Origin of the sequence: Cyanobium gracile UHCC 0139, assembly GCF_034931325.1 — a bacterium.
In the GTDB taxonomy this organism is placed as follows: Bacteria; Cyanobacteriota; Cyanobacteriia; order PCC-6307; family Cyanobiaceae; genus Cyanobium; species Cyanobium gracile_B.
This window is the reverse complement of record NZ_JAYGHX010000005.1, coordinates 1-52,833: the sequence shown is the minus strand read 5'-3', so window position 1 is coordinate 52,833 and position 52,833 is coordinate 1. Positions and strand designations below refer to the sequence as shown.

General features: G+C 66.0%; 63 protein-coding genes, 1 tRNA gene and 1 pseudogene (1 of these 65 only partly in view). 34 read left to right on the top strand and 31 right to left on the bottom strand.

The genetic code is table 11. From position 1 onward, the window contains the following. Both VB738_RS09375 and VB738_RS09370 read right to left on the bottom strand, forming a co-directional pair. Nucleotides 1–1,119, bottom strand: the 5' portion of a protein-coding gene (locus VB738_RS09375) for a 16S rRNA (cytosine(967)-C(5))-methyltransferase (RefSeq protein WP_323305677.1). Its footprint begins 309 nt before the window's first position; only the first 1,119 of its 1,428 coding nucleotides appear in the window; its start codon is at nt 1,117–1,119; the stop codon falls past the left edge of the window. Then, nucleotides 1,116–1,499 carry an MGMT family protein gene (locus tag VB738_RS09370; protein ID WP_323305502.1) on the bottom strand — a complete coding sequence of 128 codons (384 nt, stop codon included), beginning with the start codon at nt 1,497–1,499 and terminating at the stop codon, nt 1,116–1,118. Before VB738_RS09370 ends, VB738_RS09375 begins: the two co-directional genes overlap by 4 nt. Nucleotides 1,500–1,558: 59 nt before the next feature. On the opposite strand from VB738_RS09370, the gene trmH reads away from it, so the two are divergent. Further along, nucleotides 1,559–2,248 (top strand): tRNA (guanosine(18)-2'-O)-methyltransferase TrmH, encoded by a 690-nt coding sequence (trmH, locus tag VB738_RS09365; RefSeq protein WP_323305501.1) that lies wholly within the window; start codon nt 1,559–1,561, stop codon nt 2,246–2,248. Here trmH and VB738_RS09360 read toward each other — a convergent pair. Beyond that, on the bottom strand, nt 2,190–2,468 hold the full coding sequence (locus VB738_RS09360; protein WP_323305500.1) for a hypothetical protein: 279 nt from the start codon (nt 2,466–2,468) through the stop codon (nt 2,190–2,192). The two genes, trmH and VB738_RS09360, sit on opposite strands and share 59 nt — an antisense overlap. 89 nt (nt 2,469–2,557) lie before the next feature. Further along, nucleotides 2,558–3,367 carry an ABC transporter permease gene (locus VB738_RS09355; protein WP_323305499.1) on the bottom strand — a complete coding sequence of 270 codons (810 nt, stop codon included), beginning with the start codon at nt 3,365–3,367 and terminating at the stop codon, nt 2,558–2,560. A 472-nt stretch (nt 3,368–3,839) separates the two neighbouring features. Here VB738_RS09355 and VB738_RS09350 point away from each other — a divergent pair, with 472 nt between their 5' ends. Then, on the top strand, nt 3,840–4,535 hold the full coding sequence (locus VB738_RS09350) for a response regulator transcription factor (protein ID WP_323305498.1): 696 nt from the start codon (nt 3,840–3,842) through the stop codon (nt 4,533–4,535). A 2-nt stretch (nt 4,536–4,537) separates the two neighbouring features. Then, complete coding sequence (locus VB738_RS09345; protein ID WP_323305497.1) at nt 4,538–5,254, top strand: response regulator transcription factor; 717 nt, start codon at nt 4,538–4,540, stop codon at nt 5,252–5,254. Here the strand turns inward: VB738_RS09345 and VB738_RS09340 are convergent. Continuing rightward, on the bottom strand, nt 5,223–6,614 hold the full coding sequence (locus VB738_RS09340; protein ID WP_323305496.1) for a HAMP domain-containing sensor histidine kinase: 1,392 nt from the start codon (nt 6,612–6,614) through the stop codon (nt 5,223–5,225). The genes VB738_RS09345 and VB738_RS09340 overlap by 32 nt on opposite strands. A gap of 302 nt (nt 6,615–6,916) precedes the next feature. On the opposite strand from VB738_RS09340, the gene VB738_RS09335 reads away from it, so the two are divergent. From VB738_RS09335 to VB738_RS09325, 3 genes are all read left to right on the top strand, one after another. Further along, nucleotides 6,917–7,354, top strand: a complete 438-nt coding sequence (locus VB738_RS09335; protein WP_323305495.1) for a prepilin-type N-terminal cleavage/methylation domain-containing protein — start codon at nt 6,917–6,919, stop codon at nt 7,352–7,354. A gap of 199 nt (nt 7,355–7,553) precedes the next feature. After that, on the top strand, nt 7,554–9,686 hold the full coding sequence (locus tag VB738_RS09330; RefSeq protein ID WP_323305494.1) for a tetratricopeptide repeat protein: 2,133 nt from the start codon (nt 7,554–7,556) through the stop codon (nt 9,684–9,686). Between the two features lie 153 nt (nt 9,687–9,839). Continuing rightward, the gene (locus VB738_RS09325; protein ID WP_323305493.1) at nt 9,840–10,547 is read left to right on the top strand and encodes a class I SAM-dependent methyltransferase; all 708 of its coding nucleotides are present in this window, start codon (nt 9,840–9,842) and stop codon (nt 10,545–10,547) included. A 257-nt stretch (nt 10,548–10,804) separates the two neighbouring features. On the opposite strand, the gene VB738_RS09320 is transcribed toward VB738_RS09325, so the two are convergent. From VB738_RS09320 to VB738_RS09310, 3 genes are all read right to left on the bottom strand, one after another. Then, nucleotides 10,805–11,284 (bottom strand): hypothetical protein, encoded by a 480-nt coding sequence (locus tag VB738_RS09320; RefSeq protein ID WP_323305492.1) that lies wholly within the window; start codon nt 11,282–11,284, stop codon nt 10,805–10,807. A 268-nt stretch (nt 11,285–11,552) separates the two neighbouring features. Continuing rightward, entirely contained in the window at nt 11,553–12,389 is an 837-nt protein-coding gene (locus VB738_RS09315) for a nucleotidyl transferase AbiEii/AbiGii toxin family protein (protein WP_323305491.1), read from the bottom strand. A gap of 14 nt (nt 12,390–12,403) precedes the next feature. Beyond that, nucleotides 12,404–13,087 carry a hypothetical protein gene (locus VB738_RS09310; protein ID WP_323305490.1) on the bottom strand — a complete coding sequence of 228 codons (684 nt, stop codon included), beginning with the start codon at nt 13,085–13,087 and terminating at the stop codon, nt 12,404–12,406. Nucleotides 13,088–13,243: 156 nt separating this feature from the next. Here VB738_RS09310 and VB738_RS09305 point away from each other — a divergent pair, with 156 nt between their 5' ends. The 3 genes from VB738_RS09305 to VB738_RS09295 all read left to right on the top strand — a co-directional run bounded on the left by VB738_RS09305 (nt 13,244) and on the right by VB738_RS09295 (nt 14,543). Further along, nucleotides 13,244–13,873: a Uma2 family endonuclease gene (locus tag VB738_RS09305; RefSeq protein ID WP_323305489.1), complete on the top strand. Its 630-nt coding sequence runs from the start codon at nt 13,244–13,246 to the stop codon at nt 13,871–13,873. Between the two features lie 104 nt (nt 13,874–13,977). After that, a complete protein-coding gene (locus tag VB738_RS09300) occupies nt 13,978–14,199 on the top strand; it encodes a hypothetical protein (RefSeq protein WP_323305488.1) in 222 nt (73 codons plus the stop codon). Next, nucleotides 14,199–14,543: a type II toxin-antitoxin system PemK/MazF family toxin gene (locus VB738_RS09295; protein ID WP_323305487.1), complete on the top strand. Its 345-nt coding sequence runs from the start codon at nt 14,199–14,201 to the stop codon at nt 14,541–14,543. Before VB738_RS09300 ends, VB738_RS09295 begins: the two co-directional genes overlap by 1 nt. 364 nt (nt 14,544–14,907) lie before the next feature. On the opposite strand, the gene VB738_RS09290 is transcribed toward VB738_RS09295, so the two are convergent. From VB738_RS09290 to VB738_RS09265, 6 genes are all read right to left on the bottom strand, one after another. Beyond that, nucleotides 14,908–15,048: a hypothetical protein gene (locus tag VB738_RS09290; RefSeq protein ID WP_323305486.1), complete on the bottom strand. Its 141-nt coding sequence runs from the start codon at nt 15,046–15,048 to the stop codon at nt 14,908–14,910. Between the two features lie 145 nt (nt 15,049–15,193). Beyond that, nucleotides 15,194–15,391 (bottom strand): hypothetical protein, encoded by a 198-nt coding sequence (locus tag VB738_RS09285; RefSeq protein WP_323305485.1) that lies wholly within the window; start codon nt 15,389–15,391, stop codon nt 15,194–15,196. 122 nt (nt 15,392–15,513) lie between these two features. Further along, nucleotides 15,514–16,092: a prepilin-type cleavage/methylation domain-containing protein gene (locus VB738_RS09280; protein ID WP_323305484.1), complete on the bottom strand. Its 579-nt coding sequence runs from the start codon at nt 16,090–16,092 to the stop codon at nt 15,514–15,516. A 31-nt stretch (nt 16,093–16,123) separates the two neighbouring features. After that, the gene (locus VB738_RS09275; protein WP_323305483.1) at nt 16,124–16,618 is read right to left on the bottom strand and encodes a GspH/FimT family protein; all 495 of its coding nucleotides are present in this window, start codon (nt 16,616–16,618) and stop codon (nt 16,124–16,126) included. Further along, nucleotides 16,605–17,009 (bottom strand): hypothetical protein, encoded by a 405-nt coding sequence (locus VB738_RS09270; protein ID WP_323305482.1) that lies wholly within the window; start codon nt 17,007–17,009, stop codon nt 16,605–16,607. The genes VB738_RS09275 and VB738_RS09270 overlap by 14 nt, the downstream gene beginning before the upstream one ends. Next, nucleotides 17,006–17,563, bottom strand: coding sequence for a hypothetical protein (locus VB738_RS09265; RefSeq protein WP_323305481.1), 558 nt, complete (start codon nt 17,561–17,563; stop codon nt 17,006–17,008). Before VB738_RS09265 ends, VB738_RS09270 begins: the two co-directional genes overlap by 4 nt. Nucleotides 17,564–17,621: 58 nt before the next feature. Here VB738_RS09265 and VB738_RS09260 point away from each other — a divergent pair, with 58 nt between their 5' ends. The 5 genes from VB738_RS09260 (at nt 17,622) to VB738_RS09240 (ending at nt 20,687) form a co-directional block, all read left to right on the top strand. After that, the gene (locus VB738_RS09260) at nt 17,622–17,846 is read left to right on the top strand and encodes an AbrB/MazE/SpoVT family DNA-binding domain-containing protein (protein ID WP_323305480.1); all 225 of its coding nucleotides are present in this window, start codon (nt 17,622–17,624) and stop codon (nt 17,844–17,846) included. Continuing rightward, nucleotides 17,843–18,181: a PIN domain-containing protein gene (locus tag VB738_RS09255; protein ID WP_323305479.1), complete on the top strand. Its 339-nt coding sequence runs from the start codon at nt 17,843–17,845 to the stop codon at nt 18,179–18,181. The genes VB738_RS09260 and VB738_RS09255 overlap by 4 nt, the downstream gene beginning before the upstream one ends. A 50-nt stretch (nt 18,182–18,231) precedes the next feature. Next, a complete protein-coding gene (locus VB738_RS09250; RefSeq protein WP_323305478.1) occupies nt 18,232–18,840 on the top strand; it encodes a hypothetical protein in 609 nt (202 codons plus the stop codon). Between the two features lie 150 nt (nt 18,841–18,990). Further along, nucleotides 18,991–19,782 (top strand): THxN family PEP-CTERM protein, encoded by a 792-nt coding sequence (locus tag VB738_RS09245; RefSeq protein WP_323305477.1) that lies wholly within the window; start codon nt 18,991–18,993, stop codon nt 19,780–19,782. Between the two features lie 140 nt (nt 19,783–19,922). Beyond that, nucleotides 19,923–20,687, top strand: a complete 765-nt coding sequence (locus VB738_RS09240) for an HpsJ family protein (RefSeq protein ID WP_323305476.1) — start codon at nt 19,923–19,925, stop codon at nt 20,685–20,687. Nucleotides 20,688–20,735: 48 nt separating this feature from the next. On the opposite strand, the gene lepA is transcribed toward VB738_RS09240, so the two are convergent. After that, on the bottom strand, nt 20,736–22,544 hold the full coding sequence (gene lepA, locus VB738_RS09235) for a translation elongation factor 4 (RefSeq protein ID WP_323305475.1): 1,809 nt from the start codon (nt 22,542–22,544) through the stop codon (nt 20,736–20,738). A gap of 140 nt (nt 22,545–22,684) precedes the next feature. On the opposite strand from lepA, the gene VB738_RS09230 reads away from it, so the two are divergent. The 6 genes from VB738_RS09230 (at nt 22,685) to VB738_RS09205 (ending at nt 27,119) form a co-directional block, all read left to right on the top strand. After that, the gene (locus VB738_RS09230; RefSeq protein ID WP_323305474.1) at nt 22,685–22,972 is read left to right on the top strand and encodes a NifU family protein; all 288 of its coding nucleotides are present in this window, start codon (nt 22,685–22,687) and stop codon (nt 22,970–22,972) included. 287 nt (nt 22,973–23,259) lie between these two features. Then, the gene (locus VB738_RS09225) at nt 23,260–24,804 is read left to right on the top strand and encodes a hypothetical protein (protein ID WP_323305473.1); all 1,545 of its coding nucleotides are present in this window, start codon (nt 23,260–23,262) and stop codon (nt 24,802–24,804) included. A 6-nt stretch (nt 24,805–24,810) separates the two neighbouring features. Then, complete coding sequence (locus VB738_RS09220; protein WP_323305472.1) at nt 24,811–25,413, top strand: type IV pilus modification PilV family protein; 603 nt, start codon at nt 24,811–24,813, stop codon at nt 25,411–25,413. Further along, nucleotides 25,413–26,000 (top strand): pilus assembly FimT family protein, encoded by a 588-nt coding sequence (locus tag VB738_RS09215; protein WP_323305471.1) that lies wholly within the window; start codon nt 25,413–25,415, stop codon nt 25,998–26,000. The genes VB738_RS09220 and VB738_RS09215 overlap by 1 nt, the downstream gene beginning before the upstream one ends. A 4-nt stretch (nt 26,001–26,004) precedes the next feature. Then, on the top strand, nt 26,005–26,553 hold the full coding sequence (locus tag VB738_RS09210; protein WP_323305470.1) for a prepilin-type N-terminal cleavage/methylation domain-containing protein: 549 nt from the start codon (nt 26,005–26,007) through the stop codon (nt 26,551–26,553). 11 nt (nt 26,554–26,564) lie between these two features. Then, nucleotides 26,565–27,119, top strand: a complete 555-nt coding sequence (locus VB738_RS09205) for a hypothetical protein (RefSeq protein ID WP_323305469.1) — start codon at nt 26,565–26,567, stop codon at nt 27,117–27,119. 2 nt (nt 27,120–27,121) lie between these two features. On the opposite strand, the gene VB738_RS09200 is transcribed toward VB738_RS09205, so the two are convergent. After that, a complete protein-coding gene (locus VB738_RS09200) occupies nt 27,122–27,589 on the bottom strand; it encodes a type II toxin-antitoxin system VapC family toxin (protein WP_323305468.1) in 468 nt (155 codons plus the stop codon). Further along, complete coding sequence (locus tag VB738_RS09195; RefSeq protein WP_323305467.1) at nt 27,586–27,837, bottom strand: type II toxin-antitoxin system prevent-host-death family antitoxin; 252 nt, start codon at nt 27,835–27,837, stop codon at nt 27,586–27,588. Before VB738_RS09195 ends, VB738_RS09200 begins: the two co-directional genes overlap by 4 nt. 132 nt (nt 27,838–27,969) lie before the next feature. On the opposite strand from VB738_RS09195, the gene serS reads away from it, so the two are divergent. Further along, entirely contained in the window at nt 27,970–29,256 is a 1,287-nt protein-coding gene (gene serS / locus VB738_RS09190) for a serine--tRNA ligase (RefSeq protein WP_323305466.1), read from the top strand. Here the strand turns inward: serS and VB738_RS09185 are convergent. From VB738_RS09185 to VB738_RS09160, 6 genes are all read right to left on the bottom strand, one after another. Beyond that, complete coding sequence (locus tag VB738_RS09185; RefSeq protein ID WP_323305465.1) at nt 29,198–30,847, bottom strand: class I SAM-dependent methyltransferase; 1,650 nt, start codon at nt 30,845–30,847, stop codon at nt 29,198–29,200. The genes serS and VB738_RS09185 overlap by 59 nt on opposite strands. A 1-nt stretch (nt 30,848) precedes the next feature. Beyond that, complete coding sequence (locus VB738_RS09180) at nt 30,849–31,472, bottom strand: type II secretion system protein (protein WP_323305464.1); 624 nt, start codon at nt 31,470–31,472, stop codon at nt 30,849–30,851. After that, nucleotides 31,472–32,044, bottom strand: a complete 573-nt coding sequence (locus VB738_RS09175; protein ID WP_323305463.1) for a type IV pilin protein — start codon at nt 32,042–32,044, stop codon at nt 31,472–31,474. The genes VB738_RS09180 and VB738_RS09175 overlap by 1 nt, the downstream gene beginning before the upstream one ends. Further along, nucleotides 32,041–32,619, bottom strand: coding sequence for a hypothetical protein (locus VB738_RS09170; protein ID WP_323305462.1), 579 nt, complete (start codon nt 32,617–32,619; stop codon nt 32,041–32,043). The genes VB738_RS09175 and VB738_RS09170 overlap by 4 nt, the downstream gene beginning before the upstream one ends. A 40-nt stretch (nt 32,620–32,659) precedes the next feature. Beyond that, nucleotides 32,660–35,860, bottom strand: a complete 3,201-nt coding sequence (locus VB738_RS09165; protein ID WP_323305461.1) for a hypothetical protein — start codon at nt 35,858–35,860, stop codon at nt 32,660–32,662. A 189-nt stretch (nt 35,861–36,049) separates the two neighbouring features. Next, entirely contained in the window at nt 36,050–36,433 is a 384-nt protein-coding gene (locus VB738_RS09160; RefSeq protein WP_323305460.1) for a PilZ domain-containing protein, read from the bottom strand. Nucleotides 36,434–36,546: 113 nt separating this feature from the next. On the opposite strand from VB738_RS09160, the gene rseP reads away from it, so the two are divergent. The 4 genes from rseP (at nt 36,547) to VB738_RS09140 (ending at nt 40,922) form a co-directional block, all read left to right on the top strand. Next, nucleotides 36,547–37,635, top strand: a complete 1,089-nt coding sequence (rseP, locus tag VB738_RS09155) for an RIP metalloprotease RseP (RefSeq protein ID WP_323305459.1) — start codon at nt 36,547–36,549, stop codon at nt 37,633–37,635. A 1-nt stretch (nt 37,636) separates the two neighbouring features. Then, nucleotides 37,637–38,284: an endonuclease III gene (gene nth / locus VB738_RS09150; RefSeq protein WP_323305458.1), complete on the top strand. Its 648-nt coding sequence runs from the start codon at nt 37,637–37,639 to the stop codon at nt 38,282–38,284. A 75-nt stretch (nt 38,285–38,359) separates the two neighbouring features. Next, the gene (gene rpsN, locus VB738_RS09145; protein WP_323305457.1) at nt 38,360–38,662 is read left to right on the top strand and encodes a 30S ribosomal protein S14; all 303 of its coding nucleotides are present in this window, start codon (nt 38,360–38,362) and stop codon (nt 38,660–38,662) included. A 130-nt stretch (nt 38,663–38,792) separates the two neighbouring features. Then, a complete protein-coding gene (locus tag VB738_RS09140; protein WP_323305456.1) occupies nt 38,793–40,922 on the top strand; it encodes a polyribonucleotide nucleotidyltransferase in 2,130 nt (709 codons plus the stop codon). A 35-nt stretch (nt 40,923–40,957) separates the two neighbouring features. On the opposite strand, the gene VB738_RS09135 is transcribed toward VB738_RS09140, so the two are convergent. Then, nucleotides 40,958–41,890: a 3'(2'),5'-bisphosphate nucleotidase CysQ gene (locus VB738_RS09135; RefSeq protein WP_323305455.1), complete on the bottom strand. Its 933-nt coding sequence runs from the start codon at nt 41,888–41,890 to the stop codon at nt 40,958–40,960. A gap of 32 nt (nt 41,891–41,922) precedes the next feature. Here VB738_RS09135 and rsmI point away from each other — a divergent pair, with 32 nt between their 5' ends. Further along, nucleotides 41,923–42,777 (top strand): 16S rRNA (cytidine(1402)-2'-O)-methyltransferase, encoded by an 855-nt coding sequence (gene rsmI, locus VB738_RS09130; protein ID WP_323305454.1) that lies wholly within the window; start codon nt 41,923–41,925, stop codon nt 42,775–42,777. 24 nt (nt 42,778–42,801) lie between these two features. Further along, nucleotides 42,802–43,041: a hypothetical protein gene (locus VB738_RS09125; protein WP_323305453.1), complete on the top strand. Its 240-nt coding sequence runs from the start codon at nt 42,802–42,804 to the stop codon at nt 43,039–43,041. Between the two features lie 4 nt (nt 43,042–43,045). Here the strand turns inward: VB738_RS09125 and VB738_RS09120 are convergent, their stop codons facing one another. Continuing rightward, nucleotides 43,046–43,990, bottom strand: coding sequence for a hypothetical protein (locus VB738_RS09120; protein ID WP_323305452.1), 945 nt, complete (start codon nt 43,988–43,990; stop codon nt 43,046–43,048). Between the two features lie 83 nt (nt 43,991–44,073). Between VB738_RS09120 and VB738_RS09115 the strand changes: the two genes are divergently transcribed. After that, nucleotides 44,074–44,147, top strand: a tRNA-Arg gene (locus VB738_RS09115). Between the two features lie 40 nt (nt 44,148–44,187). On the opposite strand, the gene VB738_RS09110 is transcribed toward VB738_RS09115, so the two are convergent. From VB738_RS09110 to VB738_RS09100, 3 genes are read right to left on the bottom strand one after another with little or no spacing between them, the layout of a single operon-like run. Next, entirely contained in the window at nt 44,188–44,592 is a 405-nt protein-coding gene (locus tag VB738_RS09110; protein ID WP_323305676.1) for a YccF domain-containing protein, read from the bottom strand. Nucleotides 44,593–44,649: 57 nt separating this feature from the next. Then, entirely contained in the window at nt 44,650–45,669 is a 1,020-nt protein-coding gene (gene arsB / locus VB738_RS09105) for an ACR3 family arsenite efflux transporter (RefSeq protein WP_323305451.1), read from the bottom strand. 22 nt (nt 45,670–45,691) lie between these two features. Then, nucleotides 45,692–46,045, bottom strand: coding sequence for a metalloregulator ArsR/SmtB family transcription factor (locus VB738_RS09100; RefSeq protein WP_323305450.1), 354 nt, complete (start codon nt 46,043–46,045; stop codon nt 45,692–45,694). Nucleotides 46,046–46,098: 53 nt separating this feature from the next. Here VB738_RS09100 and VB738_RS09095 point away from each other — a divergent pair. The 5 genes and pseudogenes from VB738_RS09095 to VB738_RS09075 all read left to right on the top strand — a co-directional run bounded on the left by VB738_RS09095 (nt 46,099) and on the right by VB738_RS09075 (nt 50,171). Beyond that, nucleotides 46,099–47,130, top strand: a pseudogene (locus VB738_RS09095) (ArsJ-associated glyceraldehyde-3-phosphate dehydrogenase). Next, nucleotides 47,130–48,395 (top strand): organoarsenical effux MFS transporter ArsJ, encoded by a 1,266-nt coding sequence (gene arsJ / locus VB738_RS09090; RefSeq protein ID WP_323305449.1) that lies wholly within the window; start codon nt 47,130–47,132, stop codon nt 48,393–48,395. The pseudogene VB738_RS09095 and the gene arsJ overlap by 1 nt, the downstream one beginning before the upstream one ends. A 58-nt stretch (nt 48,396–48,453) precedes the next feature. Then, nucleotides 48,454–48,660, top strand: a complete 207-nt coding sequence (locus VB738_RS09085) for a hypothetical protein (RefSeq protein WP_323305448.1) — start codon at nt 48,454–48,456, stop codon at nt 48,658–48,660. Next, complete coding sequence (locus VB738_RS09080; protein ID WP_323305447.1) at nt 48,660–49,625, top strand: histone deacetylase; 966 nt, start codon at nt 48,660–48,662, stop codon at nt 49,623–49,625. The genes VB738_RS09085 and VB738_RS09080 overlap by 1 nt, the downstream gene beginning before the upstream one ends. A gap of 45 nt (nt 49,626–49,670) precedes the next feature. Then, complete coding sequence (locus tag VB738_RS09075; protein ID WP_323305446.1) at nt 49,671–50,171, top strand: hypothetical protein; 501 nt, start codon at nt 49,671–49,673, stop codon at nt 50,169–50,171. A 10-nt stretch (nt 50,172–50,181) separates the two neighbouring features. On the opposite strand, the gene VB738_RS09070 is transcribed toward VB738_RS09075, so the two are convergent. Next, nucleotides 50,182–50,367, bottom strand: coding sequence for a hypothetical protein (locus tag VB738_RS09070; protein ID WP_323305445.1), 186 nt, complete (start codon nt 50,365–50,367; stop codon nt 50,182–50,184). A gap of 297 nt (nt 50,368–50,664) precedes the next feature. On the opposite strand from VB738_RS09070, the gene VB738_RS09065 reads away from it, so the two are divergent. Next, nucleotides 50,665–51,030 carry a PilZ domain-containing protein gene (locus tag VB738_RS09065; protein WP_323305444.1) on the top strand — a complete coding sequence of 122 codons (366 nt, stop codon included), beginning with the start codon at nt 50,665–50,667 and terminating at the stop codon, nt 51,028–51,030. Nucleotides 51,031–51,037: 7 nt separating this feature from the next. On the opposite strand, the gene VB738_RS09060 is transcribed toward VB738_RS09065, so the two are convergent. Both VB738_RS09060 and VB738_RS09055 read right to left on the bottom strand, forming a co-directional pair. After that, nucleotides 51,038–51,781, bottom strand: coding sequence for a pentapeptide repeat-containing protein (locus VB738_RS09060; RefSeq protein ID WP_323305443.1), 744 nt, complete (start codon nt 51,779–51,781; stop codon nt 51,038–51,040). Between the two features lie 5 nt (nt 51,782–51,786). Next, nucleotides 51,787–52,734: an HAD family hydrolase gene (locus VB738_RS09055; protein ID WP_323305442.1), complete on the bottom strand. Its 948-nt coding sequence runs from the start codon at nt 52,732–52,734 to the stop codon at nt 51,787–51,789. Between the last annotated feature and the right edge of the window lie 99 nt (nt 52,735–52,833).

The following is a 52,833-nucleotide window of genomic DNA, read 5'->3' as shown; positions in this document are numbered from 1 at the left end:
CAGGGTACCGAGTCCCGAGCAGGGGGCATCCAGCAGGATCCGCTCGAAATGGCCTTGCCAGTGGGGTTTCAGCTCCGCGAGGCCGGTGGCGTCGGCGGCCAGGGAGCGGATCGTGGTGAGGCCCAGCCGTTCGGCGTTGCGATCCAGCCGCCGCAGCCGGGCTTCGGAGCGATCCAGCGCCCACACCTCGCCCCGGTCGCCGATCAGCTCGGCCAGGTGGGTGCTCTTGCCCCCCGGGGCGGCGCAGGCATCGAGGATCCGCTGGCCGGGCCGGGGGTCGAGCAGGGGGGCGATGGCCTGGGCACTGCGGTCCTGCACGCACCAGAGCCCCTCGCTGTAGCCGGGCAGCTCACGGGGATCGCCCACCCGCTCCAGCAGGGTGAGGCCGTGGGGGGCCCCGGGCAGGGCGCGGGCGGCCACGCCGGCGGCCGCGAAGCGCTCCAGAAGCGCCTGCCGGCTGGTGCGCAGGCCATTGACCCGAAGGTCGAGGGGGGGCACCGCGTTGCAGGCCAGGGCGAAGGCCTCGGCCCGCTCCGGCGGCAGCCAGTCGAGCAGCCCGGTGGCTAGCCAGGGGGGCAGGGAGCGGCGCAGGGCAAGGGCGGCGGCGGGGTCGGCCGGCAGCGCCAACCCGGCCCAAGGCTCCAGGCAGGGTTCGCCGCCGGCCGGCCGCTCGCGGCGCCGCAGCAGGGAGCGCAGCAGGCCGTTCACCACCGGCGCCAGTTTGGCCAGCCCGGCGCGCTTGGCCAGGGCCACCGTGGTGCTCACCGCCGCCGCCGCCGGCACCCGGTCGCTGAACAGAAGCTGGTAGAGCCCCACGTGCAGCAGCCAGCGCAGGGCCGGGGGCTGGCGCTGGGCGCTCACCTTGCCGAGGGCGTCGATCCAGGCATCGAGCAGCAGCCGCTGGCGGATGGCGCCGTAGGCGATCTCGGTGGCCAGGCCGCGGTCGGCGGGCGAAAGGCCACCGCCGGCGCGGGCCAGGGAGGCCAGCTCCCGCTCCAGGGCGGCGTCGGCATAGGCGCCGGCTGCGACCGCCTGCAGCACCTGCCAGGCCAGCTGCCGGGAGGCCAGGCCGGGGACGACGTCGCTGGCGTGAATCGGCGGACTCCCGGGACGGATCAGTCCTTTGTACAGGAGGACGCTGCCAGCGGCAGGAGCGCGGCGGGCGGGTGCCAGCGGTGCCGGGCCAGGGGCAGGCTCCCATCGGGGGCCACGGCGATCCCCTCGGCCAGCAGCAGCTCCCGCTGCATCCAGTCGCTGCCCTCACGGCCGGGGCTCATGGCGATGCGCCCCTGGGCGTTCACCACCCGGTGCCAGGGCACCGCGGAAGGCAGGGGCAGGCGCCGCAGGGCCCAGCCCACCTGGCGGGCGCAGCCCCAGGCCCCGATCATCTCGGCGACCTGGCCGTAGGTGGCCAGCTGGCCGGGGGGGATGTGGGCCACCATCGCGTAGACGCGACGGTCGAAGGGACGTCCGGAGTCGGCGGCAACCGGGCTGGCCATGGCGGACGCGGCGCGGGGGACAGGGAGGGCAACGCCGATGATGGCGTTTTGCCAGGCCGATGCCGCTGCTGCCCCGCCGCTTCGAGCGCCTGCGCGCGGTGCTCGATCGCCGCATGGGTGATCTGACGCTGCTGCTGGAGCATGTGGACAAGCCCCACAACCTCTCGGCGATCCTGCGCAGCTGCGATGCGGTGGGAGTGCTCGAAGCCCATTCCGTCAGCCTCCCGGGGCGCACGCCCACCTTCAACAGCACGGCTCTGGGCAGCCAGAAGTGGGTGGCGCTGCACCGGCACGGGAGCAGCAGCGACGCCATCGCCCAGCTCAGGGCCGGTGGCTTCCGGCTCTATGGCACCCACCTGGGGGCCCGGGCGGTGGACTACCGCGACTGTGACTTCACCGGGCCCACGGCCTTCGTGCTGGGGGCGGAGAAGTGGGGGCTGAGCGAGGCGACGGCCGCAGCGATCGACCAGGCGATCGTGATTCCGATGCTGGGCATGGTGCAATCGCTCAACGTGTCGGTGGCGACGGCGATTCTGTTGTTCGAGGCGCTGCGGCAGCGGCAGGGGAAGGGCTGCCTGCCGAGCCAGGGCGAAGGGCTGCCGGCGGAGCAGTACACCCGCCTGCTGTTCGAGTGGGCCTACCCGGAGGTGGCCGCCTGGTGCCGCCGGGAAGGCCGTCCCTATCCGGCCCTCAGCCCGGAAGGCGCCATCCTCGAGGAGCTGCCCCGGACCGTGCGGCTTCGCTGTTGAGGGGGCCGCCATCGAAGCGGGAGGCGCTCGGCAGCCAGAAGGTGAGCGCCAGGGCCAGGATCTCGAGCAGCAGCTGGCGGCCGCCGAGCAGCACCACCACCACCGCCACGAAGGCCAGGAATTTCTGGAAGATGCACCAGACGTCGTCGGGGGTGTTCCCCGCCTTCACCCAGAGGGCGGCAGCCAGGGCCAGCAGGGCCAGATCCAACCACCAGGGCATCGACTGAACCTCCGTTCATCGAAACGCTACCCCAGCCGTTCGGTTCCAGCCCAGGGGCGTTCAGCCGCGCTCACCGGCCGGAACGCCACTCAGCCAGTTCTCCAGCCACTCAGCCAGTTCTCCAGCCCCTCGCCCAGGAACGACAGGCCGAGCACCAGGACAAACATGGCCAGCCCGGGGAACAGGGCGGTCCACCAGACGCCGGTGGGCAGGGCGGTCAGGGCCTGCTGCAGGTCGCTGCCCCACTCCGGGATCGTCTCCGGCAAGCCGAGACCGAGGAACCCCAGACCCCCCAGCACCAGCACCGCATCGGCGGCATTGAGGGTGAGCAGGACGGGCACGGAGGTGATCACGTTGCGGAACAGGTAGCGGCGCAGGATCCAGGCGGGGCCGGCCCCCAGGGAGCGGGCCGCTTCGATGAACAGCTCCGCCTTCACCTGGGCCGACTGGTTGCGCACGACCCGGAAGTACTGCGGGACGTACACCACGCAGAGGGCGGCGGCGGCGTTGGGCAGGCCCCGGCCCAGCAGGAAGGCGAGCACAACGGAGAGCAGCAGCACCGGCAGGGTGTAAAGGGTGTCCATCACCAGCACCAGCAGGCGGTCGACCCCGCCGCCCAGATAGCCGCTCACCATCCCGAGGGGAACACCGATGGCGAGGGCCAGCACCAGGGCGCTCAGCACCACCTGCAGGGCGACGCTGCTGCCGGAGAGCGTGCGCACACAGACGTCGCGGCCGAGGCGATCGGTGCCGCACCAGTGGGTCAAGGAGGGAGGTGCGTAGATGGGGTTCTCAAGGCCGGCGTTGGGGTCGGGCAGAAGGCCCCCATCCACCAGCAGCGGGGTGGCCAAGGCGATCAGCCCGTAGACGAGGACGATCGCCAGGCCCCAGCGCGCCATGCGTTCCGCAAGGGTGGGACGTCCGACCCGGGGTGCCTCCCCGATCCGATGGACATCCATGTCGGCATCACCAGTGGGCTTGGGTATCACAATGGAAGCGGTTGGGCCCGTTTCGTGCGTATCTGCGCTCTAACCGGCGCAGATGAGGATCGCCTGAAGAGTAACGTTATGGGTTGCCGATGTGGCGGCCAGCCGATCAGCATGGCAACCGAATAACTGTGATCGCCATTAAATCCGGCGGAATTTATGCCTTCGGTGGCTCGGACGTCAAGGCTGACCCGAAGACAGCGGGACTCGGGCTGTTTTCACCTCTTCGAAGGCAAGCTGGCAGCGATGCAGTGGGATTCCTACCAAGTTGCTGGTGAGCTTGCAGGTGAATTCTCACGCTGGTATAATGTGAACCATATGCGCCACTCAACTCCAGAGTGCTGACCTCCATCGTGGCCGAGCGTCGTTCAGCCTTCCCGATCAGATGACCAGCGCCCGCCTCCTGATCGTCGACGACGACCCTGAAATGCGCGGTTTCCTCACCTCCGAGCTGGCGGTCGAGGGCTACGAGTGTGAAGAAGCCTCCTGTGGCCAGCAGGCTCTGGGCCGGATCCGCAGCCAGACCTGGGATCTGGTGCTCCTCGACTGGAACCTTCCCGATTTCAGCGGCGTCGAGGTGTGCCGGCGCATGCGCAAAGGGGGCATCTCCACCCCCGTGCTGATGCTCACCGCCCGCGATGAAGTGCAGCAGCGGGTGGAGGCGCTCGATTCCGGCGCCGACGACTACCTGGTCAAACCGTTCTCGATCGAGGAACTGCTGGCCCGGGTGCGAGCCCGCCTGCGGCGCAGCGGCATCGATGAGCAGGAAGGCGGCCTGCTGCGAATGGCTGATCTGGAGGTGAACCCCGCCAGCCGGGAAGTGGCCCGGGGCGGTGAGTCGATTCACCTCACGGCCAAGGAGTTCGATCTGCTGATGCATCTCCTGCGCCACCCCAATCAGGTGCAGGAGCGGCGCGCCATCCTGGATGCCCTCTGGGGTGAGAACTGGCTGGGCGACGATAACCTACTTGATGTCTACGTCCGCTATCTGCGCCGCAAGCTCGAGCCGGCCGGCCAGCCCACCCTGATCCAGACGGTGCGCGGCGTCGGCTTCATGCTGAAGGAAGGGCCGCCCCGCTGAGGATGGCGGAGGCCACCTCCCAGTCGCGGCTGCTGATCGTCGAGGACGACCAGCGCATGCGCACGTTCTTGGCCGGAGAACTCAACTGCGAGGGCTACGACGTCACCGAAGCCGAAGACGGTCAGGGCGCCCTGATGCACCTGCGGGACGCCTGCACCGATCTGGTGCTGCTCGACTGGACGCTGCCCGATTTCAGCGGCGTGGAGATCTGCCGGCGACTGCGTTCCAGCGGTGACATCACCCCGGTGCTGATGCTCACCTGCCACGACGACATCCGCGACCGTGTCGAAGCCCTTGATTCGGGCGCCGACGACTACATCCTCAAACCCTTTTCCATCGAGGAGCTGCTGGCCCGCATTCGTGCCCAGCTGCGGCGCACCGCCTACTGGCGAGGCGTGGCCGATTCCGATCTGCTGCGTTGCGCCGACCTCACCGTGAACACGGCCACCCGGGAGGTGGTCCGGGCGGGCCAGGCGATTTCCCTTTCCGTCCGCGAATATGACCTGCTCCTGTGCCTGCTGCGCGGCACCGGACGGGTGGTGGAGCGGGAGGCGATCCTGCGCGAGGTGTGGGGCGAAAACCACTTCGGCGATGAAAATCTGCTGGGCGTCTACATCCGTTACCTGCGCCGCAAGCTTGAACCGGAGGGTCTTCCCACCCTGATCCAGACAGTGCGAGGTGTGGGTTTCATGCTCCGAGAAGGGGAGCCGCGCCCTTGAGGCGCAGCTGGAAATCGGCTCCGCCCTCTGGCCCATCCGTCACCGACACGCTCCCCCCCATCGCCTCCATCAGTGCCCTGACCACCGCCAGGCCCACACCGCTGCCGGGGATGGCGCCGACGTGGCGGCCTCGGCCGAAACGCTCGAAGATCCGTGTCTTCTCGTTGTCGGGAACGCCGGGGCCGGCATCGATCACGTGCACCACCACCCGATCGAGGCTGGCATCGAGCCGCAGCTGAATCGGGCCACCGCCAAGATCGTATTTCTGGGCATTTTCGATCAGGTTCCCCAGGCACTGCTCAAAGCGGTCGGCATCCCCGAGCGCGAAGGTGCGAGCGCCCTGGGTGGCACCAGGGCAGATCCGCAGCCTGCCATGGCAGCGCGAGCGCAGCCGCTCCGCCACCCGCTCGATCGCCTGGGCCACATCGAACGGCTCGAAGGGCATCAGGGTGCGGTTGGCATCGATGCGGGTGAGGGCGAGCAGATCGCTCACCAGCTTCCCCATCCGGTTCGCCTCCTCCTCGATCAGCACCAGCTGGGCGGCCTCCTCCTCCGAGAGCCCGTGGGAGCGGCGCCGCAGGCGGCCGGCGTAGTTGCGGATCAGGCTGATGGGGGTGCGCAGCTCATGGCTGACGCCATTGGCGAAACCCCGCTGGCGCTCCCAGGAGGCCGAGAGCCGGTCAAGCAGATCGTTGAAGGCCAACGCGATCGGCGCCAGCTCCCGGGGCTGGGCGGCCACCAGAACTCGCTGGCTGTCGAGGGTGTCGGAACTGATCGCCTGCATGCGCAGGCCGAGGTCGTGGAGGGGGGCCAGGCCCCGCACCAGCACCGGCCGCAGCAGCAGGCCCGTGAACAGGGTGGCCAGACCGGCAGCCACCATCAGCACGGTGAGCAGCAGCCGCTGCTGGGCCAGCTTGTGGGTGATGTCCTCCAGGAAGCGAAGGCGCACAGTGCCCGACCCGAGATGGATCTGCTCGGAGCTGGTGAGATAGGTGAGCTGTCCGAAGCGCAGCACCGACACCTGGCCGAGTCCGCTGCGATGGGCCGGCAGCCGCGTCAGCGGCACGCCGGTGGGAATGGTGAACAGGCGGATCTGGTCGGCCGCCCCATAGGGAATGCCCTGGTCGGTTTCCACCCAACCAAGGAAGTTGGGGCTGATCAGCCGGGCCAGGGCGTCACTGATCTCATCCAATGTGCGTGGCACCGGCCGGCGCGACAGGAGCACCTGCCGCACGCTGGCGGCGGTGGCGCGGTGCTGGTCGCGCCGCTCCTGGCTGGCCAGCAGGGCGGTGGCACCGATCAGGAGGGCGTAGCCCCCGAGCACGGCCAGCAGGCTGAGCCCCAGCAGGCGGCGGCGCATCGAAAAAGCCTCGGACGGCCGGCGAAACGGGCCCGGCAACCGAGAAAAGCCCATCAGTTTCATTAGAGATTCATTAGGCCTTGAGAAGATCCTGCGACAATTCGATCGTAACGGAGAATGAAAGCCTCTCCACTCCGCCATGGCGGCACCGAGCGGGCAACCAGCAGAACCCAGTCCCGTCAAGGCTTGCGAAGCTTAGGAGTTACAACAACCCTCCTCCGCCCTCCGCAACGACGTCCGCATGGACGGGACCCCTTTCGGTGCATAAACTGGCCTAAGTCAAGCGCTCTCCAGCTTTTCCAATGAACATCTCCCCCAAGACCAAACTGGCGCTGATGCGCAGCCTGCGCGAGAAGAAGTCGAAGGTGGCGCAGGGCTTCACCCTGATTGAGCTCATGATCGTGGTGGCGATCGTTGGCATTCTCTCCGCCGTGGCTCTCCCCAACTTCTTGGGTGCTCGGGCTGCAGCCTCTGCTGGTGCTGCAGTTGGTGAAGCGATCGGCCTCGCCAAAGAGTGTGCAACCTACCTGGCATCAGGTGGTGTCGGGGCAGTGCCCTCAGCCACTGGTGTCACTTGTTCCGCTACTGGTAGCAACGGCACCATCACTAAAACCTTTACTAGCGGGGCATCAGGAGTTCGCTGCCTCGCAGCTGTCTCGGCAACTGGCAACTCTTCGGCAACCGTAACTGTCACTGGAAGTGGCACGAACATTGGAGCTATGAGTTGTGCCTTTGGCTAATCTTTTACTCTCTTTACTGAAGCAAGCCCTTTACTCATAAGGCTTTCATTTGTTTTCATGCGGAGGATTTCCTCCGCTTTTTTATTGTTTGACAATTTTGGACGACAATCGAATCCATTTCACAATACTCCCACTTCATATAGTGATTTCCATTAATACACTCCATTGAATTCCCACCAACTCTGCGCTTAACAATTCAATGAGTACCCAAAGGCTTCCAGAAGACACTTACCTTGAAGCACACAGACTTATTGGCTCAAAGCACTACAAGGAAGCAGTGCCATATCTTGTCAAGCTTCTGCATGAAGATAAATATCACCTTAGGGCATTATCAAATATAGGCGGTTGCTTGCTTCAGATGGGTCATATTCGGTCGGGGCTGAAGTTCGTAGAGAGAGCACTAAATCGAGATCCTAGCTATATTCCAGCTGTCATCAATCAGGCAGAAGCACTCCGTGCCATGAACGATGTCGAGACTGCAGCCTCTATCTATGAAGATCTTTCCCTGAATTATCCTAGCGATGGATTGATCAACATCGGACTAGCCAAGGCTTACATGTTGATGAAGAAAGATCGGCAAGCTCTCGAAACCCTCGAGAAGCATCTTTCTCTCAATCCAACAAACGTGGAGGCCATTCTCTTAAAGGGAGAGATACAGTCAAATCTAGACGATCATCTCAGCGCAATTCGAACCTTTGGAGACGCTCTAGCCTGTGACCCTAAATGCTGCAAAGCATTGACAAATCTAGGCGTTGTTATGGTGCGAATAAATCAACTTGAGAATGCAATAACATACTTCACAAAAGCCTTAGAATTAGAACCAGACTCCCAAATCAACCTACACCGAAAGGCTCAGATTCTATTTAACTTATCAAGAGTTAGTGAAGCGCGATCATACTACGCTGAAGCTCATAAGTCAGACCAGAAGTCAGCTGCGCTCTTTCTTAACCGGTTTCTCTTAATACCCGGCATTCCTACTAGTACTGAAGAAATTGAAACTTGTAGAGAAACTTTTGTGAGAGGTCTTGAATTAGCAGAGAAAGAAGATGGATTAGTATTAGACCTAGATCAAGACTCCCTTCCTCACACTTTCTCACTTGCATACCACAATAAGAATGATCGATTCCTCCTTGAACGATATATTAATCTAATGCGGCGGCTGGCCGCACCCCTTCTCGAGAAACTTAGACAGGAAAGAGATCCCTATTCAACCAAAGGAAGGTTCGCTGAAAGCGATAAAGTCAAGATAGGATTTTTATCTCAGTACTTTAGCAAACACAGTAATACTCTAGCATTCGAAGGATTAATTCAGTATCTTGATCGAAGCCTCTTCGAAGTGTATTTAATTCATACTTATAATTCGAAAAGGGATGACTGGCGTGATCGCCTTGACCGCATAAGTGATCATTCAATTGTACTAACCAAAGACTTAGCAGGAATCAACAACACTCTTTGCTCATTGGAACTTGACATTCTATTCTTTACGGATATTGGAATGAACTCATATGACTTCCTCTTTCCACTATTGGCCGCCGCTCCAATACAACTGACTGGGTGGGGAATACCACATACATCAGGAATTTCTGAAATTGACTACTATATTTCATGTGATAAGCTTGAGCCCCCTGATGCAGATGATCTCTATACTGAAAAACTGGTCAAGCTGCCGGGTGGTATACCTTGCTGTTTTATTAGCGAAACACTTGACTATACTTATCTTCCAAGAGAGTATTTTATTTTACCACCATCCGTAACTTTGATTGGCTGCTTGCAAAGCTTCCACAAGCTTCACCCAGATTTTGACAATATACTTGAAGAAATTGCGATAAAGAACCCTGATGTTGGTTTTGTATTTGTTGAAGATGCCTCTGCTGCGAGAACTAAGATGTTCTTGGAGCGGCTGTCAAAAAATGCACCGACAGCCTATGAGAGATATATAACGTTAGCCTTGATGAATCGTGCAGAGTATCATGCGCTTTGTGCATGTATGGATATATTGCTTGATCCAATATACTATGGTAGCGGAATTACCTTTTTCGAGGCGTCATTTGTTGGCACTCCAATAGTAACCCTGGAGGGAGGCTATCTACGCTCAAGGGTTGTTGCTTGCGGTTATCGAGAAATGGAGATTGCTGACAAACCAATCGCATCAACCAAAGAAGAGTATGTACATATTGTGACATCTCTCGTGCAAGATAGAGATCGGCGCATGAATATTCGTGAGTCGATTCTGAAGAACAACTATCGAGTATTTAATCGTGTTGACTATGTTCGGAGTTTTGAAAAGTTTTGTCTCTCAGCTGTTGAAAGGAATCAGGCGATATCTCACTAGTGAAGAGGACTATGTGTTTCTTGACAACAAGAGTTTAATGTGATGGACAGACGATTATTTTTTCATTAGTTCACTTACTTGATTATCCAGTGAGTCTATATTTGCTATGATGTACACTATCAAGATCACCTCATCCAAACCATTCTGAAACTCATGGAGAACTATTCGGTCAGAAGAATCAATCGTCTTCTAGAGTCGTTCAAGGGATCTACTCGCTATCTAGAAGTTGGCGTGGAGAGCGGATCAACATTTTTTGATGTCTCAGCTACATTCAAAACTGCAGTAGACCCGTCCTTTCAATTTGATTCAGAATCTGCAAAGCGAGATCATCCTTCTTGCGAATTCATTGAAGTCACTAGCGACAATTTCTTTAGCACACGTGAGTTGAAACAGAAGTTTGATTTGGTCTTTCTTGATGGTCTTCATACGTGGGATCAAACATACCGTGATTTTTGCAATGCCCTTCTGTTTACCCATGAACGCTCAATCATCTTACTGGATGATATCTTTCCTAGTGATGTATATTCATGTAATCGCGATCAGGTTGAAGCGGTACTGATGAGGCAATTCATGTCTGGAGATGCTGGCAATGCCTGGCATGGCGATACATACAAGATTGTTCCGTTGATTGATACCTTCCATCCTTTGCTGGACTTTTGTACAATTATTTCAGATGGCAACCCGCAAACAATTGTGTGGAGATCTACTGAGTCAAGGTGCTCGCGATTTGATTTGCTTGAGCGAGAAGGCAATCTGAATATAGCAGCGCTTGATTATCTCTGGTTTCTAAGAAATCAGACAGGTTACGTTCCAATGGAAGAAGAAGCTGCTTTGGGACTTGTGATATCTAGCCTAGTTTAGCAGCACACCATTCCTCTCCCAGATTTATATTATATACGCGTCTACCTCTCATTGTATTCAAAAGATCTTGAATCTTTTCACCTTAAGTCAAGACTATCATTCATCGGGCGCCCATCCTGACTTGCATCTTAGATGCAACAACCTGGATCCCGCATAATGTCAGCTCGTTGGCATTGTTGGCCATTTTGCATATAGCTTGCTTCTCATCTGATTAGGCTTTAATAACTGTATGAGACTACATTGGGCCAAAGATTGATTCAGCTTCCCGCCAGCACCCGCACCTCCGTCTCAATCCGCTGGGTCCCTCCACCAGGGGGCTCGAACTCCTGCCGCAGCTGCAGATGCAGCAGCCCATCCGGCTCCCGGGAGGCCTCCAGACCCGGCAGAGCAAGCCCATCCAGCAGCACCCGGTTCTGGGCCGCTCCGGCGCTCGGCGCCCCGTCCAGCACGAAGGCCGGGCCGCAGCGCATCAGCACCCGCCGGCGCCAGATGGGGCTCGGCGGGCTGCCCACCGTGTAGGTGATCGGGTCGGGATCCGGTGTCTGCAGCTGCAGCACCGGATCCCGACCCGCCAGGGCGCAGGCGGCGCCAGTCCCCAAGGCCAGGTCCACCCGGGTGGCCCGCTGCAAGTCCCCCCGCAGCAGGGCCTGCAGCACCACCCCCCACAACAGCAGCCCGAGGCTCACCGGTTTGCCACGGAACACCCCCCAAACTTCTGAGGCTTGCGCTGGAGCCATGACGCTTGCTCCTCCGGCTCCCTACCCGGATGCTATGGCGGCCATGCGCCTCAGACCCGAGCAGTTCGACGCCGTCTGCAGCGCCAACCCCGAGGCGTTGAAACCGGCGCCCACAACAGCCGTCTGTTGATGCGCCTGCTGGCCGGGCTGTCCCGTGTCAATCAGGTGGAGGCCAACCGTCTTCAACCAGGCGAAACGATCCCACGCGACGCGTTCCATTGGAAGGCCGCCGATAACACCTGCCAAGGGGGGCCTTTCCATCAAGCCATCAGGCCATCACCACGCGCTGCGCCAGCTGCTGGAAGTAATCCTGCGACCAGATCGCCAAGGGTTCGGGCTGGGCGATGAAACGTTCGATATCGAGGCGGGCTTTGTCGACATCCAGGCGACCGATTCGTTCAGCCAGCAGAGCTTGCAGTGAGCTGGCTGAGAACGGCTGATCCAGAGGCCAATGGCCGCTTTGGCGCGCACGCTCGGCCAGATGATCGAGATGCAGAGGAATGCCACCACGCACGTACCACTCCAGATCGAACCAATCGCGGCCCTTGACGCGCTGCTGCCATTGACGGAAGAGAACCGCATGCATCTTGCCGGCAAACAGATCGGGCAGGCTGAAACACTTCACGTAACACGAATAAGGCTGGAGCAACAGCTGCTCCTCGGTGCTGAATCCAAACGGAGGATCGGTATCCACCTCGAACTTGATCCTGAGGATCGTCGACCCAGTGATGGCCAGCTGAACAATCGTCGTGCTGGCCTTCAGGAAAGCGGAAAGAATCGGGCTGGGGTTGATGTTCTGCTTCTCGCGGATCTGCACCTCAATCCCCAGGCCTGAAAACTCCTCCTCCATGCCCTGGAGGTAAGGCTGCAGGCGGAAGCCTGGATCGGGTTGGAGCAACGAAAAATCCAGATCCTCGGAAAAACGCGGCAACTGATGAAACAGGCGCAGGCAGGTGCCTCCGTAAAACGCTGCCTTCGCAAAGAAGCCGCGCCGCACAAGCCCTGCGAGGGCGATCTCCTGCATCACCTGCCGCATCGCCTGGCTTCGTTCCCCGTCGCTGTCCTGCGGTACGCGCCGCAGCATCTGTTCCACCACGCTGTTCACCGATGGCTCCTGCATCAGCCCAGCTCCTGTTGCAGGGAGGCGATCACCTTCAGCAGTGTTCCCAGCTGGCGTCGCTTGTAGCCGCTCGCCTGGCACTGGCGGATGACACCCAGGTTGAGCTGGACGAGGTCTTCTGGATCGATCCTCAGATCCTCCATCAACCACTCCTGCATCGCCGTCCGCGACATCACCGGCAGCTGCCGGCTGAGCACCAGCCGATCGCACAGGGCCTTGGTGGGACTGGCGATCAGAAAACTCAGACCCGTAGCGTCCACGCCCAGCTGCTGCCCAATCCCGTAGTAGCGCAGCGGCAGATGGTGATACGAGAACCGCCCCAGGCCGTTGCTGATCCTGCGCGCTGGTTTCAGCGTCACGGAGGTGACCTCCGCGACCCCCTCCGGGATCAGACCATGAAGCGCCAGGGCAAAGTCGAGCGAGACGTAGGAGGGGCCATAGAGATGGTTGGCCAGCAGAGGAAGGCAGGCTGGGCCGGTCCGCAGGCCTGGTCCAGCCAGGTAAAGGCCGCGCCGCAGCGGCTGCAGCGCCCCTTCCCGAATCCATTCGCTCACCTTGTCGTTGGGGCGCCGATAGCCACGCAGCACCTCATCCAGCACGTCGCGCGCCAGGGGCAGCGAGCCAAACCGCCGTAAGGGGTGCTCCAGCCTGGCCGCGGACGAAATGTCTGATTTCAAAGGCATGATCGGATTCTATCCGATGATCTCTGCTTAGCTGAACATCCTGCGATCACAGCTGAAGCAGGATTCAGCCCGACGCCAGCACTGCCCCATCGACTCGGCAGCTTCGGGGGACTGGTGGAATCCCGACTAAATTTCCTTGCAGCTTGCGCTGGGGCCATGACGCTTGCATCTCCGGCTCCCTACCCGGATGCCTTGGCGCCCTTGCTCCTGCCGGATGGTCTGCGCCTCAGCCCCGAGCAGTTCGGCGCCGTCTGCAGCGCCAACCCCCAGGCGGTGCTGGAACTCACCGCAGAAGGCCATCTCCTCCACATGACACCCACAGGCGGTGAAACCGGCGCCCGCAACAGCCGTCTGCTGATGCGCCTGCTTGCCTGGGCCGACAGCGTCGGCGGTTGGCAGGTGTTCGACAGCTCCACGGGCTTCCTCCTTCCTGATGGCTCGGTGCGCAGCCCCGATGCCTCTCTGGTGCGTCTGGAGCGCTGGCGGGCCCTCACCCCGGACCAGCGCCGTTCGTTCCCGCCCCTCTGCCCCGATCTGCTGGTTGAACTCGCCAGCCCGAGCGACGACGGTCCCCGTGGCCTCACGGCCCTGCGGCAAAAGATGGCCGCCTATCGAGCCAATGGTGCCGGGCTGGGCTGGCTGCTGATCCCCGAGCAGCAGGCTGTGGAGATCTGGAGCAGCGAGGCCAGCGGCGAGCCCTTACGCCTTGAGGCGGCCACCACCCTGGAGGGTGACGAGCGATTCCCCGGGCTGAGGCTGGAGCTTGCTGAGATCTGGGAGGTCTGAACGGCCGTCAACAAGGATTCTGTCCGTCTTACCGCTTCGCCAACTCATGCGTGCAACCTCTGCCGTTTCAGTCTTAGCCTTTGCCGAGCAGTTGAGTGGACGCCATGACCAACCTGCAACTGGCGGAACATCTGCTGGGGGCCATCCGCTCCTTGCCGGATGATGACCGCCAGTGGTTGCTCAGCCAGCTGGAGCACAACATGGATGAGCGCCTGTTGGCAAGGGATCTGGATCGGCTGGCCATGGCTGGCGGCACCTTTGCTGACCTCGCCATTGAGCCGGATCTGTACAGCTTCAACGACGGTGAGCCCATCAGGCCACGTTGATGCTCAAGCGGTTTGACGTCGTATTGGTCCCCTTTCCCTTTGTTGATGGGGACATTGTTAAGGCCAGGCCTGCCATCGTTCTTGCGTTGGGTGAGCGTCACGCCGATGTGCTGTTGATGTTCATCAGCTCTCGCACGGAGATGCCTGCAGCCTTCGATGAACTGGATTTGCTCTCATCGGAAGCTGGGTTTGAGCAGACCGGTCTAAAGGTGTCATCTCGGGCACGCATCACCAGGCTGGCGACTTTGTCGGAAACTCTGGTGAAACGCCGGATCGGTCACCTTCCAGGGGGGAGCCAACAACGGCTTCGGGATCGCATCGTCGAAGTTCTTGCAGCACCTTGATCTCAGCCTCGCGTCAGCTCAAGGCTGTCGATTCGGCTCGCGGATGCCATGCGCCGTCATCGCTATGCGCATCGCCAATCCCCGGGTCGCGAAACCGGCGCCCGTAACAGCTGTCTGCTGCTGCGCCTGCTGCAGCTCCACGGACTTCCTCCTCCCTATAGCCGCAAGGCTTCTCCGCAGGAGTTGGCTCGGTGCGCAGCCCCGATGCCTCTCCGGTGGGTCTGGGGCGCAGGCGGGCCCTCACCCCGGAGCAGCGCCGCGGGTTCCAGTGGCCTCACGGCGCTGCGGCGCAAGCTGGCGCCGTACCAGGCGAGTGGTGCCGGGCTGGGCTGGAGCTCGCTGAAATCTGGAAGGTCTGAAAAGTTCAGGGAAGGACCTGATCGGCCAGACGCTTGAGGCGTTGATCGGCCGTGAGCAGCAGGGCCGCTTCCCGGCACGCCAGCGCCAGGTACAGACAGTCGTAGACAGGGTGGTTGAGATGGCAGGCCAGGGCGAGGGCTTCCACAGAGCGTTGGCCACTTCCGTGAGCATCCGTTCAGGAGCCAGCACCAGCGGTGCCTGTCCCAGCTGCTCCTCCCAGTCGCGCGCGATCGGGTCATGCGTGATCAGGCGCAACACAGCCGAGGCATCGAGAACCAACGCCGGTGCCATCAGCGCTCGCGGTCGCTGCGGATCAGGGATTCCGGCGTTTCCTCCCATGGCAGCGCTAGTCGCTGCTGCCAGCGCTCGGCGATCCTCTCCAGCGCCAGCCGGTGCCGCTGTCTCGGATCCCCGCCTGCGATAGCCTCCAGATCAGCCAGGGCCTGCTGGCTCAGGCTGCGCTTCTGGGCGCTGGCCCTGCGCTGCAACAGGCGGTGCAGCGGATCCGGCTAGTCGCTGATCTGGAGGGAGGCCATGGCGAGACCACAGTTGAACTGAACGTACTCAGATTGCATCCGAGGCGCATGTCCTGGCAGCGCGATGGAGTTCCTCACCCCCCCGCCAGCACCCGCGTCTCCGTCTCGATCCGCTGGGACCCGCCCCCCGAGGGCTCGAACTCCTGCCGCAGCCGCAGTTGCAGCAGCCCATCCGGCTCCCGGGAGGCCTCCAGCCCCGGCAGGCTGAGCCCATCCAGCAGCACCCGGTTCTGGGCCGCTCCGGCGCTCGGCGCCCCGTCCAGCCCGAAGGCCGGGCCGCAGCGCATCAGCACCCGCCGGCGCCAGATGGGGCTCGGCGGGCTGCCCACCGTGTAGGTGATCGGGCCGGCCGGTGTCTGCAGCTGCAGCACCGGATCCCGGCCCGCCAGGGCGCAGGCGGCACCGGTCCCCAGGGCCAGGTCCACCCGGGTGGCCCGCTGCAGGTCCCCCCGCAGCAGGGCCAGCACCCGCCGCTGCTGGCCCCGCTCGCGCACCTGGCGCACCAGGCGCTCCACCTGCCGGCCCTCCGCCACCAGGGCCTGCAGCACCACCCCCCACAGCAGCAGCCCGAGGCTGACTGCCACCAGCAGCTCCGCCAGCGAGAAGCCCGCCGGCCACCTGGCGGAACGGCCGTGGGTACACAACAAGGCCATGGCGCGACTCCAGTACAGAAAGGAGGGCGGCTCAGGACTGGGGATCCGGCAGGCAGCCGCCCGGCCCCTGCCGTCCCAGGCGGGTCACCCCGAGGGGCAGGGCCACCACCACGCAGCGCACCAGTTCGGTGCCCTCGGTGCTCAGGAGCACGGTGCCGCCGTCGATGATCAGCCCGTTGCTGGTGAAGCGCACCGCCGCCGGCAGGTTGTGGCTGACGTTCACCGCCAGCGCGCCGGTCCCTTCCCCCAGCTCCAGGGCCGCCCCTTCGCAGGCCGGCAGGCTGCCGGCCTGGGGCTCCCGCCAGCCCGTGGCCTCCAGGCTCAGGGCGCAGGGGCTGCCGCTGCGCACGGCGGCATCCCGTCCCCGCTCCAGCCCCACCATCACCCGGCGACTGGCCCCCTCCAGGCGGGCGGCGGCCAGGTCCCGGCTGGCGGAGGAGAGCCCCAGTTGGGCCAGCAGACCCACCAGCACCAGCGCCAGCAGGGTCTCCGGCAGGGTGAAGCCCCCCGGCTCAGGGTGTGCCACCGCCGCCTCCCTGCGGGATCCCGCAACGCCCGAAGGCCGCCGGCGCGTACAGCCGCTGGCGCGGTTCGGCCTCGCCGGCCACCGCCAGCCGCAGCACCACCCCGTCGCCGCTGGCCGACATCTCCAGTTGGCGCGCCAGCCCCGGGACCAGGGGCTGGGCCGCCAGGGCCTGCAGCAGCTGGGCCGTCGCCGTTGTGCAGTCGCCGCCGGAGGGGGCCAGGCCCCGCAGGGAGGTTTCGGCCCGGGCCAGGGCGACCTCCACCTGCTCCAGCCGCTCCCGCTGGCGCTGCTCGGCCACGGCCGCGGCGCCGGCCAGGGCCCAGAGCTGCAGGGAGGATCCCGCCGCCGCCGTGAACACCACCGATCCGGTCAGCAGTTCGATCAGGCTCATGGCGCCACCCCCCGCAGGCCCACCAGCCGCACGTCGCTGATCAGCGGCTGCGGCTGGGCCGGGGGCTGGGCCGGTGCCAGCTGCACCGTGAAGGCACCCTGCCGTGCCGGCTGGCCCCCGGCGGCGGCCAGCTCCAGCTGCAGTTCAGCCGGCTGCAGCTCCGGGCGCCAGGCCACCAGGCGGTAGGAGCCCCCCAGCACCTGTCCCTGCCGCAGGTCCGCGATCGCCTGGGCCGGGGCGCAGGCCAGGCCCTGGACGTCCCACTGCGGCAGCGGCAGTTCCAGCAGGCAGGGATGGCTGCGGTGCAGCGCCGCCAGCAGCTGCTGACCCGCCGAGGCCAGCCGGTCCTCCGCCCGGCGCTGCTGCTGCTCCCGGATCCCCTGCAGTCGGGTCTGCAGGCTCACGGTATGGGCCGAGAGGCTCCCCAGCAGCAGCACCAGGGATGCCCCCATGGCCAGGGGCAGGACGAACCCCCGCTCCCCGGATCGGTGGCGATGCAACGTGGGCATGGCGATGGCAGCGAACACCTGTTCAGGGTTCCCCCGTGGGGTCATGGGCCACCGCCGGCCCAAAGCAAGGAATCCTTTCTTCCGGACAAAGCCGGCGGCGTTGATGGTCCTGGCCAAGCGCACCAGCAAGAACCAGCTCACCTTGCCCAAGGCCGTGGTGGACGCCGTGGGGATCGCTGACTACTACGACGTGGCGACCGAGAACGGTCGCATCGTGCTCACCCCTGTCCACCCGAATGCGGCCTCCCATGTTCGATCCCGCCTGGAGGAGCTGGGAATCACGGAAGCGGATGTGGCCGCCGCGGTGGCTTGGTCCCGCCAGGAGTGACGATCCGCGTTGTTCTCGACACGAATGTGCTGGTCTCAGCGCTGTTGTTTGAGAACGGCCGCCGGGCCTGGCTGCGCCGGACCTGGCAGACAGCCGCCATCACACCTGTGCTGAGCGAATCCTCAGCCCGCGAACTGATCCGTGTGCTCGCCTACCCCAGGTTTCGGCTCACGCGGGCCGACGTTGATCGGCTGCTGGCGGATGTGCTGCCGTGGTGTCCAACCCATGCCGGCCCCCTCAAGCCTGGTCAGATCCAGGTTCGCGACCCGAAAGATCAGGTGTTTCTCGACCAGGCCCTGGCGGCTGAGTTTCGGATCGGGCTGGAGAACCCCTGATCAGGGCTTTGCCTGTCAGTGTTGCCATGGGAATGACGCAGCAGCGGCCCATGAACCACAGCCGGCACAGGGACACCCGCGATGAGGTCGACAGCATCGTGAATCGCCACCAGCTGGACTATTCCCTGGGCCAGCTGCGGTTGGTGGGGCTGCTGCTGGTGGTGCTGGAGCTGAGCACCCTGTTGCTGGCGGGGAGCTTCGCCAGCGTCGAGGCTCCCGCCGGCCGACTCAACGGCCTGATCGGCCTCTCCCCCGCCCTGCCGCTGCTTCCGGTTGGGTTCGGCCTCTACCTCCTCGGCGGCGGCCATCGTCGCCACCGCCGCGAGCAACCCTGGACCGGCGCGTTGCACCGGACCCTGTTGCCGCTGGGGTTGATCCTGCTGCTGCTGCTGCCGGCGGTCACGATCCATGACGCCGCCACCCTGTTCAGCCAGCGGGAGCTGGTGCCCCTCCCACCTCTGCACCAGGACCTGCTCAACCCCGTGCGCCTGACCAGCACCCTGCTGCTGCAGGGCGTCACCGGCGCCGGGCTGCTGCTGATCCGGCGCCAGGGGCGGCGCCAGATGCGGCGGCTGGGCCTGACCCCGGCCCTGTTCTTCCGCACCGACGCCACCGGACCGGTGCAGCAGAACCGAAGGCGCGCGACGGACTGGGGCTGAGCCAGGCGGTCCGGAGGCGTCCCCCGGCGGCAGGGCCCTGGGCTTAAAGGCCGCTCAGGAGACATCCATGAAGTTTTCATTCTTGTCAGGACCTCCTGGGCAGCCCAAAGGCTTTGATGGCCTTAAGTGAGCGCCACCTGAATAAGTCCCATGAACCAGGTACCTCTCCGGCTCACCGCAGCTCGTCAAACCAAGGGCTTCGCCATTGGCGGCCTCGCTTCCATGGCCGTCACGGCCGGGTGCGCTCTGGCTGTTGGCCTGGCGCCCGCTCCGGCGCAGGCTCAGCAGGTTGTCCTGGATAAAACCACCGGCAACTGGAGCAACCCCGTTGGCGGAACCAACATTCTGTTTCAAACCATTGGCGACGAAAACCAGATTCGCTGGGGTCAGTCGACTGGCTCTGGGCAGAGTGGCCTCGGATTCACGGGCGTCGATCCGAATCCCAACCTGGTCGTGCCGTTTGAGACCAACTTCCTGCTTGGCACTCTCCGCCACTTCAACAATCCCATCAGCCCCGGCACAGCGGCGAGTTCGGTTTCGCTGACTCTGGAGACGCTGTTCACGCAGCCACCCATCGAAATCGATTTCATCTACAACTCCACCATCGACGAAACCCCTAACGCTGCACCCTGCACCTACCCAAGCGGCAATACGCCATGTGCGGATAAAATCACCATCAGCACGGTCCCGAACCAGACCTTCACCTTCAACGGCAAGACCCTGACCCTTGCCTCCTTCTTCCTCGACTCCAACGGCAACCCCACCGATTCCCTGATTTCCCAGGAAAAGGGAACCACCACCGCTCAGGTTTTCGGGAGGCTGACGGCTCCTCCGGCCGGTGGACCGGAGGACTCGGTCCCTGGACCCCTTCCCGCTCTCGGCCTTGCCGCAGCCTTCGGGTACAGCCGCAAACTGAGGAAGCGGATCCAGTCGAACGGATGAACGTGGCCACACCGATGGCCCTACCAGGTTGAGCCATCGGTGCCACTGAATGTTCCAACAGGCCCCTATGCCGCATTGACATAGGGGCCTATTTTTGTTCTTGCTTCCCGGCATGCCTGGATGGCCTTTCTGCAGCGATGATGACTGCCAGCCCTGACTCCACTCTGCCCGCCAGCCCTTACCTTTCCCGTCTCCTGGCCACACTGTCGCTTGTGCTGCTGGTGGTGTTCGTCGCCGCCGTGGGCACGGTTGCCGTGCCGCCAAGGCTCCTTGATCCCACCTGGCAGCTGGCCCTGATCGCGGCCATCATCACGAACGCCTCCCTGGCGCTGATCGGGACGCTGCTGCTGCCCCTGGCCCTCGGCTTCCATCCCATCAACGAACGGCTCCGGGCCCGTTGGCACGCCTTCCGCCGTTGGGCCCTGCCTGCCGCGCTCGGTTTCCTGTTGTTGATACCCCTGCAGGGCTATGCGGCCTGGAAGCTGCAGAGAACGGTCACCGCGGCCCTGGATCAGCAGACCACCCGAACCAGCAAGCAGTTTTTCGAGCTGCGCCAGGCCATCAATTCCGCCACCACCCACGAAGAGTTGCAGACCAGGCTCAGGCAGCTGTTCGGCAGGAATGCTGGCCTCTCACCGGCTGAACGGAAGATGCCCATGGCTGAACTGCGCACCATGCTGCAAGCACGGGCCGAACAGGCCTCCAACCGATTGATGCAGCAGATTGAAGCCCAGGCCGCCACGAAACCGAAACTTCCCCTCAAGGAAACGATCCGCATCGCCATTTCCGCCCTGGCCTATGGGATCGGCTTCGCCTTCCTTGCCGGGATCCTGCCTCGCACACAGGTGCCTGTTGTGGGAAATCGTGGTGTCGACCAGGACTATTTCGAGACCCTTGCGGAGTGATCCTTCAGCCCATGGGCCGATGGATCGTGGTCACCCGGCGGCGCCAGCTCACTGGTTCAGCTTCAGCACCGCCATGAAGGCCTCCTGGGGCACCTCCACCCGGCCCATGGCCTTCATCCGCTTCTTGCCCTTGGCCTGCTTCTTGAGCAGCTTCTTCTTGCGGGAGATGTCGCCGCCGTAGCACTTGGCCAGCACATCCTTGCGGATGGCGCTGATGCTCTCGCTGGCGATGATGCGGCTGCCGATTGAGGCCTGGATCGGAATCTTGAACTGCTGCCGGGGAATCAACTCCTTGAGTTTCTCCACCAGGCTCTTGCCCACATTGTAGGCCTTGTCGCGGTGCACGATCGTGGTGAGGGGATCGGCCTTCTCGCCGTTGATCAGCACGTCAAGGCGCACCAGCTCATTGCGGCGGTAGCCGATCAGGCTGTACTCCATGGAGGCATAGCCCTTGGTGCGGCTCTTCATCTGATCAAAGAAGTCGGTCACCACTTCCGCCAGCGGCATCTCATAGTGCAGTGTCACCCGGTCGGTGGTGATGTATTTCATGTCAATGAATTCACCACGCCGCTCCTGGCACAGCTCCATCAGGGCACCGTTGTACACATTGGGGGTATAGATCTCCAGCTTCACATAGGGCTCCTCGATCGATTCCCGCTTCTGGGGATCGGGGAGGGTGGCGGGGTTGTCCACCATCAGGGTGCTGCCATCGATCATGTTCACCTGGTAGATCACCGAAGGCGCGGTGACGATCAGGTCGAGGTCGTACTCCCGCTCCAGCCGCTCCTGCACGATCTCCATGTGCAGCAGGCCGAGGAAGCCGCAGCGGAAGCCGAAGCCCATGGCGCTGCTGGTCTCCGGCTCGTACTGCAGCGCCGCATCGGAGAGCTGCAGCTTGTCGAGGGCCTCCCGCAGGTCGGGATACTGGTCGGCATCGGTGGGGAACAGCCCGCAGAACACCATCGGCGTGGCCTCGGCGTAGCCGGGCAGCGGTTCGCTCGCCGGGTTGGCCGCCAGGGTGATCGTGTCGCCGACGCGGGCATCGGCCACCGCCTTGATCGAGGCGGCCAGGTAGCCCACCTCACCGGCATGGAGGCTGTCCACCTGGCGCTGGTCCGGCGCCATCACCCCCACCTCGTCGAGCTCCACCACCTTGCCGCTGGCCATCAGCAGCACCTTGTCCTTGCGGGCGATCACACCGCTGATCACCCGGAAGTAGACGATTACCCCCCGGTAGGGGTCGTAATAGGAGTCGAAGATCAGGGCCCGCAGCGGTTCGTCCGCCTGGTCCGGCGGCGCCGGCACCCGATCCACCACCGCCTGCAGGATCTCCGGCACCCCCAGGCCCGTCTTGGCGGAGCAGTTGATGGCCGTGGAGGTGTCGAGACCGATGATCGCCTCGATCTCCGCCTTGATCCGGTCGGGATCGGCCCCGGGCAGGTCGATCTTGTTGAGCACCGGGATGATCTCGAGATCGTTCTCCAGCGCCAGGTACACGTTGGCCAGCGTCTGGGCCTCCACCCCCTGGCTGGCATCCACCACCAGCAGGGCGCCCTCGCAGGCCAGCAGGCTGCGGCTCACCTCGTAGGAGAAGTCGACGTGGCCCGGCGTGTCGATCAGGTTGAGGATGTAGGTCTGGCCGTCGGCCGCCTTGTACTCCATGCGGGCGGCCTGGAGCTTGATGGTGATGCCTCGCTCCCGCTCCAGCTCCATGTTGTCGAGGAACTGGGCCTGCATGTCCCGGGCGGCCACGGTGCCGGTGTCCTGCAGCAGGCGATCGGCCAGGGTCGATTTGCCGTGGTCGATGTGGGCGATGATGCAGAAGTTACGGATCCGCTGGGCGGGAACGTCGGTCATGGGGTGGGATCAGGCCGGCGCCCGATCACTCAGGCCGCCACGGGAGAAGCTGAAGGGATCCTAGGGAGGTCCCCTGGCTTGCCCCGACCCGGTGGGCGCCGGCCTCCCTAAGCTTGCTCAAACGACCCCCTGCATCCCCCATGACCACCGACACCGCCAGCCCCGACACCACAGCCCCCGCCGTGGACAGCGACCCCCGCGCCCTCACCATCGAGAACGTGGAGCGCGTGCTCGACGAGCTGCGCCCCTACCTGATGGCCGATGGCGGCAACGTGGAGATCGTCGAGATCGACGGGCCGGTGGTGAAGGTGCGGCTGCAGGGCGCCTGCGGTTCCTGCCCCAGCAGCACCATGACCCTGAAGATGGGTATCGAGCGCAAGCTGCGTGAGGCGATCCCCGAAGTGAATGAAGTGGTGCAGGTGCTCTGAACCCTGCCCGTAGGGAACCGGAATCGCCCCCCATCCGGGGGGCTTTTTTCATGGGCGATTGTCAGCAAGCTCTTCCGCCCCGCCCAGTCGATTGCGCAACGCTGCTCAAGGGCCCGGGGCGATCCGGTCGTAGCTTGAAGGTGCAGCAGGAATGCTGCGGTGACTGAGGTTCCTGTCCGCGTCGGAGGAGGCCTGGAGTGATGACATGCCGGCTGCTTCTGTCATCGCTGGCGGGTTCCCGGAGGCCCCTTCATGAACAGCGACACCCCCCCGGTGCCAGCGGTTTCATGGTGGCCTGCTTCCTGATCGTGCTGGCCGTGCTCCTCGGGGGGTTGGCCATGGCCAAGCGCTCCAGCCTGGCGGAGCTGGCCTCGGCCTACCAGAGCCAGGCCCGCGATGCCCGTGCTGCCGCCGACATCGGCATGACGGCCGTGGTGAGTGAGCTGAACCGCCACCGCAACCGCCAGCTGCTGGTCAACGCCTGCCTGCTCGAGACCGCCACGCCCGCCGCCATCGCCGTCAACAACGCCGTCAAGGTGCCGGATGGCCGGGCCTTCGCCAACGTGGGCGCCACCTTCCCCAGCGCCGGCGCCCTCCCCACCGCCCAGACGATCAACATCGGCGACGGCTCCCAGCAGCGCTGGCGGCTCGTGGATGTGGACTGCTCCGGCGCCACCGCCGCCACGGTGCGCCAGGGCACCCTGGCCAACCCCATGACCGGGACCGCCGCCGTGCCCCCCTCCGCCGGCCAGCTCACCCTCACCGTGCGCGGCTTCGCCCTGCGCGGCGGCTCCGTCGTGGCCGCCAGCACCCTGCAGCAGACCCTGGAGGTGGTGCCCAAGTGCCTCGACCGCAGCCTGCGCGGCCTGGGGAACAGCTTCGGCAACGACATCCGCCGCTGCAGCCTCGCCCCGGGCTTCGGCTTCGTGGCCGGCGCCGCCGACGACAACACCGGCGATCTGGTGATCTCCGGCGGTGCCTACAACCTCAACGTCGATCCGGTCACCTGCATCGCCACCAGCCCGTCGGGCTGCGTCGACGGCCTGGCCAACACCAGCGTCAACGTGGTGGACGTCAACCTGCCCCCGCCGCTGCCCACCGCCAACACCACTTGCCGCAGCGCCACGCCCCCGGCCAGCTGCAACGTGGCCGTGAGCAGCGACCTGACCCTCGCCAGCCGCAACTTCGCCAGCTGGCCCGCCCCCTGGAACAGCCTCTGCACACGGGAGGATGAAAACGGCGGCGCCTCACCCCCCGGCCCGTTCCAGACCATCTCCTGCAGCCTCAACCGGCTCAGCACCGGCAACAACGTCGAACTGTTCTTCGACACCAGCGGCAGCACCGCCGCCAGCACGATCCCGGTGCGGCTGCACTTCCCCAACGCCTCCACCAGCGCCCAGAAGAGCGTCAGCCGGGGCAACGGCTCCTCCGGCATCTTCCAGTGCGATTCCGATGCTGGGGCCATCACCTGCACCACCACCACCCAGGGCGCCCCCCGCGCCGCCGACCTGGCCCTGTTCGGCTGCCGCCCCGGCGCGCCCGCCCCCTGCGGAGCCCAGTTCCTCGACCTGGGCAACGGCACCGGCGCCTCCCAGAGCATGTTCCTGTACTTCCCCCTGGGCAGCATCGAGATGGGCGGCACCCCGGACTTCAAGGGGGTGATCTGGACCAACGATTTCCGCGCCAACGGCAACATCACCGTGACGATCTCCCCGAGCGATCTGGAGAGCGTCTGCGGGCTGATGAAGTTCTGCGGCGGCGACGACTCCCTCTATGAAACCTTCGCGATCGATTACGTCACCAGAGCCGTCAGGCGTCACACCTACTCCTGAGCCACCGTGAAACCCCTCCGTACCGCCACCCTCCCCCCGCACCGCCGTCGCCACGGCGCCGGCTTCTCCCTGGTGGAGCTGATGGTGTCGTCGGTGCTGCTGGTGCTGGCCCTCACCGGCACCTCGGTGCTGTTCGTGGAATCGAACCGTTCCTCGGCGGCGGCGGAGACGCGCTACCGCCAGCAGGCGCTGGTGGACACTGATCTGGCCCGGGTGCGGCGGCTCAACGATCGCTACACCTGCAGCAGCGGCACCTGCACCAGCCTGGGCAGCCTGGAGCTCGGCAAGAACGATTTCTTCCCGCCGCCCATCTCCACGGCCGCCAACGGCAACAGCAGCGCCGGCCAGCTCTTCGAGGCCCTGTGCAACTCCACCGGCCTGATCACCCAGCTGGTGGCCGACATCGGCGCGCCCCCCTCGACCCTCTCGGCGGCCGGCATCACCTACAGCATCGACACCGCCAACCAGGGGCAGCAGACCGTGAGTGAATTCGGCACCAACGTGGTGCGCAATCTTCACCGTTACTCGATCACCTACACGAACAGCAGCAGCGGCGAACTGCTGCGCCGGGTCACGCTCGTGCCCACCACCGTCGCCTGGTGCCCCTGATGAAACACCCCTCCAACGCCGGCTTCACCATGATCGAACTCACCGTGGTGGTGGTGATCGTGGGCATCCTCTCCGCCGTCGGGCTCAGCGCCTCCGGCAATGAATGGCGGCGCGAGCGGGTCAATGCGGTGGCCACCGAACTGGCGGGCTGGCTGGAGGGGGTGCGGCGCACCTCCCTGAAGGGCAATGCCTGCCAGGTGACCATCAGCGGCGGCAACCTGACAGGCGGCGCCACCCTGGCCACCGCGTCCGAGCTGATCGCCGGCACCGCCATCGCCAATCCCACCATCGCCAACAACTGCCTCACCGGCCAGCCGATGCAGATCAGCGAAACCCTCGGCTCCTCCACCTACACGATTGCCCCGGGCGGCGCCACCAGCTTCAAGTTCACCCCCCGCGGCACGGTCAACGCCGCGGCCGCCGACGCCCAGCTCACCGCCCCGGTGGTGATCCGGATCTCGCTGGCGGGAAGCGACGGGCCGATGCGCTGTGTGCGCATCTCCGAAGGCCTCGGCCTGATCAGCGTCGGCGCCAGCAACTCCAGCGGTGGCACCTGCCCGGACAGCAGCTACGGAGGCACCCTCTGACGCCATGGACCACCCCAGCTCCCACCTTCAGTGCCAGCGGCGGCCCCGCTCCCCGCACCGGGGCTTCACCATGGTTGAGCTGCTGATCACCTCGGTGATCATGGGCGTGATCTTCGCCACCGGCAGCAATGTGATGGTGACCCAGATCCGGGTGTCCTCCCAGCAGGAATCGCTGCGGCGGCTGCAGGACCACTGGGGCCGCATCAACCACCTGCTCGACAGCGAGATCACCGAATCGGCCTCGGCCACGGCCGTCCCCGGCAGTTCCCTCACCCTCACCCTCGCGGGAGGTCAGACGATCACCTACGCCTATGACGGCGGCACCCGGACCCTGACCCGCACGGGCCCGCCGATCAACGACAACGGCACCCTGAACCTCACCGGCGGCACGGCCAACGTGTCCTCGCTGCTGCTCACCAACGTGGACGCCTTCGCGCCCACCCTCACCAACAGCCGCGAACCGGCCTACACCCTGGCCCTCAGCGACGGGCTGGGGGCGTCGTTCACCGGGCTGTCGAGTTCCAGCCGTTCCCGCACCTCCAGCTACCCCTGACCGCCGCCCCCATGCGTGCCCGCCCCCCGGCCCTGCGGCCGGCGTTCCTGCTGCCGTTCCTGCTGCTGCCGCTGCTGCTGCTGTCGGGGTGCCGGCGACCGGCGGTGGAGGTGAGCGAGGGCCAGCGGGCCGCCTGCCGCAGCGAGGCCGAGAGCGCCGCCACCCCCGAGGAGGCGCTGCGGCGCAACGCCGACTGCCTGGCTGCCGCGCTTCGGGACCACGGCAAACCGGCGGTCCCGGGCGGCCCGCCGGAGGTGGCGGCGCCGCCGGCCCCGGCCCCGGCCCCCATCGATCGCTACCGCTACTGCCGGGTGCACCAGGAGGACGTGAAGGCCGCTTCAGCTCGGCTGACCAACGCCGCCAAGCCCTGGATGGTGGCCCAGAAGCGCCACGCCCCCGGCAGCGAGGCGTACCGCGACGCCCAGCGGGCCTACGACGCGGCGGTGGCGGCGCTGGAACGGCTGCTGCCGCCCGAGATCCGCAACGGCATGGATCTGCTGCCCACCGCCGCCGAGGCCTACAGCCGCTGCGATCGCCAGGTGATCGAAGGAACCGCCGGTCCGTAGCGCTAGGAGTCAGGGCCGATCGCCTGGTGGTCCAGCCCCAGGGCGGCAGCGGCTCGGATCAGTGCCTGGTCAGCTGTGGCGAGGCGCAACTTCTCTCTCCTGGCGATGGCCAGATGGAGAGCATCGCCACTGCGTAGCGGCAGGCTGACCAGCTCCAGCAACCACTGCCTGGCCTGCAGGAAATCGGTTCCCCGCGGTTCCAGCAACTGCAGGCGCTCGCGCCGGAAGCATTCAAATTCCTTGTGAATGGCCGCGGCCCGATCGTTGGTGAGATCACCCCGCCGCCTGCACAGGGAGACCACGCCGGCGAACTCCACGAGCGCCCAGTGACTGACCCACAGGGGCGAATTCCCCTGATCGAGAAACCACTGCTCCGCCGCAGGGAAGCCGGTGTCGTTCAGAAAAAGGGAGAGCAGCACGCAGGTGTCCACATAGGGAGCACCCACCGGGTCCCTGGGCTGGGGCGTCATCCCCGATCCCGCCGCAGCTCACCCACCAGAGCGACAGCGTCGCCTGGAAAGGGGGCCTGGTTGTCATGGAACCGCCGCAGCCGCTCCGGCCAGGGCGTCGGGGCGTCCTCCACTGGGGCCGGGATCTCGCGCACCAGTCGGGCCACCGGTTGGCCGCGGCGGGTGATCACCACCTCGTCGCCCATCTCGACCGCATCCAGGAGGGCGGAAAGCTGCGCTTTCGCCTCAGCCAGGCCAACGGAACGCATGGTCAGATGGTCAGATGATTCACGAATGCTAGGCCGATGCAGCGACGGCTCTCTGCCGCAGGTGCCATCGCAATCCCTGCTTCGGACCTGGAACGCCGGTCCGTAGGCTGCCCCAAGACGATGGGCCCTCCCGTGCTGGATCAGCGCCTGCTGCGCAACGACCCGACGCTGATCACCGGCCCCCTGGCGCGGCGCGGCCTGGCGACCGACCTTTCCGGCCTGCGCCAGCTGGCCCTGGACGCCCGCGACCTGGAGCAGCGGCGCAGTGAGCTGCAGGCGGAGGGCAACCGCATCGGCAAGGAGGTGGGCGAGCGCATCCGGGCCGGCGCCGCCCCGGGCGGGGAGGAGGTGAAGGAGCTGCGGGAGCAGGGCAACCGGATCAAGCGGCAGGTGGGGGAGCTGGAGGAGCAGGAGAAGGGGATCGAGGCCCAGCTGCTGGAGCAGCTGATGGTGCTGCCCAACCTGCCCTCCCCCCTCTGCCCCAGCGGCCGCAGCGAGGCCGACAACGTCGAGGTGAAGCGCTGGGGCACCCCGCGCGTTGCAGCCGAGGGCGAGGAGCTGCAGGAGCACTGGCAGATCGCCGAACGGCTGGGCATCGTCGACACCGAGCGCTCGGTGCGCATCGCCCAGAGTCGCTTCGTGACCCTGCTGGGCCAGGGCGCCCGGTTGGAGCGGGCCCTGATCAGCTTCATGCTCGATCGCCACGGCGAGCGGGGCTACACCGAGGTGCTGCCGCCGGTGCTGGTGAACACCGCCAGCCTCACCGGCTCCGGCCAGTTGCCCAAGTTCGCCGAAGAGAGCTTCCGCTGCGCCGACGACGACCTCTGGCTCACCCCCACCGCCGAGGTGCCGGTCACGTCCCTGCACCGCGGCGAGGTGCTGGCCGCCGAGCAGCTGCCACTGAAGTACGCCGCCTACACCCCCTGCTTCCGCCGCGAGGCCGGCTCCTACGGCCGCGACACCCGCGGCCTGATCCGGCTGCACCAGTTCAACAAGGTGGAGCTCTACTGGTTCGTGGCGCCGGAGGACTCCGAGGCGGCCCACGAGCAGCTCACCCTCGATGCCGAGGCGATCCTGGAGGCCCTGGAGCTGCCCTACCGCCGCATCGAGCTGTGCACGGGCGATCTGGGCTTCTCCGCCGCCCGCACCTACGACCTGGAGGTGTGGCTGGCGGGTGCCGGCACCTACCGGGAGATCTCCAGCTGCAGCACCTGCGGCGATTTCCAGGCCCGGCGGGCCTCGATCCGCTGCCGCGACGGCAAGACCACCCGCCTGCTCCACACCCTCAACGGCAGCGGCCTGGCGGTGGGCCGCACCATGGCCGCCCTGCTGGAGGCGGGTCAGCAGCCGGACGGCAGCGTCAGACTCCCGGCGGCCCTGGTGCCTTACTTCGGCGCCGACCGGATCGGGACTGGCTGAGGGAAGGGCCGGGCAGGCCCCCCAGTCGTTGCAGCAGCGGCTGCTTGGTGGCCACGACAGCGGCCGTGATGGCCTGAATCCTGTCGATCTGGGCCTGGGGGTCGGTGATCACCTGGTTGTCCTGGCTGAGCAGTTGCACGTCCAGCTCCTGGAGCCACAGGAGCACGCAGCTGCTCAGCATCGGCTCCTCCAGACGCTCCAGCAAGGCCTTGTGAATCAACGCCTCCAGGATCGAGAAGGGCAGGGCGGACGCCGCCGCTGGCAAGGCCAACTGGGTGTAGGAGCGCCCCTCCTGCATGCGATCCAGCAGCACCTGATTGAGGCGCTGAACCAGGGGAGCGGCCGTTGCGCCCGCGGGACCACGCTCGAAGCCGATGCTCCCCGCCTCGAGCAACAACGCGAGCATGACCACGAGCTCGCCCTGGGACTGCTGCGCTGTGCTGAGCAGGGATGCCAGCGACATCGGAGCTGCCGAGAGTCCCGCGAGCACGGGGCCATAGGCCTTCGGATCGCCCTGGATTTCCCCGAAGCTGGAGCGGAAATGAAGCGTGGCCCGGGGCGTGGGCAGCCACTCAGGCTGGGGGAGCAGCAGGCAAAACGACAGCGAGGCCAGGCGCTGGCCCCATTCCTGCTGGGTGAGCCGCACATGCCCCCTGACCAGCAGATCCCTTCGAAACGCCTTGTTGGTGGCCAGATCGATCAGGAGTTCACGGGCCACTGGCCTGGTTTCCCGGAGCGCCCGATCGCGCAGGGTTGGCGGCAGGAGTTCGACCAGCGTCTCCGAATAGGTGGCCGACCCGAGAAAAGAGAGCTTGTGCTTCTGGCAGCGCGCCAGCATCTCGGTGACATACAGCGGCGACCAGCCGGCATTGGCAAATTCTCCGCAGAGATAGTCGACCGGGGCAAACTGCAACGACTGCAGCTCTCTGCGCAAACCGGGCAAGGCCGATCCCAGGGGAGAGGGCTGGGCATCCTCACCGAGCAGTTGAATCAGGAGGCTTGCGGATTCGTGAAAGCAGCGGCCCAGCTCACCCGGCCGGGCCGTCGGCAGTTCGAGGGCCAGAAGCTGCTGAAAACTGCTGCGGGCGAGCCAGCCCGGATAGGCGTTGTAGGAGCAGTAGAACAGGCCGCCGGGGCGAAGGGATGCCGCGGCCAGCGACAGCAGGGCGCTCTGAACCGGCTCGGTGACCCAGGTCGCTATCCCATGGGCCGCCACGTAATGGCAGCCTCCGGGCGGCCATGGCCATGAATCAGCGGAGTCGGCCAGCTCCAGAAAGTCGGCTTCGAGGATGACCACATTGTTCAACCCGGCGCGGCGGACCAGATCGAGGGCGTGGGCCACATGATCAGGATGAAAGTCAACGCCATAGAAGTGGCCCTCCGGATAGAGGGCCGCCAGCATCACCAGGGAAAAGCCCGTGCCACAACCGAGGTCGAGAAAGGTGAAGGGTTCGCCTTCAGAATCCCTGGGCGGAAGCTGTCCCTTGAGCAGAGCGGCGAAATCCAGCCAGCTGGGGCTCAGTTCACGATAAAAGGCGCTCGTGTAGGACGTGGACGAGTGATATCCATGGTCCCAGGAAGCCTCGCCCAAATCAGTGGATGCTCTCGGCGGCCCCAGAGTAGAGAGTGAGCGTGCGGGTCACCACATCGGCCGAGCCCGGCACGCTCAAGCCCAGATCCAGGCTGACCCAGGTGCAATCGGCGGACACGGTGGGGGTGAACGTGGACACATTGCTCAGGACCCTGCTGCCGGTGGCGGCGGTGGTGGTCAAGAGGCCATTGGCATCGACCTGGGGGCCATCGCGCAGGAGCTCGTTGCCACTGCGGTAGTACCTGACGATGTTGTAGGTGATGACATTCGATCCTGCAGTCTGGATCGGAATCAGTAGTCGCAGGTCCGCGGAGGCGGCGGCAGGGCTGCAGACGGAGGGATTCTGCGGCTTGCAGGGGGTATCCGGCAGGGTGGCCGTGGTGCGGGGATTGGCACCACCTCGCAGGATGCAGGCCTCACCCACTTCCACCTTCAGCAGATCCGAAATCCGCCGGAAATTGCGGTTGATCGTGGTGAGGGCATAGACACGGTCAGCGATGCGGATCTGATGCACAGCGAGCACGGCCACCGATCCGAGGGCGATGGCGGTGAGCACGCCACCGATGAGCAACTCAATCAGGGTGAACCCATGGGCCGATCTCCTGCGTTTCACGAAGGGGGCCATCAGGTTCGCTCCCATACGGTGCACGTCTGGGAGACGTCGCCGGTCGTGTTGTTGATGCCAGTGCTCAACGTTCCGAAGGAGATTCTCACGCAACGCAGGGGCAACTGGTTGTTCACGGAGATCTTGACGACAGCCTCCACACCATTGGCCACGACTCCACCTCGCGGGGTGAAGGTGAGGGATGTCGCTGAGTTCGGGGTATAGGTCACCGCCACGTTGTAGGTGCGGTTGCCATCGGTGGAAGGGAGAGCGAGATTGGCCTCCGGGGTACACCTTGGATTGGCGCCCGCGTTCTGAAGCGTTGCGAAGGTGGTACCTGGAGCGACATTGCTCGCTGTGGTGAACTGCACGACGCAGGGCCCGAAGGCACCGGATCGCCCCGAAATTCCCTCCAGCCAGCCCATCAACTCGGCGGCGGCCGCATTGGCCTGATCACGGCGTAGAAACACCTGTGACGAAGCGAACGCAACAGATCCAAGGATGCCGATGACCGCCACCGTGACCATCAGCTCCACCACCGTGAAGGCCTTGGTAAGGCGCTGGCCTCGGAAGGGTGATGGGAGGTGTTTCACGGGCAGAAATAGGCCATGTGGGGAATGATGTTCTCCACCCGGGTCACACGGTTATTGCTGTTGTTATCCGTGAACGTCACCCTGAGGATCCGCTCAGGCTGAATCGTGGTGGTGCGGGTAGCGTTGACAGGCTGAGGCAGTGCGTTGACGGCGGTCTGGAACGGAGTCAGAAAGGCCGTGTTGTTGGCACAGAGCTGCTCGACCGCAATCGGCTCTGAGGAGGTGGTTGTGTTGGGGAAGTTAGCCGTCGTCGAGGCAAGATCGACTTGAGGGAAGTAGTAGCGATCATCCAGTGGATTGTTCGTCGCACAGGGCTGGGTGTTGCCGCTGACAACACCGAATGTGGTGGGGATTGTGGTGGTGCAGACTCCGGAACAACAGGTATACCTGCGAGCCAAGGTCTTGATCTGACGCAGGTTGTCGTCGATCGAGGCCTGCATCACCACCTGCTGCTGCGTGGAAATAGTTCTTCGATTGATGCTGTTGAAGACCACGGCCGTTGAGCCGACCACAATCATCAACATGACCGTGAGCACCAAGGGCTCAACAATTCCGATTCCCTGCTCGGAGGACAAGGTTTGACGTGATCGTGGTCGCCATGGAGTCTTCATCGGCCTAATTGAGCGAGAACCCTTTTCGAGCCGCCGTTGGAGAGCGAGCCACCCAATCGATCCCCTCCCAGCCGATATAACTCACATCAGCTGAGTTGGCGACACCAACCAATTGGGTGAGGCTGGAGGAAGCCGAAGGCGGAACGCGGAAATGGTTCTGTCCACCAGCCAGAATCGTGCGCACCCAGATCCTGCCGCCGAAGTTCCAGCTGTCATCCTGGGCAAGCTCCGCCGATGTCAACCCGGGCAAGCTCCCGCAGCCGTTGACGCAGAAGGAAACCAATCCCCAGGGCAGGTAGAACCAGGCCCCGGCAATGCGTGAACGGTTGGCCGCCGAGGCCGAGGAATCGGCGCCGATGATGATCACCTGGTTGCAGGGTTGGTTGGTACGGCCCGCATCGATGCAATTATTTGCTGGCGTCGTATCCCTGCCAAAGATATTGAACCTGTCATATTCAGCCACCGGGTTGAAGACGTTCTCGGAAACCAGCGTTTTGCAGTTCTCCACCGGGGCCACGTTGAGGTAGGGCGGCTGGCCACCCCCTCGACCGGTGGCACAGGACACATTCGACATCGTTCCGCCTCGCACGAGGTTGATCAGGGGATCGGCCGCCGTGATGCCTCGGGAGTCCGTGGCGCGGTTGTAGTAGAAGCTGACGGAGTGGTCGGTGGTGTCAACCCAGAGATTGTTCCCCAGCGTCTGGAGGTCGATGGTGGGGCCCAGGCAGTGGAATCCACCGGAGAAGGATGTGGTGACAGGAAAGATGGCGCTGTATTCACACCAGTTCAGGTAGGTGGCATCGCCGACGGTCGTTGATGAAGGATTCCGCGACTTGATTTCCACATTTGTCAGATTTACTTCAAGGATCCTGCTGTTACCGGTGCCCAAATCGCTGTTAGCCCGCAGCCGGAACTTCACGAAGTGGCTGAAGCGGTTGGTAGCCGCTGTTGCTGCGAGCGGCAACTGAATCCTGCAGGTGTAAAGGGGATTGCTGGAGGAATACGGAGCTGACGTCGTGGTTTCACATCGACCACTGGTGCCGGTGCTGAGATTGACCGCCCCATTGCTTAGATTACTGCCGAAGCCGACGTTTGAACCGCCAATCGTGGTACCGCTCTGCGTTCTGACACCCCCATCGGCAGTCACCGAAGCAAGACTTGTCCAGCCGGTATCATTAGATTGATTGACAGGCCTGTCGGTGGTGATCGTGCCGTCAAAGGAGTAATCAAGCCTCAGGGCGGCAACATTGGCCGCACTGCTGCCACGACTCCGGGTGAAGCTGAATTCCAGCACCGGTGTCCTGAGGGAATAAAGGTTCACTGCCCTGGCAAGTGCCGGTCTGTTGGTTAGCGTTGTGCCTTGGTTTGCACCGACATCACGGAACGTGACCACTCTGCCGATGCCGGTAAGGCTCCGGACAATCAGATCACCTGTGGTGAGATTGGCAGCACCTCCCTGATCCCGATCACTCGCTTGCCAGAGGGAAGGCCACCGCGGAGTGGAGCCGGCTGTATACCCGCTGAAGGTGAAGGTGGTTGATGAGGCTGAAGACACATAGGTGGCGTTGGCGAAATCGTCACGGATGCCCCCGTCGACCGGACCTGGCCTGGAGACGACGGCCCAAGTGTGAATGTCGGAACCCGATCCGTCGAAGACAGACGCGCAGGCATTGCCCGGAAGATACCGGGTGTTGCAGTACTCGAGGAACGGCCCAGGGGTGACCTGGCTCACACCAGTCGCGCCGTTCGAGCGAAGCCAGATGTTGACGTTGCTATCAGCCGCTAAAACGTTGATCTGGGGATAATCCCCCGGGCTGGCGGAGGTGACCGTCTGCTTGCTGACGATGTCCGGGTTGCCACCCACTGTCCAGTTGTACGTGTATTTACTGGCGATGCTGGGTAACCCCGCCGAAAGGAAGAGCGGAACAATCGGAATACAGGATGCCGCGCGGCCTTCGATCGATGCCTCGTTTCCAAGAGCCTGGGAGAGTGGCGACAGGGAGGCTGGCGGGCAGACGTTCGGGGTGGTGGTACGGGTGAAGGGCTGATAATAGGTGACAAGCGTGTTCCCGCTCGTATCACCTGGGATGATTTCTGCGGACGTATTGCAGGGGCTGGGAACAGTACGGCAACCCACCTGAATGTTGCTGACGACCTGCTTGGTGTTGCGATCCCAGACGTAGTTCTGATTGTCGATGATGCCGAGAATGGCACCGATATTCACCACCTGCCCAGCAGTGTTGCGCTTGGTGTAGCGATCGTTGGCCGCCTGGGAGAGGAATCGTCCACCGTTGATCCCGGTGATCATGCCGAATTCAATGCCGCAGAAGCGGCTGTCGGCACCGAGATCGCCCGCGGCGCCAGCTCCCGTGGTCGACCCCCCGGAGGCGTTGCTGCCGAAGGACCCGCCGCAGCATTTCGGCAGCACTTCGAATTCCTTGGTGATGGTTGAAGTGGAGAACGTGCCATCGGGTCGGTACAACCGACCTTCCACCGTCACGGCAACGTATCCGGTGTGGGTGCCTGGTCGAAGGGCACCGCCGCCGTCGGGATCATCCAGGTTCAGCAGGCTGTTGAACCTGGTTCCCGTCGGGATCGTCCCGGCCTGACTGCGCACGGTTCCGTCCGCGTCGAAGGTTCTGTAGACAGCTCGACGGTCCGTGCTTCCGTTGTCCCCTGCCGAATAGCGAATCGAGCGCAGCACAAACCTTCGATTGCCCTGATCGACCTGATCGACATTTTCAAGATTCCGGAACTGGCCATTGGCAAAATTGACGGCTCTGGCAGAGGGCATGCCATCGCCATTCGCACCGGGCCGCACATTGGTGGTGGACACACATGGACTCTGCAGGTCCATGTTGGTGGTGCTCCATTGATTGGGAGGCGTACTCCCGGCAACGAGCAGCTGACGATTCTCTGGTTGGTTGAAGGTGGCGATGATCTGATCGGCCCCGGCTTCCGCCACCTGTTGGGCATCGCGGCTCTCGCCACTCCCCAGGGACGCCAGATTGGAGCCGTTGACGATCGCCACCAGGCCCAGGGTTCCAACCAGCAGCGCCAGGAGCACCAGCATGCCGGCCACCATGGCGGAGCCTGTGTGCTGGGGGGACGGCGTGCGTGCCGTCAGCAGGTGAAGAAGCAGCCTGGTTTTGGTGAGCCGAGCTTGAAGAGGCAGGCCAGAGTGCACTCCGTCGCGCCGCTTCATAGCTGCAATCTCACGTTGACGATGTTGTTCAAAAAACGTTAGCAAGGATCCTGGCAAGTGCTCCTGCCGTGCCTGGATCGGGCTCAGCCGTCGGCTGTTGCGGTTTGATCTCGTCATCTCGGCGCCCGAGCATCCCTGAAGCGTGATCCCAACCCTAGTCAGGGGGGCGCCCCCTGCTCCGCTGGCCCTTCAGTCTTCGAAACCGCCCCGCATCTGCAGGGTCTGGTCGAGGTACTGGTCGAGCATCGTGCCGGGCAGCAGCGGGCCGTCGCTGAACGCCAGGCCCACGAGGGTGTTGTAGCTGCGGGTGTTCACCCACTGGACCCGCGCTGGCAGGGACACGCTCTGGTGCTTCTCGTAATCACTGATGTCAAGCAGCACCTCCTCGTCGGCCGTCACCTCGAGGGATCCCCGGCGCACGACGCAGGCGCCCGTGCGGCTGACGTCGCCCACCGTCACATAGACCGTGCGGCCCGTGGCCAACCGGATGCTGGCGGAGACACCGCCGGGAAGGGCGTGGCGCAGCGAGGTGCGCAGCTCCTGAGGCTCGTCACCGGTCTGTTGCTCGGCCATGCAGGCAGACCCGCCCATCAACGAGGCCATGCTATCCCTCCCCTCCGGACGCGCCAGGGTCCCGGCGCCGCGGCGGTTCCCGCAGAATGGACCCAACGGAGCCAGGCAACGGAATGGGTGTATTGACGGCGTTGGCGATCCTGGCCGGCCTGATCGTGGTGCACGAAGCCGGCCACTTCTTCGCCGCCACCTGGCAAGGCATCCGGGTCAGCGGTTTTTCAATCGGCTTCGGGCCCGCCCTGATCCAGCGGAAGCGGCGCGGTGTTCTCTTCGCCCTGCGCGCCATCCCCCTGGGCGGTTTCGTGGCCTTCCCCGACGACGAGGAGGACAGCACCATCGCCGCCGACGATCCCGACCTGATGGGCAACCGCCCCCTGCCCCAGCGGGCCCTGGTGATCGCCGCCGGCGTGATCGCCAACCTGCTGCTCGCCTGGAGCGTGCTGCTGGCCCAGGGGTTGGTGCTGGGCATCCCCTCGGGCTTCAGCGCCACCCCCGGCGTGGTGGTGGCGGCGGTGCAGCCCGGCCAGGCGGCCGCCGGCTCTGGCCTGCTGCCGGGCGATCGCATCGTGGCGGTCGACGGCACCCCCCTGGCCGGCGGCCAGGACGCGGTGATGGCCCTGGTGGAGCGCATCAAGGACGCCCCCGGCCGCACCCTGCGCCTGCAGGCCGACCGCAACGGCACCCTCGTGCGGCTGCCCCTCACCCCCAGCGACAGTGCCGGCATCGGTCGCATCGGCGCCCAGCTGCAGCCCAACGGCACCGAGTCCTTCCGACCGCCCACCAGACCGCTGGAGCCGATCCTGCAGGCCAACCACGACTTCCTGGTGCTCACCCGCCGCACCGTCGAAGGCTTCGGCACCCTGCTCACCCACTTCGGCGAGACCGCCCCCCAGGTGTCGGGGCCGGTGAAGATCGTCGAGATGGGAGCGTCGCTGGCCAGCCAGGGGGGCAGCAGCCTGTTCCTGTTCACCGCCCTGATCTCCATCAACCTGGCGGTGCTCAACGCCCTGCCCCTGCCCCTGCTGGACGGCGGCCAGTTCGCCCTGCTGCTGCTGGAAGGGGTGCGGGGCCGCCCCCTCTCCGACCGCTACCAGATGGCCTTCATGCAGTCGGGCTTCGTGTTCCTCGTGGGCCTCTCCCTGGTGCTGATCGTCAAGGACACCAGCCAGCTGCCCGCCATCCAGCAGCTGCTCAGCCGCTGAGGTGCCCCGCTTCCCCAGCCCCCGCACCCGGGCGCCGCTGATCCTTGACCGGCTCGGCGTCCTCTACCCGGAGGCCACCTGTTCCCTCGACTGGCGCACCCCCTGGGAGCTGCTGGTGGCCACCATGCTTTCGGCCCAGTGCACCGACGAGCGCGTCAACAAGGTGACCCCGGCCCTGTTCGAGCGCTTCCCCGATGCCGCTGCCGCCGCCGCCGTCGAGAGCGATGCGGTGGAGCCCTATGTGCAGTCGACCGGCTTCTACCGCAACAAGGCCAAGCACATCGTGGCCGCCTCGCGCCTGCTGATGGAACGCCACGGGGGCTCCGTGCCGGCCTCGATGGAGGAACTGCTGCCCCTGCCGGGGGTGGCCCGCAAGACCGCCAACGTGGTGCTGGCCCACGCCTTCGGCATCAACGCCGGCGTCACCGTCGACACCCACGTGAAGCGGCTGGCCAACCGCCTGGGCCTCACCCGCCACAGCGACCCGAAGAAGATCGAACCCGATCTGATGCAGCTGGCGCCGCGGCCGGAGTGGGAGAACCTCTCGATCCGGCTGATCTTCCATGGCCGGGCCGTCTGCGCGGCCCGCAAGCCCCGCTGCGCCGGCTGCGGCCTGGCCGATCTCTGCCCCAGCCACCCGGGCCCCTGAACCTGGGGGTCCGGGGTCAGCAGGGCGGGCCAGACGGTACGATGGCGGGCTGAAGTTTCCCCCTCCTCCGGCCGCATGGCGAAGAAGTCGATGATCGCGCGTGACGTGAAGCGCCGCAAGATCGTGGAGCGCTTCGCAGCGCGCCGTGCCGCCCTCAAGGAGGCCTTTGATGCGGCCGGCGATCCGATGGAGCGCCTGGAGATCCACCGCAAGCTGCAGTCGCTGCCCCGCAACAGCGCCCCCAACCGCATCCGCAATCGCTGCTGGGCCACCGGCAAGCCCCGCGGCTTCTACCGCGATTTCGGCCTCTGCCGCAACCAGCTGCGCGAGCGGGCCCACAAGGGTGAGCTCCCCGGGGTGGTCAAGTCCAGCTGGTGAGCAGCGGGCTCCAGCCCTTCCGGCGCAACGGCTTTCGGTCGCATCAGGCGCCCCGCGAGGGCGCCTTCTTCATGGCCTGGAAGGGCGGATGCGAGAATGGTTGGCGACAACAAAACGGACATAACGCCCAGTGCAAGGACACACTCAGTCGATCTCCTTCGATGGTCGGGAGATCCGGCTGACCAGCGGCCGATTTGCGCCCCAGGCCGGGGGCTCGGTGATGGTGGAATGCGGTGATACGGCAATTCTGGTCACCGCCACCCGCTCGAAGGGCCGGGAAGGCATCGATTTCCTGCCCCTGATCTGTGACTACGAGGAGCGTCTCTACGCCGCCGGGCGCATCCCGGGCAGCTTCTTTCGCCGTGAGGCCCGCCCCCCCGAGCGGGCCATCCTCACCTGCCGCCTGATCGACCGGCCGATGCGGCCCCTGTTCCCGGGCTGGCTGCGGGACGACCTGCAGATCGTCGCCACCTGCATGTCCCTCGATGAGCGGGTTCCCCCCGACGTGCTCGCCGTCACCGGCGCCTCGATGGCCACCCTGCTGGCGAAGATCCCCTTCATGGGCCCCATGGCCGCCGTGCGCGTCGGCCTGCTGGGTGACGACTTCGTGCTCAACCCCAGCTTCCGCGAGATCGAGCGCAGCGAGCTCGACCTGGTGGTGGCCGGCACCCCCTCCGGCGTGGTGATGGTGGAAGCGGGCGCCAACCAGCTGCCCGAGCAGGACGTGATCGAGGCCATCGACTTCGGCTACGAGGCCGTCGGCGAACTGATCCGGGCCCAGCTGGCCCTGCTCAAGGAGCTCGGCATCGAACAGGTGCTGCCCGAGGAGCGCAGCGAAGACCCCGCCCTGCCCGCCTTCCTGGAGCAGGAATGCGCCAAGGGCATCGGAGAGGTGCTCAAGCAGTTCAGCCAGACCAAGGCCGAACGGGACGAGAAGCTCGACGCCATCAAGGCCGAGGTGGGCGAGAAGATCGCCGCCCTCGACGGCGAGGATCCGATCAAGGTGGCCGTGAGCAGCAACGGCAAGCTGCTGGGCAACACCTACAAGGGCCTCACCAAGAAGCTGATGCGCCAGCAGATCATCGTCGAGGGCAAGCGGGTCGATGGCCGCAGCCTCGATGAGGTGCGCCCGATTCAGGCGGCCGTCGGCGTGCTGCCCAAGCGTGTGCACGGTACGGGCCTGTTCCAGCGGGGACTCACCCAGGTGCTCTCCTGCGCCACCCTCGGCACCCCGAGCGACGCCCAGGAGATGGACGACCTCAACCCCATCAGCGAGAAGACCTACCTGCACCACTACAACTTCCCCCCCTATTCGGTCGGTGAGACCCGGCCGATGCGCTCCCCCGGTCGCCGCGAGATCGGCCACGGCGCCCTCGCCGAGCGGGCCCTGATCCCCGTGCTGCCCTCCAAGGAGAGCTTCCCCTACGTGCTGCGGGTGGTCTCGGAGTGCCTCAGCTCCAACGGCTCCACCTCGATGGGCTCGGTCTGTGGCAGCACCCTGGCCCTGATGGACGCCGGCGTGCCCCTGGCGGCTCCGGTAAGCGGCGCGGCCATGGGTCTGATCAAGGAGGGTGAGGAGGTGCGCATCCTCACCGACATCCAGGGCATCGAGGACTTCCTCGGCGACATGGACTTCAAGGTGGCCGGCACCGAGAAGGGCATCACCGCCCTGCAGATGGACATGAAGATCTCCGGCCTGGCGGTCAAGACCGTCGCCGACGCGATCAACCAGGCCCGTCCGGCCCGGCTGCACATCCTCGGCAAGATGCTCGAGGCCATCGACAAGCCCCGCGACACCCTCTCCCCCCATGCCCCGCGCCTGCTCAGCTTCCGCATCGATCCGGAACTGATCGGCACGGTGATCGGCCCCGGCGGCCGCACCATCAAGGGCATCACCGAGCGCACCAACACCAAGATCGACATCGAGGACGGCGGCATCGTCACGATCGCCAGCCATGACGGCGCCGCCGCCGAAGAGGCCCAGCGCATCATCGAGGGCCTCACCCGTCGCGTCAGCGAAGGCGAGGTGTTCAACGGTTCGGTCACCCGCGTGATCCCGATCGGTGCCTTCGTGGAGATCCTGCCCGGCAAGGAGGGGATGATCCACATCTCCCAGCTCTCCGAAGCCCGGGTCGAGAAGGTCGAAGACGTGGTCAACGTCGGCGACCAGGTGACGGTGCGGGTGCGGGAGATCGACAACCGCGGCCGCATCAACCTCACCCTGCGGGGCGTTCCCCAGCAGGAGCCGGCGGCGGTCTGATCGCCACAGGGGCCTGGCCGGACGGCCGGCCCCCCTCACACGGCGAAGCCCGGATCGATCACCGCCATCGCCGCCGCCGCCCGGCGGCAGAGGTCGGCGTGGGCCGGACCGTGGCTGGCAATCAGGCAGCCCGCCTGGCGCACGTCGCCGGTGTTGTACAGCAGGGGCCGGCCATCGGCATGGCTGAAGGCGCCGCCGGCGGCGACCAGCACCGCCTCCGGGGCGGCCATGTCCCAGTCCTTGGGGGCGCTGCGCCCCGAAAGCGAGATGTAGAGGTCGGCCTCGCCCCGCAGGATCGTGGCCACCTTGCCGCCGACGCTGCCCATCGCCAGGCTGCGGGCGGGCCGCAGCTCGGCCAGCAGCTGCTCCAGCCGCTCGTCGCGGTGGTTGCGGCTGGCCACCAGCACCAGCTCCTCGCCGCGGCCGCTGAGGGTGGCGGGGGTGCGCTCACCGGCCCGGTTCTCGCGCCAGGCCTCCCCCCCCGTGCCGGCGTCGCCCGCCCCCACCAGCCCGAACCAGAGCTCCTCCGGCTCCGGCAGCAGCACCACCCCCAGCACCGGCCGCTGGCCGTGCACCAGGGCCAGGTGGACGGCGTACTCGCCGGTGCCCTGCAGGAAATCCTTGGTGCCATCGAGGGGATCGAGGATCCACAGCCACGCAGCGTCCAGGGGCTGGCCCGGCACCAGCACCTCGGCGGCGGTCTCCTCGCTCAGCAGCGTCCAGCCGGCGGCCGGAAAGGCCGCCGCCAGGCCATCCAGCAGCCAACGGTTCACCGCCAGATCCGCCGCCGAGACCGGCCCCTCGCCGCCGTGGTCGACGCTCATGGCCGGCGGGAAGCCATAGGGGGGCACGTCGCCGCGGGCATAGGCCCGCAGGATGTCGGCCGCCCCCCAGGCCAGCCGGCGCAGCTCCGCCAGCAGAGGCTCACGGTCGACGCCGTCGGGCAGGGCGAAGGAAGACGGCATCATGGTGACCGGAAAACGGCATTGTGCAGGAAGCGGTGCAGGAGCACGAACCCGCCGCCGGCGTCCTCTATCTGGTGGGCACCCCCATCGGCAACCTCGACGACCTCTCCCCCCGCGCCCGGCGGGTGCTGGCGGGGGCCGACCGGGTCGCCTGCGAGGACACCCGCCGCAGCGGGCTGCTGCTGCACCACCTCGGCATCCGGGCGCCCCTGCTCAGCTTCCACCAGCACAACCAGACGGCCCGCATCCCCCAGCTGCTGGCGGCCCTGGAGGCGGGCGAGGCGATCGCCGTGATCAGTGATGCCGGCCTGCCCGGGGTGTCGGATCCCGGCCAGGAGCTGGCGGCCGCCGCCCGGGCCGCCGGCCGCCAGGTGATCTGTGTTCCCGGCCCCAGCGCCGTCACCACCGCCCTGGTGAGCAGTGGCCTGCCCACGGGCCGCTTCTGCTTCGAGGGCTTCCTGCCACCCAAGGGCGGCCCCAGGCGCCAGCGGCTGGAGGCCCTGGCCGGCGAAGAGCGCACCATCGTGCTGTTCGAGGCGCCCCACCGGCTGCTGGCCCTGCTCGAGGACCTGCTGGCGGTGCTCGGCGACCGGCCCCTGCAGGTGGCGCGGGAGCTCACCAAGCGCCACGAGGAGCAGGTGGGCCCCAGCGTGGCGGCGGCCCTGGAGCACTTCCAACGCACGCCGCCCCAGGGGGAGTGCACCCTGGTGCTGGGCGGCGCGCCCCCGGCGGCGGCCCCCGTCTGGGATGAGGTCGATCTGCGCCGCGCCCTTGGGGAGCTGGTGGCGGGCGGGCTCAGCAACCGGGAGGCCGCCCGCACCCTGGCCGAGCGCAGCGGCCACAGCCGCCGGGACCTCTATGCCCTGCTGCACCGCGAGCCGTCAGACTGAGGCAGCCGGTCCTGCGACGCCCCGATGCTTCTGCGCCTGCGCCTCCTGTGCGGCAGCCTGCTGGGCGGCACCCTGCTGCTGACCCTGCTCTGCCTCGGGGCCCAGAACCTGGAGGTGCGGCCCCAGCTGCGCTTCGGCGTTGCCCGCAGCGCGCCGCTGCCGGCGGGCTTCATCGTGGGGGTGGCCCTGGTGCTGGGGGTGATCAGCGGCGGTGCCAGCGCGGCCCTGCTGCTGCCCGGCAGCCCCCCGCCCGACGAAGGCTGAGGCTTCAGCTGCCGGGCAGGGCGTAGAGGGAACCCTCGATCACCACCCGACTGATGCCCTGGGCCAGCAGGTAGGGGGCGGTGAGCTCGAACACCTTGAGATCGGGCAGCTTGATCACCCGCTGGGTGCGGCCGCACTGGCGCTTGGCCTGGCGGGGGTTGAGGAACACCACCAGCGCCTGGCGCTCCAGCTCGGCGGCCGGCAGCCGGCCCAGCTCGGGGAACTCACTCAGGGGCCGGGCCTGCAGTTCCACGGTCTTGTCGACCAGCATGTAGGCACTGGAGGGCAGGGCGGCGCTGGCCAGGGGCTGGAGCCGGCCGTCGGCCCCCGCCGGGGCGCCGTCGTCGAGCAGCACGACAGGGATCGGCTGGAACGGATTGATCGACCCGTCGGTGCCGTCGTCGGAGCCCTCGTCGTCGCTGTCGTCACTGGTGAGCAGGTCGTCGTCATCGGCGCCGAAATCGTCGGCATCCTCGATGGCCAGCACCGCAGGACCGTCCTCCGCCACCGCCTCGGCACGCGCCGGGGCCGACACCGTCAGGCGACGTGGCGGGGCGGGGATGGTCCTGCGGGGGGTGGTGGTCGCCTCGGGGGCGGGCTCCAGGGCGGCCTCCGGCTCAGCCGGCGCTTCCGGCTCGGGATCCGGCTCGTGCGGCGCCTCCGGCTCGGGGGCGTGCTCCGGCTCGGGGGTGCTGATGGCGAGGGCCGTCTGCAGGGCTTCCGGTGCAACGGCCGGGTCGGCATCGCCCGTCGCCGTCCGGCTGCGCCGGCGGGAGCGCTCCGCCTTGAGGCGCTCGTACTCCGCCTCGCCGAGCTCCGTGCGAACGACGCGGATCACCGTGTTGGCGCTGCAGCCGTAGCTGTTGGCCAGCTGCTGACTGCTGAAACCCTCCCGGAATCGCCCAACCAGCTCGGTTTTCTGGCTGTCGCTGAGCCGGGTGGCGGCCATGGATCGGTTCAAGCGCGGTCGTCCACTGTAGGGGGGGCTACCGGAGTGACCTGACCGCCGAACGCTGGCACAATGCCCACCGGGCTCCCTTAGCTCAGCTGGATAGAGCAGCTGCCTTCTAAGCAGCCGGTCGATGGTTCGAATCCATCAGGGGGCGTTGGCAGAACCGGGCGGGGATCTGGGTCTATCGCGGGGCTTCAGCGCCGCACCGGCACCACCTGCATGCCGATCGGGGCCAGGGCGATCAGGGCCAGCTTGATGTGCTGGATGCCGAAGGGGATGCCCACGATCGAGACGAAGCAGGCCAGGGCCGAACTGAGGTGGCCGATCGCCAGCCACCAGCCGGCCAGCAGGAACCAGATCACGTTGCCGACCAGCCCCAGCGGACCGGTGCCGAAGTCCATCCGGCCGGTGAGCTCCCGGCGGCTGACCGCCTCGTAGCCGAAGGGCCAAAAGGAGAAGGTGCCGATCACGAAGCAGGCCCGGGCCCAGGGGATCCCCACGATCGTGATCGCCGCCACCAGACCCGCCAGCCACCAGCCCAGGCCCATCACGAAGCCGCCGAGCAGGAACCAGAGCAGGTTGAGCAGGAAGCGCAGCATGGGGAGAGCCGGTGCTGTCCCCAGCATGGCGGTGCGGAGCGCGTCCATCCCCGCCCTTCAGGCAGCCCCCGCCGGGAACAGTTTCCGGTTGCGATTGGCGATCGCCACCAGCGACAGCATCACCGGCACCTCCACCAGCACCCCGACCACGGTGGCCAGGGCGGCCCCGGACTCGATGCCGTACAGACTGATGGCCACCGCCACCGCCAGCTCGAAGAAATTGGAAGCGCCGATCATGGCGCCGGGGGCGGCGATGGCGTGGGGCTGGCGCCAGAGGCGCATCCATTGGGCCGTGATCCAGAAGATCAGATAGGTCTGCAGGGTCAGCGGGATGGCGATCAGGGCGATGGCCAGCGGGTTGGCGAGGATCGCCCCGGCCTGCACCATGAACAGCAGCAGCACCGTGACGATCAGGCTGACGATCGCCACCGGCTTGAGCCGCTGCTCCAGCCGTTCGATGCGGGTGGGGGAGCGCAACAGCACCCGGGTGAGCCAGCCGGCCGCCAGGGGCACCACCACGAACAGGCCCACCGCCGTCACCAGGGTGTCCCAGGGAACGAGCACATCGCTCACCCCCAGCAGCAGGGCGGCGATCGGTGCGAAGGCGAACACCATGATCAGGTCGTTGATCGCCACCTGGGCCAGGGTGTAGTTGGGGTCGCCGTTGCTGAGCCGGCTCCACACGAACACCATGGCGGTGCAGGGTGCCACCCCCAGCAGGATCATGCCGGCGATGTACTGATCACCGAGAGCCGCCGGAATCCAGGCGCTGAACAGGCCGCGGATGAACAGCCAGGCGATGGCCGTCATCGTGAGGGGCTTGATCAGCCAGTTCACGACCACCGTGACCACCAGCCCCTTCGGCTGGCGCCGCAGTCCGGCGATGGCGCCGAAATCCACCGCCAGCATCATCGGGAAGATCATTCCCCACACCAGCAAGGCGATCAGCAGATTGATGCGGGCGAACTCGAAGGCCCCCACGGCGGCGGCGAGCTGGGGGGCCAGGGCGCCGATGGCCACTCCGGCCACGATCGCCAGGCCGACCCAGAGACTCAGAAAGCGCTCGAAGATTCCCATCGGGGTGCGGGGGGTGAGGGGATCAGGTGCAGGGTTCGGCCGGGGCGGTGCAGCTGGCCGCCAGGGCGGCGAGCCAGCCGCGCAGGCGCTCCAGGGCCTGCGGCTGCAGGCGGTAGTACACCCAGCGGCCGCTCTGGCGGTCGGCCAGCAGACCCGTGTCCTTGAGCACCTTGAGGTGGAACGAGAGCTTCGACTGGGCCAGGTCCAGGTCGGCGGTGAGGTCGCAGACGCAGCGCTCGCCGCTGCCGAGGGCCTCGATCACCTGCAGGCGGATCGGATCGGCCAGGGCGCGCAGCAGCAGGCGGGCCTCCTCAGCTTCCAGGGGGGCCGGGACGGTGGCGCTCGGCGGAGAAGGGGCGGTCCTTAACCGGGCCATAAATCCATCAACTTCGGCTGATGCAAGGGTAGGGGTCTGTCGCGGCAGGCGCTGTGAGGATCGGCATCAACGGGTTCGGACGGATCGGTCGGCTGGTGTTCCGAGCCCTCTGGGGCCGGCCGGGCCTTGAGCTGGTGCACGTCAACGACAGTGCCGGTGACGCCGCCGCTGCCGCCCACCTGCTGGAATTCGACTCGGTGCACGGCCGCTGGAGCTAGGCGGTGACAGCCGAGGCCGACGGCGGGGGCTTCTCGATCGAGGGGCGCCGGGTTGGCTGGTCACGGGGCAGTGATCCGGCCCTGGTGCCCTGGCAGGCAGCGGGGGTGGAGCTGGTGCTTGAGTGCAGCGGCAAGGTCAAGACCCCCGAGGCCCTCGCCCCCTACCTGCGTCAGGCGGGCGTGAAGCGGGTGATCGTGGCCTGCCCGGTGAAGGGCGAGCTGGACGGCGTGGAGATTCCCAACATCGTCTTCGGCATCAACCACGGCACCTACGTGCCGGATCGCCACCGGATCCTCACCGCCGCCTCCTGCACCACCAACTGCCTGGCGCCGGTGGTGAAGGTGGTGCACGAAGGCTTCGGCATCCGCCACGGCTCGATCACCACCCTGCACAACATCACCAACACCCAGGTGGTGATCGACGGCTTCAAAAGCGATCTGCGCCGGGCCCGCTCCTGCACCCAGAGCCTGATCCCCACCACCACCGGCTCCGCCAAGGCCATCGGCCTGATCTTCCCCGAGCTGCAGGGCAAGCTCAACGGCCACGCCGTTCGGGTGCCCCTGCTCAATGGCTCGCTCACCGATGCGGTGTTCGAACTGGAGCGGCCGGTGACGGTGGAGGAGGTGAACAGCGCCTTCGCGGCGGCGGCGGCGGGCCCCCTGCTGGGCATCCTGGGCTACGAGGAGCGGCCGCTGGTGTCGGTGGATTATCTGAACGACAGCCGCAGTTCGATTGTGGATGCCCTCTCGACGATGGTGATCAATGGCACCCAGCTGAAGGTGTACGCCTGGTACGACAACGAGTGGGGCTACAGCTGCCGGATGGCGGATCTGGCCTGCCATGTGATCGGCCTGGAGGAGCGGTGATGCGCACGCTTTCCCCCCTGCAGCAGTACGCGATCATCACCGCCAACAATTGGTCGTTCACGGTGACCGATGGGGCACTGCGCATGCTCGTGGTGTTCCACTTCCTGCAGCTGGGTTACACCACCCTGGAGATCGCCTTCCTGTTCATCTTCTATGAGTTCTTCGGGATTCTCACCAACCTCTACGGCGGCTGGCTGGGGGCCCGCTTCGGCCTGAAGCTCACCCTCTGGATCGGCACGTTGCTGCAGATCGGCGCCCTGCTGCTGCTGGTGCCGGTGGCCGACACCTGGCCCAAGGCGTTGTCGGTGGGGTGGGTGATGGTGGCCCAGGCGATCAGCGGCATCGCCAAGGACCTGGAGAAGATGAGCGCCAAGAGCGCCATCCGGGTGGTGGTGCCGGAAACCCCGGAGGATCAGGCCAGGGGGGAGCAGCAGCTGTTCCGCTGGGTGGCCATCCTCACCGGCGCCAAGAATGGCCTCAAGGGCCTGGGCTTCTTTGTGGGCGGCCTGCTCCTCTACGCGGTGGGGTTCAACAGAGCCGTGATCGTGATGGCGGCCTGGTTGGCGCTGGCTTTCCTGGTGACGCTGCTGTTGCCGCGGGACATCGGCAGGATGAAAAGCAAGCCGGCCTTCAAGGCGCTGTTCTCCAAGAGCGAGGGCATCAACGTGCTCTCCCTGGCCCGCTTCTTTCTGTTCGGCGCCCGGGACGTGTGGTTCGTGGTGGCCTTGCCGGTATTCCTGCAGACCACCCTGGGCTGGCGCTTCTGGGAGGTGGGCGGATTCATGGGGCTTTGGGTGATCGGCTACGGCGTCGTCCAGGGCTCGGCGCCGAGCCTGCGCCGGGCCTGGGGCCAGACCCGGCCGCCGGGGCCCAGTGCCGTGCAGTTCTGGGCCGCCCTGCTCACGGCCATCCCCGCCCTGATGGCGATCACCCTCTGGCGCGAGGTGGGCAACCCCGCCCTCACGGTGGTGGTCGGTCTGGCCGTGTTCGGGGTGGTGTTCGCCATGAATTCCTCGATCCACAGCTACATGGTGCTGGCCTACACCGATGCCGATGCGGTGAGCCTCAACGTGGGCTTCTATTACATGGCCAACGCCGCCGGCCGCCTGGTGGGCACCCTGCTTTCGGGCGGCCTGTTCCTGGTGGGCGGAATCCAGGCCTGCCTGTGGGCCTCGGCCCTGATGGTGGGACTGGCGGCCCTGGTGAGCCTGCGGCTACCTCAGCCGCCCCGGCAGGCCCAGGCCAGCCCCCTGGCCATCGGCTGATCGCTGACCCCAGAGCGCAGCCCGCGCCGGCGGCCACTGGAGCCTGGGCATGGATCGGATGGGCCCGTGGCCCTGCATCGCCGAGCTCTGCGTCGTCCAGGGCGAGCGGCGCCGGCGTGTGGTGCTGCGCCATGGCCTGGAGAGGCTCGAGAGCTTCACCTATGCCAGGGAATGGCGGCCTGGCACCGGTGACGGCGGCCCCCCATGCCGTATCGAGCGGCGCTGCACCCCCTACGGTCTGCTGGAGCCGCTGTCGCCGGACTGATGGGGCCTCCGCTGGTTTATCACCCGGCCTACGCGGTTCCCCTGCCCAGCGGCCACCGCTTCCCGATGCAGAAGTTCCGGCTGCTGAAGGAGCGGCTGGAGCAGTTGGAGCTGGCCCGCCCGGGGCAGATCCACCAGCCACTGCCGGCGCCGCGCCGCTGGCTCGAGCAGGTGCATGGGCGCCGCTACCACGAGGCGTTCTCCCGGGGTCTGCTGAGCCCGCAGGAGGTGCGCCGCATCGGCCTGCCGGTGTCGGAGCCCCTGGTGCGGCGCAGCTGGCTGGCGGTGGGAGGCACCCTGCTCACGGCCCGCCTGGCCCTGCGCCACGGGCTGGCCTGCCACCTCGCGGGAGGCACCCACCACGCCTTCCCGCTGCACGGCAGCGGCTTCTGCATCTTCAACGACTGCGCCGTGGCGGCCCGGGTGCTGCTGGCCGAAGGCCTGGTGCGCCAGGTGCTGGTGGTGGACCTGGATGTGCACCAGGGGGACGGCACGGCAGCGATCTTCACCGGCGACCCCCGGGTGTTCACCTTCTCGATGCACGCGGCCAGCAACTTCCCCCTGCACAAGCAGACGGGCGACCTCGACCTGGCCCTGGAGGACGGTGTCCGGGACGACGCCTACCTGCGGACCCTGGAGCGGACCCTGCCGGACCTGCTGGATCAGGTGCGCCCGGATCTGGTGCTCTACAACGCGGGCGTCGATCCCCACCGGGACGACCGCCTCGGCCGGCTGGAGCTGAGCGACGACGGCCTCCACCGGCGGGATCGGCTGGTGATCGACGCCGCCCTGCGGCGCCACCTGCCGGTGGCCACCGTCATCGGCGGTGGCTACGACGACCTGGCGGCCCTGGTGGAGCGCCACACCCTGGTGGTGCGAGCCGCCGATGCGCTCGCCCGGATCCACGGCACCGGCAGGGAGCTGTCATGTCCGGTCACAGATGGCCCCTGCCCCGGTCAGGCCTGAGTCATACGGGGGCGTTTTCCTGGTGGGGCAACGGAGCTTTCCGCCATGATCAGCCGTTCCTCCCGCCTGCTCCACGCCGCCCTGGCGGTGGTCTGCGGCGCCGGAATCGTCTACGCCCCGGTCCAGGCCCAGACTTCCCTGACCGTGCCCCTGGGACAGCCCGGCTACTACGGCCGGATCACCATCGGCAACCTGGCCCCACCGCCGGTCCTCAGCTACCGCCCCGTGATCGCCAGGCCGTCGCGGGGCAGTGACCGCTGGACCCCGTCCGCACGCGTGCCCATCTACCTGCGCGTGCCCCCCCAGCAGGCCCGCGACTGGGGCCGCTACTGCAGGCTTTACCAGGCCTGCGGCGTTCCCGTCCTGTTCGTCCAGGACGACTGGTACCGCAACACCTACGCACCGCGGGTGCGGGCGGCCCAGGCCAGGCAGGCCAGGGAGGCCCGCGATCGCTGGCGTGCCTCCCGTGAGCAGGGGAAACGGCTAGTGACCCCCGATGGCCGCGTCTTCCTGCTGGAGAAGCGGCGCGACCGTGACGACGACTGAGGCGCCCGGCTCAGCGGCGACCGAGCAGATCCTCCCAGGTGAGTGGATGCTGGGAGGGGTCGTGGCGGGGCGGCCTGGCCGCCAGGGGGCAGCAGGGGTAGGCATGGGCGCCGCGGCCGACGGCGGCGGCGCTGGAGATGGGGCGTGTCGCTGGGGACGGGCGCCTGGAGAGGGTGTTCATCGGAAAGGTGGACAAGGGGATATGGATCTCGCACCGGGAGGCTGCCGTTCCCCCGCGGGGAATCGCACACGGCAGCCGTTGTTGGGCCTGTTGGACCGACAGTGGACCTGGTGGACCGACCCCAGGAAGCGCGGGGCGGCTCGGTGCTGGCTCCGGCGAAGGCGAACAACAGGTTCGCCGGCTTCTGCCGGATCGATTCACCCTAGCCGATGCTTCGGCCGCCCCATACCGGGAAACAGCCGATCCAGGGCTGCAGGGGTGGTGGCGCCCGACAGCCGGACCTAGAATCGGCACTGCTCCTGTTGGCGCTTCATGGCAGGGGTGTGTCGTGCCCTTTTCATGTCAAAGGATCAGCATCCCGAAGGGAAGCGTGCCAGTCCACGGCAGCACGTTCCGGTCGGCGTCTCGGTCAGCCTCACCCTGGCCACGAAGCAATCCGTGTTCGTCAATCTGCGCGACGTCAGTGAGCACGGAGCCTGTGTCCTGCGCCAGGGCAGCCTGGATGTCAAGGAGGACGACACCGTCATCTTTGAAGCCCGCAACTACGACGCGGGCTCGCAAGTGACCCTGCGCTCCAAGGTGCGCTGGGTGCGTAACACCGGCTTCAACACCTACGTGGGACTGTCCTTCGTCAACGCCTCTCTCTCCCAGGACGCCCTCGCCAGGCTCGTCGCCTGAGGCTGGGTCAGCGCCCCTCGGGGCTTGCTCCATCCTTCTCACTCGGTAGCGGACCATCCATGAGTGTCCGGCTGAGGTGGGCGCCGCGGAACTCGGCCCCATCGACCCTGGCGCCCCGCAGATCCGTCTGGCTCAGGTTGGCTCCGGTGAAGTTGGCGCCGCGAAGATCGGCGCCTCGGAAATTCGCGCCTGTCAGATCGGCGCGGCTGAAATCAGCCTCGGCCAGATCGGCGCCATGGCAATCAGCGTTGCGCAGCACCGTGCCGGAGAAGTTGGCACGACGCCAGCGGCCGAAGGGGATCCTCAGACCCTCCAGATTGGAGCCCTCCAGATCAAAGCCGTCCTGCCAGATCCCATCCTCGGACAGCATCTCCAGGGCCCGAAGTCGGCCCAGGCTGTTGGAGGCCCCAGCCTGACGCTGGGCCAGCAGAAGTTCGAGCATCTCATGGTGCTCCTTCTCCTTGCGTTGTCCGGCTTCGAGCAGATAGAAGATCGCCGCCGTGACAATGCTGAACGATTCGACCGTGCCGATGCTGATGATCTCCAGAACGTTGCTGGTCAGGCAATCGGCCTGCCCGGCCTTGGCATGGCAGTTCTCGAAGCGGTTGACCACGGCCAGCAGCACGAAGGAGAGGGCGGCGGCCATCAGCACCCGGAAACCGAAGGAGCGATCCAGCAGCCGGAAGAACGGCGATTCACGCCGCCGCTTCTGGCGTGCGTACCAGGTGGAGGAGGGCGAGGGCCTGCGCATCGGGGTCAGTCCTGGGGCAGTGGAGTGGGGAAGATCCTGTGCCAGTCACGCCGCAGGCTGACCAGGCTCCAGCCGTGGCGCCGGGCAAGCTCCAGGCCCAGATCCAGTCGGCCGAAGGCGGAGGCGCGGTCGTAGGCCACCTCCCGCTCGTCGTCATCGTGGTGCAGCAGCAGCCCCAGCCGCCGGCCGGGGCCGGCAGTGGTCCAGCGCAACATCGCCAGGTCGCCGTCGGAGTTGCCGAAGGCCGCGATCGGGCGGCGGCCGATGGCCCGTGCAATGCCCACCGGCTTGGCGTCGCCGTCGTTGATGGCGTCGACCACGGCTTCGCGCCAGACGGTCGGCTGGCCGTTCTCCTCGCCGTAGCGCAGCTGCAGCGTCGAGCCGATCACCCGTTCCGGAGGGATGCCGTAGGTCTCTTCGGCGAACACCCGCACGAACTCGACACCCCCACCGGTGACGATCCAACTGCGGAACTCCCTGGCCCGCAGCAGGGCCAGCAGCTCCAGCATCGGCTGGTAGACGAGCCCGGTGTACGGCACCCCCAGCCCGGGATGGCGGGCCTCCCGCAGCCAGGCGCGGGCCAGGGCGCTGAAGGCCGCGTCGGCCATCCCGGCGTGGGTCATCGCCGCCAGCTCCAGCAACCCCTCCAGGCCGTGGCCCATCAGCGCCTCGATGTCGTCGGCCAGGGCCGCCGCCACCAGCGGATGGTGCGCCAGCTCGGCCCTCTCCGCCACCAGGCACCGGACACGCTGGAGAGCGAAGGCCAGCTGCACGTACATCGGCTGCTCCGACCAGAGCGTGCCGTCGTTGTCGAACACCGCGATCCGCTCCTGGGGCGCCACCCAGGCCGGGTCCCCGGGGGTGCAGACAGCCGCGACGAACGCGAGCAGGCGCCTCTTGATGCTGCCCTCCCGCCAGGAGGGCAGGGGATCGGGGCCAGCGTCAGCGGTCATGGCGGTAAGGCCGGAGCTGGAGAGGAACGGCCGGTTACGGAGTTCCGTCCTGCCACGCTGGCATGGCGGGGGAAAGCTTTGCTGAGCCCAGCCAAGTCC

Bases quoted from the DNA above. Each gene is read 5' to 3' on its own strand.
- VB738_RS09205 (WP_323305469.1), top strand. From the start codon at position 26,565: ATGCGTGCCCGCCCCCCGGCCCTGCGGCCGGCGTTCCTGCTGCCGTTC.
- VB738_RS09180 (WP_323305464.1), bottom strand. From the start codon at position 31,472: ATGGCCCCCTTCGTGAAACGCAGGAGATCGGCCCATGGGTTCACCCTG.
- VB738_RS09210 (WP_323305470.1), top strand. From the start codon at position 26,005: ATGGACCACCCCAGCTCCCACCTTCAGTGCCAGCGGCGGCCCCGCTCC.
- VB738_RS09120 (WP_323305452.1), bottom strand. From the start codon at position 43,990: ATGGCCGCCACCCGGCTCAGCGACAGCCAGAAAACCGAGCTGGTTGGG.
- VB738_RS09295 (WP_323305487.1), top strand. From the start codon at position 14,199: ATGCTCAAGCGGTTTGACGTCGTATTGGTCCCCTTTCCCTTTGTTGAT.
- VB738_RS09245 (WP_323305477.1), top strand. From the start codon at position 18,991: ATGAACCAGGTACCTCTCCGGCTCACCGCAGCTCGTCAAACCAAGGGC.
- VB738_RS09055 (WP_323305442.1), bottom strand. From the start codon at position 52,734: ATGACCGCTGACGCTGGCCCCGATCCCCTGCCCTCCTGGCGGGAGGGC.
- rseP (WP_323305459.1), top strand. From the start codon at position 36,547: ATGGGTGTATTGACGGCGTTGGCGATCCTGGCCGGCCTGATCGTGGTG.
- VB738_RS09345 (WP_323305497.1), top strand. From the start codon at position 4,538: ATGGCGGAGGCCACCTCCCAGTCGCGGCTGCTGATCGTCGAGGACGAC.
- lepA (WP_323305475.1), bottom strand. From the start codon at position 22,544: ATGACCGACGTTCCCGCCCAGCGGATCCGTAACTTCTGCATCATCGCC.
- VB738_RS09165 (WP_323305461.1), bottom strand. From the start codon at position 35,860: ATGAAGCGGCGCGACGGAGTGCACTCTGGCCTGCCTCTTCAAGCTCGG.
- VB738_RS09135 (WP_323305455.1), bottom strand. From the start codon at position 41,890: ATGATGCCGTCTTCCTTCGCCCTGCCCGACGGCGTCGACCGTGAGCCT.
- arsB (WP_323305451.1), bottom strand. From the start codon at position 45,669: ATGGGAATCTTCGAGCGCTTTCTGAGTCTCTGGGTCGGCCTGGCGATC.
- VB738_RS09125 (WP_323305453.1), top strand. From the start codon at position 42,802: ATGCTTCTGCGCCTGCGCCTCCTGTGCGGCAGCCTGCTGGGCGGCACC.
- VB738_RS09360 (WP_323305500.1), bottom strand. From the start codon at position 2,468: ATGCCCTGGTGGTTGGATCTGGCCCTGCTGGCCCTGGCTGCCGCCCTC.
- VB738_RS09060 (WP_323305443.1), bottom strand. From the start codon at position 51,781: ATGCGCAGGCCCTCGCCCTCCTCCACCTGGTACGCACGCCAGAAGCGG.
- VB738_RS09370 (WP_323305502.1), bottom strand. From the start codon at position 1,499: ATGGCCAGCCCGGTTGCCGCCGACTCCGGACGTCCCTTCGACCGTCGC.
- VB738_RS09075 (WP_323305446.1), top strand. From the start codon at position 49,671: ATGATCAGCCGTTCCTCCCGCCTGCTCCACGCCGCCCTGGCGGTGGTC.
- VB738_RS09300 (WP_323305488.1), top strand. From the start codon at position 13,978: ATGACCAACCTGCAACTGGCGGAACATCTGCTGGGGGCCATCCGCTCC.
- VB738_RS09250 (WP_323305478.1), top strand. From the start codon at position 18,232: ATGAACCACAGCCGGCACAGGGACACCCGCGATGAGGTCGACAGCATC.
- VB738_RS09230 (WP_323305474.1), top strand. From the start codon at position 22,685: ATGACCACCGACACCGCCAGCCCCGACACCACAGCCCCCGCCGTGGAC.
- VB738_RS09265 (WP_323305481.1), bottom strand. From the start codon at position 17,563: ATGACCCCACGGGGGAACCCTGAACAGGTGTTCGCTGCCATCGCCATG.
- VB738_RS09310 (WP_323305490.1), bottom strand. From the start codon at position 13,087: ATGCCTTTGAAATCAGACATTTCGTCCGCGGCCAGGCTGGAGCACCCC.
- VB738_RS09335 (WP_323305495.1), top strand. From the start codon at position 6,917: ATGAACATCTCCCCCAAGACCAAACTGGCGCTGATGCGCAGCCTGCGC.
- VB738_RS09330 (WP_323305494.1), top strand. From the start codon at position 7,554: ATGAGTACCCAAAGGCTTCCAGAAGACACTTACCTTGAAGCACACAGA.
- VB738_RS09280 (WP_323305484.1), bottom strand. From the start codon at position 16,092: ATGGCCTTGTTGTGTACCCACGGCCGTTCCGCCAGGTGGCCGGCGGGC.
- VB738_RS09225 (WP_323305473.1), top strand. From the start codon at position 23,260: ATGGTGGCCTGCTTCCTGATCGTGCTGGCCGTGCTCCTCGGGGGGTTG.
- VB738_RS09355 (WP_323305499.1), bottom strand. From the start codon at position 3,367: ATGGCGCGCTGGGGCCTGGCGATCGTCCTCGTCTACGGGCTGATCGCC.
- VB738_RS09195 (WP_323305467.1), bottom strand. From the start codon at position 27,837: ATGCGTTCCGTTGGCCTGGCTGAGGCGAAAGCGCAGCTTTCCGCCCTC.
- VB738_RS09305 (WP_323305489.1), top strand. From the start codon at position 13,244: ATGACGCTTGCATCTCCGGCTCCCTACCCGGATGCCTTGGCGCCCTTG.
- VB738_RS09160 (WP_323305460.1), bottom strand. From the start codon at position 36,433: ATGGCCGAGCAACAGACCGGTGACGAGCCTCAGGAGCTGCGCACCTCG.
- VB738_RS09325 (WP_323305493.1), top strand. From the start codon at position 9,840: ATGGAGAACTATTCGGTCAGAAGAATCAATCGTCTTCTAGAGTCGTTC.
- VB738_RS09080 (WP_323305447.1), top strand. From the start codon at position 48,660: ATGGGGCCTCCGCTGGTTTATCACCCGGCCTACGCGGTTCCCCTGCCC.
- VB738_RS09260 (WP_323305480.1), top strand. From the start codon at position 17,622: ATGGTCCTGGCCAAGCGCACCAGCAAGAACCAGCTCACCTTGCCCAAG.
- VB738_RS09270 (WP_323305482.1), bottom strand. From the start codon at position 17,009: ATGAGCCTGATCGAACTGCTGACCGGATCGGTGGTGTTCACGGCGGCG.
- VB738_RS09340 (WP_323305496.1), bottom strand. From the start codon at position 6,614: ATGCGCCGCCGCCTGCTGGGGCTCAGCCTGCTGGCCGTGCTCGGGGGC.
- VB738_RS09100 (WP_323305450.1), bottom strand. From the start codon at position 46,045: ATGGCCCGGTTAAGGACCGCCCCTTCTCCGCCGAGCGCCACCGTCCCG.
- VB738_RS09240 (WP_323305476.1), top strand. From the start codon at position 19,923: ATGACTGCCAGCCCTGACTCCACTCTGCCCGCCAGCCCTTACCTTTCC.
- VB738_RS09320 (WP_323305492.1), bottom strand. From the start codon at position 11,284: ATGGCTCCAGCGCAAGCCTCAGAAGTTTGGGGGGTGTTCCGTGGCAAA.
- VB738_RS09215 (WP_323305471.1), top strand. From the start codon at position 25,413: ATGAAACACCCCTCCAACGCCGGCTTCACCATGATCGAACTCACCGTG.
- VB738_RS09350 (WP_323305498.1), top strand. From the start codon at position 3,840: ATGACCAGCGCCCGCCTCCTGATCGTCGACGACGACCCTGAAATGCGC.
- arsJ (WP_323305449.1), top strand. From the start codon at position 47,130: ATGCGCACGCTTTCCCCCCTGCAGCAGTACGCGATCATCACCGCCAAC.
- trmH (WP_323305501.1), top strand. From the start codon at position 1,559: ATGCCGCTGCTGCCCCGCCGCTTCGAGCGCCTGCGCGCGGTGCTCGAT.
- rpsN (WP_323305457.1), top strand. From the start codon at position 38,360: ATGGCGAAGAAGTCGATGATCGCGCGTGACGTGAAGCGCCGCAAGATC.
- VB738_RS09110 (WP_323305676.1), bottom strand. From the start codon at position 44,592: ATGCTGCGCTTCCTGCTCAACCTGCTCTGGTTCCTGCTCGGCGGCTTC.
- VB738_RS09200 (WP_323305468.1), bottom strand. From the start codon at position 27,589: ATGACGCCCCAGCCCAGGGACCCGGTGGGTGCTCCCTATGTGGACACC.
- VB738_RS09085 (WP_323305448.1), top strand. From the start codon at position 48,454: ATGGGCCCGTGGCCCTGCATCGCCGAGCTCTGCGTCGTCCAGGGCGAG.
- VB738_RS09065 (WP_323305444.1), top strand. From the start codon at position 50,665: ATGGCAGGGGTGTGTCGTGCCCTTTTCATGTCAAAGGATCAGCATCCC.